55 protein-coding genes, 2 pseudogenes and 1 riboswitch (2 of these 58 running past the window's edge) are annotated in these 55,965 nt (G+C 72.1%); of the genes and pseudogenes, 34 read left to right on the forward strand and 23 right to left on the reverse strand.

The window, feature by feature from the left end; translation table 11 throughout:
* The 3 genes in view from HFP48_RS17885 to HFP48_RS17895 are tightly spaced (at most 25 nt apart) and all read left to right on the forward strand, a layout consistent with a single transcriptional unit that may run on beyond the window.
* Nucleotides 1-326 carry the end of a Maf family protein gene (locus HFP48_RS17885; RefSeq protein ID WP_029544651.1) on the forward strand. Its footprint begins 331 nt before the window's first position, so only the last 326 of its 657 coding nucleotides appear in the window; its start codon lies beyond the left edge, outside the window; it ends in the stop codon at nt 324-326.
* A 25-nt stretch (nt 327-351) separates the two neighbouring features.
* A complete protein-coding gene (locus HFP48_RS17890) occupies nt 352-1,149 on the forward strand; it encodes a class I SAM-dependent methyltransferase (protein ID WP_168579820.1) in 798 nt (265 codons plus the stop codon).
* A 9-nt stretch (nt 1,150-1,158) separates the two neighbouring features.
* Nucleotides 1,159-1,521, forward strand: coding sequence for a cupin domain-containing protein (locus HFP48_RS17895; RefSeq protein WP_006939570.1), 363 nt, complete (start codon nt 1,159-1,161; stop codon nt 1,519-1,521).
* On the opposite strand, the gene HFP48_RS17900 is transcribed toward HFP48_RS17895, so the two are convergent.
* The gene (locus tag HFP48_RS17900) at nt 1,487-1,888 is read right to left on the reverse strand and encodes a group III truncated hemoglobin (RefSeq protein ID WP_029544655.1); all 402 of its coding nucleotides are present in this window, start codon (nt 1,886-1,888) and stop codon (nt 1,487-1,489) included. The two genes, HFP48_RS17895 and HFP48_RS17900, sit on opposite strands and share 35 nt — an antisense overlap.
* 93 nt (nt 1,889-1,981) lie before the next feature.
* Between HFP48_RS17900 and HFP48_RS17905 the strand changes: the two genes are divergently transcribed.
* The 8 genes and pseudogenes from HFP48_RS17905 (at nt 1,982) to HFP48_RS17940 (ending at nt 8,346) form a co-directional block, all read left to right on the forward strand.
* Nucleotides 1,982-2,875, forward strand: a complete 894-nt coding sequence (locus HFP48_RS17905; RefSeq protein WP_029544657.1) for a sulfurtransferase — start codon at nt 1,982-1,984, stop codon at nt 2,873-2,875.
* Nucleotides 2,872-3,285: a SufE family protein gene (locus HFP48_RS17910; protein ID WP_006939577.1), complete on the forward strand. Its 414-nt coding sequence runs from the start codon at nt 2,872-2,874 to the stop codon at nt 3,283-3,285. The genes HFP48_RS17905 and HFP48_RS17910 overlap by 4 nt, the downstream gene beginning before the upstream one ends.
* 6 nt (nt 3,286-3,291) lie before the next feature.
* A complete protein-coding gene (locus tag HFP48_RS17915) occupies nt 3,292-4,734 on the forward strand; it encodes a condensation domain-containing protein (RefSeq protein ID WP_168579821.1) in 1,443 nt (480 codons plus the stop codon).
* A gap of 120 nt (nt 4,735-4,854) precedes the next feature.
* Nucleotides 4,855-6,651 carry an acetyl/propionyl/methylcrotonyl-CoA carboxylase subunit alpha gene (locus tag HFP48_RS17920; RefSeq protein ID WP_006939582.1) on the forward strand — a complete coding sequence of 599 codons (1,797 nt, stop codon included), beginning with the start codon at nt 4,855-4,857 and terminating at the stop codon, nt 6,649-6,651.
* A gap of 83 nt (nt 6,652-6,734) precedes the next feature.
* Nucleotides 6,735-6,911, forward strand: a pseudogene (locus HFP48_RS31650) (DUF1707 domain-containing protein); the annotation flags it as partial.
* A gap of 455 nt (nt 6,912-7,366) precedes the next feature.
* The gene (locus tag HFP48_RS17930) at nt 7,367-7,747 is read left to right on the forward strand and encodes a DUF1707 domain-containing protein (protein ID WP_043801426.1); all 381 of its coding nucleotides are present in this window, start codon (nt 7,367-7,369) and stop codon (nt 7,745-7,747) included.
* Nucleotides 7,748-8,008: a hypothetical protein gene (locus tag HFP48_RS17935; protein WP_006939587.1), complete on the forward strand. Its 261-nt coding sequence runs from the start codon at nt 7,748-7,750 to the stop codon at nt 8,006-8,008.
* Nucleotides 8,005-8,346 carry a VanZ family protein gene (locus tag HFP48_RS17940; protein ID WP_006939589.1) on the forward strand — a complete coding sequence of 114 codons (342 nt, stop codon included), beginning with the start codon at nt 8,005-8,007 and terminating at the stop codon, nt 8,344-8,346. The genes HFP48_RS17935 and HFP48_RS17940 overlap by 4 nt, the downstream gene beginning before the upstream one ends.
* Before the next feature lie 34 nt (nt 8,347-8,380).
* On the opposite strand, the gene HFP48_RS17945 is transcribed toward HFP48_RS17940, so the two are convergent.
* Nucleotides 8,381-9,214 carry a tyrosine-protein phosphatase gene (locus HFP48_RS17945; RefSeq protein ID WP_029544664.1) on the reverse strand — a complete coding sequence of 278 codons (834 nt, stop codon included), beginning with the start codon at nt 9,212-9,214 and terminating at the stop codon, nt 8,381-8,383.
* Between the two features lie 493 nt (nt 9,215-9,707).
* Between HFP48_RS17945 and HFP48_RS17950 the strand changes: the two genes are divergently transcribed.
* On the forward strand, nt 9,708-11,537 hold the full coding sequence (locus HFP48_RS17950) for an ATP-binding protein (protein WP_168579822.1): 1,830 nt from the start codon (nt 9,708-9,710) through the stop codon (nt 11,535-11,537).
* Nucleotides 11,538-11,576: 39 nt separating this feature from the next.
* On the opposite strand, the gene lat is transcribed toward HFP48_RS17950, so the two are convergent.
* Entirely contained in the window at nt 11,577-12,920 is a 1,344-nt protein-coding gene (lat, locus tag HFP48_RS17955) for an L-lysine 6-transaminase (protein WP_029544666.1), read from the reverse strand.
* Between the two features lie 66 nt (nt 12,921-12,986).
* Entirely contained in the window at nt 12,987-13,436 is a 450-nt protein-coding gene (locus tag HFP48_RS17960) for an Lrp/AsnC family transcriptional regulator (RefSeq protein WP_006939604.1), read from the reverse strand.
* Between the two features lie 36 nt (nt 13,437-13,472).
* Here HFP48_RS17960 and HFP48_RS17965 point away from each other — a divergent pair, with 36 nt between their 5' ends.
* Entirely contained in the window at nt 13,473-14,978 is a 1,506-nt protein-coding gene (locus tag HFP48_RS17965) for an aldehyde dehydrogenase family protein (RefSeq protein WP_168579823.1), read from the forward strand.
* A complete protein-coding gene (locus HFP48_RS17970) occupies nt 14,975-16,135 on the forward strand; it encodes a hypothetical protein (protein WP_102799822.1) in 1,161 nt (386 codons plus the stop codon). Before HFP48_RS17965 ends, HFP48_RS17970 begins: the two co-directional genes overlap by 4 nt.
* A gap of 10 nt (nt 16,136-16,145) precedes the next feature.
* Here HFP48_RS17970 and HFP48_RS17975 read toward each other — a convergent pair whose 3' ends face one another.
* The 3 genes from HFP48_RS17975 to HFP48_RS17985 are packed head-to-tail and all read right to left on the reverse strand — an operon-like array spanning nt 16,146 to nt 17,945.
* Nucleotides 16,146-16,580, reverse strand: a complete 435-nt coding sequence (locus HFP48_RS17975) for a pyridoxamine 5'-phosphate oxidase family protein (RefSeq protein WP_029544672.1) — start codon at nt 16,578-16,580, stop codon at nt 16,146-16,148.
* A complete protein-coding gene (locus HFP48_RS17980; RefSeq protein WP_102799823.1) occupies nt 16,577-16,954 on the reverse strand; it encodes a hypothetical protein in 378 nt (125 codons plus the stop codon). Before HFP48_RS17980 ends, HFP48_RS17975 begins: the two co-directional genes overlap by 4 nt.
* Nucleotides 16,955-16,976: 22 nt before the next feature.
* Nucleotides 16,977-17,945, reverse strand: coding sequence for a hypothetical protein (locus tag HFP48_RS17985; protein ID WP_168579824.1), 969 nt, complete (start codon nt 17,943-17,945; stop codon nt 16,977-16,979).
* A 139-nt stretch (nt 17,946-18,084) separates the two neighbouring features.
* Here HFP48_RS17985 and HFP48_RS17990 point away from each other — a divergent pair, with 139 nt between their 5' ends.
* The 5 genes from HFP48_RS17990 (at nt 18,085) to HFP48_RS18010 (ending at nt 27,011) form a co-directional block, all read left to right on the forward strand.
* On the forward strand, nt 18,085-19,629 hold the full coding sequence (locus HFP48_RS17990; protein ID WP_168579825.1) for an AMP-binding protein: 1,545 nt from the start codon (nt 18,085-18,087) through the stop codon (nt 19,627-19,629).
* On the forward strand, nt 19,626-20,996 hold the full coding sequence (locus tag HFP48_RS17995) for an FAD-linked oxidase C-terminal domain-containing protein (protein WP_029547231.1): 1,371 nt from the start codon (nt 19,626-19,628) through the stop codon (nt 20,994-20,996). The genes HFP48_RS17990 and HFP48_RS17995 overlap by 4 nt, the downstream gene beginning before the upstream one ends.
* Before the next feature lie 44 nt (nt 20,997-21,040).
* Complete coding sequence (locus tag HFP48_RS18000) at nt 21,041-21,604, forward strand: hypothetical protein (RefSeq protein WP_102799826.1); 564 nt, start codon at nt 21,041-21,043, stop codon at nt 21,602-21,604.
* 95 nt (nt 21,605-21,699) lie between these two features.
* A complete protein-coding gene (locus tag HFP48_RS18005) occupies nt 21,700-26,217 on the forward strand; it encodes an ATP-dependent helicase (protein ID WP_168579826.1) in 4,518 nt (1,505 codons plus the stop codon).
* Nucleotides 26,217-27,011 (forward strand): Fpg/Nei family DNA glycosylase, encoded by a 795-nt coding sequence (locus HFP48_RS18010; protein WP_168579827.1) that lies wholly within the window; start codon nt 26,217-26,219, stop codon nt 27,009-27,011. The genes HFP48_RS18005 and HFP48_RS18010 overlap by 1 nt, the downstream gene beginning before the upstream one ends.
* Before the next feature lie 83 nt (nt 27,012-27,094).
* Here HFP48_RS18010 and HFP48_RS18015 read toward each other — a convergent pair whose 3' ends face one another.
* Both HFP48_RS18015 and HFP48_RS18020 read right to left on the reverse strand, forming a co-directional pair.
* Nucleotides 27,095-27,352, reverse strand: coding sequence for a Rho termination factor N-terminal domain-containing protein (locus HFP48_RS18015; RefSeq protein ID WP_029544682.1), 258 nt, complete (start codon nt 27,350-27,352; stop codon nt 27,095-27,097).
* A gap of 69 nt (nt 27,353-27,421) precedes the next feature.
* Nucleotides 27,422-27,973 (reverse strand): annotated as a pseudogene (locus HFP48_RS18020) (TetR/AcrR family transcriptional regulator); the annotation flags it as partial.
* Between the two features lie 151 nt (nt 27,974-28,124).
* Between HFP48_RS18020 and HFP48_RS18025 the strand changes: the two are divergent.
* Nucleotides 28,125-28,661, forward strand: coding sequence for a hypothetical protein (locus tag HFP48_RS18025; RefSeq protein ID WP_006939619.1), 537 nt, complete (start codon nt 28,125-28,127; stop codon nt 28,659-28,661).
* Between the two features lie 108 nt (nt 28,662-28,769).
* On the opposite strand, the gene glpD is transcribed toward HFP48_RS18025, so the two are convergent.
* The gene (gene glpD / locus HFP48_RS18030; protein ID WP_006939620.1) at nt 28,770-30,503 is read right to left on the reverse strand and encodes a glycerol-3-phosphate dehydrogenase; all 1,734 of its coding nucleotides are present in this window, start codon (nt 30,501-30,503) and stop codon (nt 28,770-28,772) included.
* Between the two features lie 95 nt (nt 30,504-30,598).
* Here glpD and glpK point away from each other — a divergent pair, with 95 nt between their 5' ends.
* Nucleotides 30,599-32,113, forward strand: coding sequence for a glycerol kinase GlpK (glpK, locus tag HFP48_RS18035; RefSeq protein ID WP_006939621.1), 1,515 nt, complete (start codon nt 30,599-30,601; stop codon nt 32,111-32,113).
* A 6-nt stretch (nt 32,114-32,119) separates the two neighbouring features.
* Here glpK and HFP48_RS18040 read toward each other — a convergent pair whose 3' ends face one another.
* The 4 genes from HFP48_RS18040 to HFP48_RS18055 form a co-directional block, all read right to left on the reverse strand.
* Nucleotides 32,120-33,325 carry a PLP-dependent aminotransferase family protein gene (locus HFP48_RS18040; protein ID WP_006939622.1) on the reverse strand — a complete coding sequence of 402 codons (1,206 nt, stop codon included), beginning with the start codon at nt 33,323-33,325 and terminating at the stop codon, nt 32,120-32,122.
* A gap of 207 nt (nt 33,326-33,532) precedes the next feature.
* Nucleotides 33,533-34,348, reverse strand: a complete 816-nt coding sequence (locus HFP48_RS18045; protein ID WP_168579828.1) for a MerR family transcriptional regulator — start codon at nt 34,346-34,348, stop codon at nt 33,533-33,535.
* Nucleotides 34,345-34,764: a VOC family protein gene (locus HFP48_RS18050; protein ID WP_168579829.1), complete on the reverse strand. Its 420-nt coding sequence runs from the start codon at nt 34,762-34,764 to the stop codon at nt 34,345-34,347. The genes HFP48_RS18045 and HFP48_RS18050 overlap by 4 nt, the downstream gene beginning before the upstream one ends.
* A 61-nt stretch (nt 34,765-34,825) precedes the next feature.
* Nucleotides 34,826-36,226 carry an NAD(P)H-quinone dehydrogenase gene (locus HFP48_RS18055; RefSeq protein ID WP_006939626.1) on the reverse strand — a complete coding sequence of 467 codons (1,401 nt, stop codon included), beginning with the start codon at nt 36,224-36,226 and terminating at the stop codon, nt 34,826-34,828.
* Between the two features lie 177 nt (nt 36,227-36,403).
* Here HFP48_RS18055 and HFP48_RS18060 point away from each other — a divergent pair, with 177 nt between their 5' ends.
* Entirely contained in the window at nt 36,404-36,874 is a 471-nt protein-coding gene (locus HFP48_RS18060) for a gamma-glutamylcyclotransferase (protein ID WP_006939627.1), read from the forward strand.
* Here HFP48_RS18060 and HFP48_RS18065 read toward each other — a convergent pair.
* From HFP48_RS18065 to HFP48_RS18090, 6 genes are all read right to left on the reverse strand, one after another.
* Complete coding sequence (locus HFP48_RS18065) at nt 36,871-37,917, reverse strand: ABC transporter ATP-binding protein (protein WP_050035483.1); 1,047 nt, start codon at nt 37,915-37,917, stop codon at nt 36,871-36,873. The two genes, HFP48_RS18060 and HFP48_RS18065, sit on opposite strands and share 4 nt — an antisense overlap.
* Entirely contained in the window at nt 37,914-39,368 is a 1,455-nt protein-coding gene (locus tag HFP48_RS18070) for an iron ABC transporter permease (RefSeq protein WP_170914114.1), read from the reverse strand. Before HFP48_RS18070 ends, HFP48_RS18065 begins: the two co-directional genes overlap by 4 nt.
* Nucleotides 39,369-39,472: 104 nt before the next feature.
* The gene (locus HFP48_RS18075; protein WP_006939636.1) at nt 39,473-40,513 is read right to left on the reverse strand and encodes an iron ABC transporter substrate-binding protein; all 1,041 of its coding nucleotides are present in this window, start codon (nt 40,511-40,513) and stop codon (nt 39,473-39,475) included.
* Between the two features lie 54 nt (nt 40,514-40,567).
* Nucleotides 40,568-41,722, reverse strand: a complete 1,155-nt coding sequence (locus tag HFP48_RS18080) for a M20 family metallopeptidase (protein WP_006939637.1) — start codon at nt 41,720-41,722, stop codon at nt 40,568-40,570.
* Entirely contained in the window at nt 41,719-42,879 is a 1,161-nt protein-coding gene (locus tag HFP48_RS18085; RefSeq protein ID WP_029544691.1) for a M20 family metallopeptidase, read from the reverse strand. Before HFP48_RS18085 ends, HFP48_RS18080 begins: the two co-directional genes overlap by 4 nt.
* Before the next feature lie 34 nt (nt 42,880-42,913).
* Entirely contained in the window at nt 42,914-43,612 is a 699-nt protein-coding gene (locus tag HFP48_RS18090; RefSeq protein WP_029544693.1) for an enoyl-CoA hydratase/isomerase family protein, read from the reverse strand.
* Between the two features lie 65 nt (nt 43,613-43,677).
* Between HFP48_RS18090 and HFP48_RS18095 the strand changes: the two genes are divergently transcribed.
* The gene (locus HFP48_RS18095) at nt 43,678-44,490 is read left to right on the forward strand and encodes a purine-nucleoside phosphorylase (protein WP_168579830.1); all 813 of its coding nucleotides are present in this window, start codon (nt 43,678-43,680) and stop codon (nt 44,488-44,490) included.
* Nucleotides 44,487-45,962, forward strand: a complete 1,476-nt coding sequence (locus tag HFP48_RS18100) for a phospho-sugar mutase (protein WP_168579831.1) — start codon at nt 44,487-44,489, stop codon at nt 45,960-45,962. Before HFP48_RS18095 ends, HFP48_RS18100 begins: the two co-directional genes overlap by 4 nt.
* A 68-nt stretch (nt 45,963-46,030) precedes the next feature.
* On the opposite strand, the gene HFP48_RS18105 is transcribed toward HFP48_RS18100, so the two are convergent.
* Both HFP48_RS18105 and upp read right to left on the reverse strand, forming a co-directional pair.
* Nucleotides 46,031-46,726 carry an MspA family porin gene (locus tag HFP48_RS18105; protein WP_006939646.1) on the reverse strand — a complete coding sequence of 232 codons (696 nt, stop codon included), beginning with the start codon at nt 46,724-46,726 and terminating at the stop codon, nt 46,031-46,033.
* 380 nt (nt 46,727-47,106) lie between these two features.
* Complete coding sequence (upp, locus tag HFP48_RS18110; RefSeq protein ID WP_050035488.1) at nt 47,107-47,730, reverse strand: uracil phosphoribosyltransferase; 624 nt, start codon at nt 47,728-47,730, stop codon at nt 47,107-47,109.
* Nucleotides 47,731-47,918: 188 nt separating this feature from the next.
* Between upp and HFP48_RS18115 the strand changes: the two genes are divergently transcribed.
* Genes HFP48_RS18115 through HFP48_RS18135 form a run of 5 tightly spaced genes read left to right on the forward strand, consistent with a single transcriptional unit; the run spans nt 47,919 to nt 53,099 of the window.
* Nucleotides 47,919-48,563 (forward strand): ABC transporter permease, encoded by a 645-nt coding sequence (locus HFP48_RS18115; RefSeq protein ID WP_029544703.1) that lies wholly within the window; start codon nt 47,919-47,921, stop codon nt 48,561-48,563.
* Nucleotides 48,560-49,750, forward strand: coding sequence for an ABC transporter ATP-binding protein (locus HFP48_RS18120; protein ID WP_029544705.1), 1,191 nt, complete (start codon nt 48,560-48,562; stop codon nt 49,748-49,750). The genes HFP48_RS18115 and HFP48_RS18120 overlap by 4 nt, the downstream gene beginning before the upstream one ends.
* Nucleotides 49,747-50,553: an ABC transporter permease gene (locus HFP48_RS18125; RefSeq protein ID WP_043801414.1), complete on the forward strand. Its 807-nt coding sequence runs from the start codon at nt 49,747-49,749 to the stop codon at nt 50,551-50,553. Before HFP48_RS18120 ends, HFP48_RS18125 begins: the two co-directional genes overlap by 4 nt.
* Entirely contained in the window at nt 50,550-51,527 is a 978-nt protein-coding gene (locus HFP48_RS18130; RefSeq protein ID WP_006939655.1) for a glycine betaine ABC transporter substrate-binding protein, read from the forward strand. The genes HFP48_RS18125 and HFP48_RS18130 overlap by 4 nt, the downstream gene beginning before the upstream one ends.
* A 15-nt stretch (nt 51,528-51,542) precedes the next feature.
* Nucleotides 51,543-53,099 (forward strand): MFS transporter, encoded by a 1,557-nt coding sequence (locus HFP48_RS18135; RefSeq protein WP_072635618.1) that lies wholly within the window; start codon nt 51,543-51,545, stop codon nt 53,097-53,099.
* A gap of 102 nt (nt 53,100-53,201) precedes the next feature.
* Here the strand turns inward: HFP48_RS18135 and HFP48_RS18140 are convergent, their stop codons facing one another.
* Nucleotides 53,202-53,516, reverse strand: coding sequence for an SMR family transporter (locus HFP48_RS18140; protein ID WP_006939659.1), 315 nt, complete (start codon nt 53,514-53,516; stop codon nt 53,202-53,204).
* A 10-nt stretch (nt 53,517-53,526) separates the two neighbouring features.
* A riboswitch (guanidine-III (ykkC-III) riboswitch) is annotated at nt 53,527-53,594 on the reverse strand.
* A gap of 171 nt (nt 53,595-53,765) precedes the next feature.
* On the opposite strand from HFP48_RS18140, the gene HFP48_RS18145 reads away from it, so the two are divergent.
* The 5 genes in view from HFP48_RS18145 to HFP48_RS18165 are tightly spaced (at most 60 nt apart) and all read left to right on the forward strand, a layout consistent with a single transcriptional unit that may run on beyond the window.
* Nucleotides 53,766-54,110 carry a hypothetical protein gene (locus HFP48_RS18145; protein ID WP_029544711.1) on the forward strand — a complete coding sequence of 115 codons (345 nt, stop codon included), beginning with the start codon at nt 53,766-53,768 and terminating at the stop codon, nt 54,108-54,110.
* Nucleotides 54,107-55,090, forward strand: a complete 984-nt coding sequence (locus HFP48_RS18150; protein WP_029544713.1) for a C40 family peptidase — start codon at nt 54,107-54,109, stop codon at nt 55,088-55,090. Before HFP48_RS18145 ends, HFP48_RS18150 begins: the two co-directional genes overlap by 4 nt.
* 39 nt (nt 55,091-55,129) lie before the next feature.
* Nucleotides 55,130-55,462, forward strand: coding sequence for a hypothetical protein (locus HFP48_RS18155; protein ID WP_050035492.1), 333 nt, complete (start codon nt 55,130-55,132; stop codon nt 55,460-55,462).
* Nucleotides 55,463-55,467: 5 nt separating this feature from the next.
* On the forward strand, nt 55,468-55,773 hold the full coding sequence (locus HFP48_RS18160) for a YbaB/EbfC family nucleoid-associated protein (RefSeq protein WP_029544715.1): 306 nt from the start codon (nt 55,468-55,470) through the stop codon (nt 55,771-55,773).
* A gap of 60 nt (nt 55,774-55,833) precedes the next feature.
* Nucleotides 55,834-55,965: the beginning of a primosomal protein gene (locus HFP48_RS18165; protein ID WP_168579832.1), read on the forward strand. 1,101 nt of this gene lie beyond the right edge of the window; 132 of the gene's 1,233 nt are visible here — the first part of the coding sequence; its start codon is at nt 55,834-55,836; the stop codon falls past the right edge of the window.

Genomic DNA, 55,965 nt, shown 5'->3' on the forward strand with positions numbered 1-55,965 from the left:
CCGACCTGCTCACCGGGCACAGCGTCCTGCGCCTGCGGGACGGCGAGGTCGTCGCCCAGGCCGCCGACCACAGCAGCACCACCGTCCACTTCGGCCGCCCCACCGCGGACGACCTCGAGGCGTACCTGGCCAGCGGCGAGCCGCTGCAGGTGGCGGGGGCGTTCACGCTCGACAGCCTCGGCGGCTGGTTCGTGGAGCGCATCGAGGGCGATCCCTCCTCGGTGATCGGGATCGGCCTGCCGCTGGTGCGTCGGCTCCTGGCCGACGTGGGGGTGTCGGTGGCGCGGCTGTGGGCCGCGAACACGGCCGAAAGCCCTTCAGTTTAGGCTTGCCTTGCCTTAGCATCGGGGCATGAGCGATTCCCGTGCCCTGCCCATGTCCGAGCGCGACTCCGCACACCTGCCCGGCCACTGGCTGCTCGCCCGGCTCGGCAAGCGCGTGCTGCGCCCCGGAGGCGCAGGGATGACCACCCGCCTGCTCGTGGATGCGGACATCGAGGGCAGCGACGTCGTCGAACTCGCGCCCGGCCTCGGCCGCACCGCGCGGGAGATCCTGGACCTGGCGCCGCTGTCGTACACCGGCGTCGAACACGACGAGGCCGCGGCCGAGCTGACCCGCGCCGCGATCGGCGACCGCGGCCGCTGCGTCGTCGCGGACGCCGCTGCCACCGGCCTCCCCGACGCCGGCGCCGACGTCGTCGTCGGGGAGGCCATGCTCACCATGCAGACCGACGCGGCCAAGGCGCGCATCGTCGCCGAGGCCGTGCGGACGCTGCGCCCGGGCGGCCGGTACGCGATCCACGAACTCGCCCTCGTCCCCGACGAGCTCGACGATGCGGTGAAGACGGAGATCCGGCAGGGCCTGGCCCGGTCCATCAAGGTCAATGCCCGGCCGCTCACCGTCGGCGAGTGGCGAACCCTGCTCACCGAGGCGGGCCTGAGCGTCGACGTCGTGCGGCTCGCCCCGATGGCGCTGCTGCAGCCCGCCCGGTTCGTCGCCGACGAGGGCGTCGTCGGCACCCTGCGCTTCGTGCGCAACGTGCTGCGCGACGGCGACGCCCGCACGCGGGTACTGGGCATGCGCGCGACGTTCACGACGTACCGCAGGTCGATCGCGGCCGTGGCGATCGTCGCGACGAAGCCGCGGTAGCCTGCGGTCGTGAGCCCCGCCGCCGCGCCGCAGCCCGAACCCGCGACCCCCGCCCTGTCGTATCTCGCCGACGTCCGCGACGCCGTCGAGCCCTACCCCGACCGGCCGCGCCCACAGCGCGTCCTCGTGGCCGAGGGCGCCCGCGTGGTGATCTTCGCGTTCGACGCCGGGCAGGAACTGCGCGAGCACACGGCCGCGTTCCCGGTGCTGCTGCAGGCCCTCACGGGCCACCTGCAGGTCACCGCCGACGGGCGCACCGTGGATCTCGAGCCCGGCGGGGTGGTGCACATGACCACCCGCCTGCCGCACGCGGTGCGGGCCGTCGAGCCGTCCCGGCTCATGCTGACGATGCTCGATCCAGCTGCGCGCTGAGCGCCGCCGCGATCGCGGCCGCCTTCGCCTTGGCCCGGTCCGCGTTCGCGCCGGCGAACAGCGCGTCGACGCTGTCCGTCCACAACCGCACCCAGCGGTCGAAGCGCGCCGCGCCGAGACCGTGCTGCCGGTGCAGGGCCGTGTGCACCGGAACCAGCCGGCCCCGATAACGGCCGGTGCCGAACAGGACCTGCTCCCAGAAGTCCCCGACGACCGGCAGGTGCTCGTCGAGACCCACGACGGCCAGCGTCGCGAACGCCGCCTCGAGGTCCGGATCCGTCAGCGCCCGGTCGTAGAACCGGCGCAGCAGCCGATCGATGTCGGCGCGCGTCGCGAGGTCGGTCGGGGCGGACGGGGAGCGCAGCACGTGTCCCGACGGTACCGCCTAGAATCGACGGCGCACCTCGTCGTCACCGGATTGCCGATCACCGAACTGTCACCACTGCCTCAGGAGCCACCTGTGCCCGTCGCGCCCGACGCCAACCCGTCCTTCGCCGCCTACGCCGATCCGACCCGCCTGGTGTCGACGGAGTGGCTGTCCGCCCATCTGGGTGCGCCCGAGGTGAAGGTCGTCGAATCGGACGAGGACGTGTTGCTCTACGACGTCGGCCACATCCCCGGCGCCGTGAAGATCGACTGGCATCTCGACCTCAACGACCCGGTCACCCGCGACTACATCGACGGCACGCGGTTCGCCGCCCTCATGGACCGCAAGGGCATCCGCCGCACCGACACGGTCGTCGTCTACGGCGACAAGTCCAACTGGTGGGCCGCGTACGCGATGTGGGTGTTCACCCTGTTCGGCCACGAGGACGTGCGCCTGCTCGACGGCGGCCGCGACGCCTGGATCGCCGAGAACCGCGACACCACCCTCGACATCCCGGTGAGCACCACCACCGGCTACCCGGTGGTCGAGCGGGACGACGCCGCGATCCGGGCGTTCAAGGACGACGTGCTGGACCATCTCGGCAAGGGCCCGCTCGTGGACGTGCGTTCCCCGCAGGAGTACACCGGCGAGCGCACCCACATGCCGGACTACCCCGAGGAGGGCGCCCTGCGCGGCGGCCACATCCCCACGGCCGTGTCCATCCCGTGGGCCCGCGCGGCGGCGCCGGACGGCCGGTTCCGGTCGCGCCCCGAGCTCGAGGAGATCTACGCCGACATCGCGCCGGACTCCGACGTCATCGCCTACTGCCGCATCGGGGAACGGTCCAGCCACACCTGGTTCGTGCTGACCTACCTGCTCGGCTACCAGCACGTGCGCAACTACGACGGGTCGTGGACCGAGTGGGGCAACGCGGTGCGGGTGCCGATCGTCAAGGGCGAGGAGCCCGGAGAGGTGCCGGCCCGGTGACCCTGCCCGCTCCCCTCGCCGAGATCGTCGACGATTTCGCTGCCGTCGAGGGCCAGGACAAGCTGCAGCTGCTGCTCGAGTTCAGCCGGGAACTCCCGCCGATCCCGGCCGAGCTCGAGGAAGCGGCGATGGAGCCGGTCCCCGAATGTCAGTCGCCGCTGTTCCTGTCGGTCGATACGGCCGACCGGGAGCACGTGCGGCTGCACTTCAGCGCGCCCCCCGAGGCCCCGACCACCCGCGGATTCGCATCGATCCTGCATCAGGGGCTCGACGGTCTCAGCGCCGAGCAGATCCTCGAGGTGCCCGACGACTTCTACTCGGCCCTCGGGCTGGCCGACGCGGTCAGCCCGCTGCGCCTGCGGGGAATGAGCGCGATGCTGGCGCGCATCAAGCGGCATCTGCGTTCCTGAGATGCCATGGAGTTCACCGAACTCGAGGACTACCCCATCCCGGCGGGTGTACTGACCGAATGGCTGCCGTGCGTCGCAGCGGATGCCTGGAGCACCGATCCGCGACCGGTGTCGTACGTGCACGAGGCACATCTGCGGCGCACCGCGGGCAGCCGGTACGGCGACGTCCCGGACGCGTGGCTGGGCACCGCCTTCGAGGTCGCGGGACGCCTCGAGGAGGAGCCGTTCCGGCGCGCCCTGGAGCGGTGGATCGACCGGCACGAACCGCTGCGCAGCCAGGTCGTCCTGAGCGGTGACGGCGCCGTCGGCTCCGGCGGCGTGACCCGGCGGACCGCGCCGCCGGGCGCGGTGTCGGTCCGATTCGTCCGGCACCTGCCGTCCGCCCCGGACGACATCCGCGAGCACCTCGAGCAACTGCTGGCCGACTGCACCGAGCCGTACACGTGGCCGGCGTACGTCTTCGCCACCCTCGAGCCCGAGGACGGGGACGCGTCCGCGGCGTCGTTCACGGTGTTCTTCGCCGCCGACCACGCCGTCGCCGACGCCTACTCGGTCGTGCTGGTCGCCCACGAGATCACGGCCCTGTACGAGCAGGAGCGGTCCGGCCGGCCGGCCGGACTGTTCCCCGTGGGCAGCTACATCGACTTCGGTGCCGCGGAGCGGGCGGACGCCGCCGATCTGGCCGGCGAGCACGAGGCCGTGCGGATCTGGCGGGAGGCCCTGACCGCCGGCGGCGGCGCGATGCCCGAGTTCCCGTTGCCCCTCGGCCCCCGGCCGGCCGGTGCGGTGCCGCAGCGCCGTCTGTCGATGCGGATGCTCGACGACGACCGGGCCAACCGCTTCGCCGCCCGCTGCCGGGAGGCCGGGCACGGCTTCTTCGCCGGCACGCTCGCGTGCCTCGCCCGCGCCACGGTCGAGCTCGCCGGGGTCGACCGGTTCCGGACGATCGCGCCGTCCCACACCCGCAGCGGTCCGATGTGGGCCGGGGCCCTCGGCTGGTTCGTGGGGCTGCGCCCGGTCGACATCGATGCGGCCGGGGCCACGGACTTCGCGACGCTCACGGCGCGCGCGGGCGCCGAGCTGCGCCGCACGCGGGCGAGCGCCCGGGTGCCGTTCGACCTGGTCGGCGAACTGCTCGAGGTACCCATGCGACCGCGATTCCTGGTGTCGTACATGGACGTTCGCTTCGTCCCCATGGCCGCGCAGTGGCCGCAGTGGAACGCCCGGACGCTGCGCAGCCGCAGCTACACGCACGACGTGTTCCTGTGGTTCAACCGCAGCCCGAAGGGAGTGAACCTGGCGGGCCGGTTTCCCGACACGCCGACCGCCGCGGCCAACGTGCCGTCGTTCGTCGAGCGGGTCCGGGAATTGATGCACGAGGCGAGCGAGGGCCGCGAGTGGGACACGCCGGAACTCGGGAACGAGGGCGCTTCCGCTACCGGCCGGTAATGTTGCCGGGTTCCGGGCGACCCGTAGGGTGTAGGGGCTATCCGGTTACATCGTCTATCGGATTGGCGCCTACACTCCCAGAGACGGCAATAACCTAACGATCGATCAACAGGAGGCTCCGTGCCCAGTCATGCCAGCGCGCACATCACGAAGGTGCTCGTCGCCAACCGCGGCGAGATCGCTGTGCGGGTCATCCGAGCCGCCAAGGATGCCGGTTACGGGAGCGTGGCCGTCTACGCAGAACCCGACGCCGACGCCCAGTTCGTGAAGCTCGCCGACGAGGCATTCGCGCTCGGTGGCCAGACCTCCGCCGAGTCCTACCTGGTGTTCGACAAGATCCTCGACGCCGCCCGCAAGTCCGGTGCCGACGCGATCCACCCCGGCTACGGCTTCCTGTCCGAGAACGCCGACTTCGCGCAGGCCGTGATCGACGCCGGTCTGATCTGGATCGGCCCCTCCCCGCAGGCCATCCGCGACCTCGGCGACAAGGTCACCGCGCGGCACATCGCCGAGCGCGCCAAGGCACCCATGGCCGCCGGCACCAAGGATCCCGTCAAGAACGCCGACGAGGTCGTCGAGTTCGCGAAGCAGTACGGCGTGCCGGTCGCGATCAAGGCGGCCTTCGGTGGTGGCGGCCGCGGCATGAAGGTCGCGCACACCATCGAGGAGATCCCCGAGCTGTTCGAGTCCGCGACCCGCGAGGCCATCGCCGCCTTCGGCCGGGGCGAGTGCTTCGTCGAGCAGTACCTCGACAAGGCGCGCCACGTGGAGGCGCAGGTCATCGCCGACCAGCACGGCAACGTCATCGTCGCCGGCACCCGCGACTGCTCGCTGCAGCGCCGCTTCCAGAAGCTCGTCGAGGAGGCCCCCGCGCCGTTCCTGACCGACGAGCAGCGCCGCCGCATCCACGAGTCCGCCAAGGCCATCTGCCGCGAGGCCGGCTACTACGGCGCCGGCACGGTCGAGTACTTGGTCCAGGGCGACACGGTGTCCTTCCTCGAGGTCAACACCCGCCTGCAGGTCGAGCACCCGGTCACCGAGGAGACCGCCGGCATCGACCTGGTGCGCCAGCAGTTCCGCATCGCCAACGGCGAGAAGCTCGAGCTCACCGAGGACCCGGCCCCGCGCGGGCATGCGTTCGAGTTCCGCATCAACGGTGAGGACGCCGGCCGCGGCTTCCTGCCGGCCCCCGGTCCGATCAGCGTGTACCGCGAGCCCTCGGGCCCGGGCGTGCGCGTCGACTCCGGTGTGGTGCAGGGCGACGTCATCGGCGGCCAGTTCGACTCGATGCTCGCCAAGCTGATCGTCACGGGCGAGACCCGCACCCAGGCCCTCGAGCGTGCTCGCCGCGCCCTCGCCGAGTTCGAGGTCGACGGCCTGGCCACCGTGATCCCGTTCCACCGGCACATCGTCGAGCACCCCGCCTTCGTCGGGGACGGCGAGAAGTTCGACGTCTACACCAAGTGGATCGAGACCGAGTGGGAGAACACCGTCGAGCCGTACACCGGCGGTGGGGTCGCCCCCGAGGACGAGGACGAGGCGCTGCCGCGGCAGAACGTCGTCGTCGAGGTCGGCGGCCGCCGCGTCGAGGTGTCGCTGCCCGGCCAGTTCACCCTCGGCGCCGGCGGCGGTGCCGCCGGTGGGGCGCTCCGCAAGAAGCCGAAGCCGCGCAAGCGGGGCGGCGCCCACGGCGGCAAGGCCTCCGGTGACGCGGTGACCGCGCCGATGCAGGGCACCGTCGTCAAGGTCGCGGTCTCCGAGGGTCAGGAGGTCGCCGAGGGTGACCTGATCGTGGTGCTCGAGGCCATGAAGATGGAGAACCCGGTCAACGCGCACAAGGCCGGCGTCGTCACCGGCCTGTCGGTCGAGCCCGGCGCCGCCATCACCCAGGGCACGGTGCTCGCCGAGCTCAAGTAGCAGTTCCGCCTGCGACGGCGCGCCCCGCGAATCCTCGGATTCACGGGGCGCGCCGTCGTTCGTTCCGGGACTAGGGTGGTGATATGGCCGATTCACCGGAGGTCCGTATCGGCACGGCCGAGCGCGAACAGGCCCAGCGCCTGCTCGGCGAGCACTTCGGTGCCGGTCGCCTCACCCTCACCGAGTTCGAGGACCGCAGCGGCCGCATCGCCGCCGCCGTCACCCGCCGCGATCTCGCGGTCCTGTTCACCGACCTGCCCACCGTGACCGGCCGGGCCGACGGGCACCGGCGCGGGTGGTGGCTTCTGGTCCCGGTGGTGGTCCTCGGACTGGTCGCGTTCTACCAACTCCTGGAACCGAACGTGTGGATCATGACGGGCGCGACGGTCGCCGCCACCGTCGCCGTCCTTGCCGCCCGCGCCCGCAGCGGACGACCGCGCACGGCCGAGCCGGCCTTTCTCCGCGACGTTCCGCCGCTCCCCGCCCCCGCCGCCCGGGACCCGCACTCCCGGGACCCACAGCCATCCGCGACGCGCGACGTCCCGGACCTGGTGTGGCTGCTGACGATGAGCATGTTCGCCGTCGCGCCGGCGCTGGTGCTGCGGCACCCCATCGCGCTGCTGATCTCCGCCGTCGCGCTGATCCTGATCATCTCCCGGGCATTCCGGACCGGGACCGGCGGGACCGGTCGCTGACGACCCATTAGTGTGGACCCATGGCCGACTCCCCCGAGGTCCGCATCGGCACCGTCGAACGCGAACAGGCACTGAACCTGCTCGGTGAGCACTTCGGTGCGGGCAGGCTCACCCTCGTCGAGTTCGACGAGCGCAGCGCGAAGGCGGCCGCCGCCACCACCCGCGCCGAACTCGACGCCCTGTTCACCGACCTTCCCCCGGCGACCCCGAACACGCCTGCGCCGGTGGACGACACCGCGAAGGCCGAGCAGCGGGAGAGGTGGCGCACCGCCGCCATGGGGCTGATCCCCCTCGTCGCCCTCCTGCTGTTCTTCGTCTCCGGCAGCTGGTTGTGGTTCCTTCTGATCCCGGCCGCAGGCATCCTGTACTCCGCGACCAAGGGCACGAAGGGCGGCTGCTGAGTGGACCCCGTCGAGATCAACGCCGGCAACTGGTACCTGCTCGCCGAACGCCCCGACGAGTGGGCCGCCGGCACGGGCTACCACTGGTCGGTGCGGGAGGCGACGACCGCCGATGTCGAAGCCACCGTGGAACTCCGGCCCGACGGGACGCTGACCGGGTCGGCCGAACCCGGTTGCGAGGATGCGCTGGCCGCCGCGTTGGCCGCCGTGCGCCGGTTCGCCGAGAGCGCCTGGAACATGGCGGTCACCGAATCTACATGACCGCCCGGTTCGTTCCGGTGGCGCTCACGCTCGTGGTCGTCACCGTGCTGCTCATGCTGCCGGGCGATACGACTCCGTCGGCGTTCCCGCACGCCGACAAGATCACGCACGCACTGATGTTCGCGGTGCTCGCGTACGCATCCCGCTTCGCCCGGATCCCGCCCGCCGCGACCGTCGCGTGGCTCGCGGTGTACGGGGTGGTCACGGAGGTCCTGCAGGCGACCGTCGCGGTCCGGCGGTCGGGGTCGGTGTGGGACTGGTGCGCGGATCTGCTCGGCGTGGCGATCGGTGTCACGGTGTTCGAGGCCGTACGCCGACGGAGTCGCTCGGAACCGTAGGGCCCGGCGCCTGCGCCGTCCGCTCCCCCGGCCCTCATTCCAGGAGTCGTTGCCGTAGCAGCGCCCGACCGGAGTCCGTGAGCCCCAGGGCGTCGCTCAGGTAGCGGTCGAACGACCCGAACGCCTCCTCCGCCGCCGCGAGCGCCGTCGCGAGGTACTCGGCGCGGACACCGAGGACGGATTCGAGGTCCCCGCGGGGCACCCCCTTCGCCGTGAGCGCTTCGAGGACCGGGGCGAACACCGGCAGCAGCCGCTCGTTGGTGAGCAGGTAGTCCTCGAAGACGGTGTCCTCGTCCACGCCCAGCGCGAGCAGCAGGACGGCCGACGCCCACCCCGTGCGGTCCTTGCCGGTGGTGCAGTGCACGAGCACCGGGTCGGCGTCGCCGGTCAGCAGGGTCTGCAACAACGTCCGGTATGCGGCGCGGGCGCTCGGCAGCAGGACGAAGTCACGGTAACTGCCCCGCAGGTATTCGGCGCCGCGCCCGTCCCCGAGGACCTCGCGGGCGAACGCGGCGTCGGTCAGAAGCTCCTTCATGTGCGCGGCGATCGAACCGTGCTCGCGGTCGGCGAGCACGTCGAGGGCGAGGGTACGCACACCCTCCGGGAGCCGGTCCGGCGCCGCCTGCCGCTCCGGTTCGGTCCGCAGGTCCACGACAGTCGCCAGGCCGAGCCCGGACAGCACCCGCGCATCGGCGTCGGTCACCCGGCTCAGGTCGGTGGACCGGAAGACGATGCCCCGGCGCACCGACGCACCGTCGCGCGTGGCGTATCCACCGACATCGCGCAGGTTCGGTATCGAGGTCGCTTCGGGACCGGGCATCGGCCCTCGGGAGGTGGGGGTACCGGGACGACCGGCGGAGTCCGACATGCGCCCACCCTAACCGGGTCGGTTCACCCGTCCGGATCGGTGCACCCGGTCCGATCCGCCGGAGCGGCGCCGGGCGCACGCGGAGATCCGGGCGATCGACGCGAGTGCCGGATTCGCCGGCAGCCGAGTGTCACAGGACCCACCCACTACCGCGTGAGGGCGCGGATCACGTCCTTGATGCTCGCGTCGTCGGGCAACACGAGCGGCAGCAGGTTCGTGAGGGCATTCACGATGATGGTGAACCGCATGACCTTCTCCTTCGGTTCTTGCGGCGCTCTCGCTACCGCTACCGCTTCCGTGCGGCCCGGCGGGTTCCGGACCCACCACAACTGTGCGGTTCGGCCCCCGTCGCTGCATCCGTGGTGACACCGGAATGCGGGACCGTGGTGACACCCGCACGCGGTCCGTGCCAGCACGGTGGTGCCGGCGACGGCGCGGGAGGAGACTGAGACGGTCCGGGAGGAGACCGAGACGGTCCGGGAGGAGGCCGGCCGTGCGGCACCGAGTCATCCAGCTGCTCGTCGTGGTCACCGCGGTGCTGGTCGCGACGATCGCCGCGGCGGTGGACTGGTCGCCGGCGGCGCTGCGGGATCCGGCCCGCACGCTGCTCCTCGGGCCGCGGGAATCCTTCGCCGCCGCCGAGGGGCCGTTCCTGCCGGTGTTCGGGCCCACCGAACTCGCGCTGTTCCTCGGCACCGGAGTCGCATTCGTCGTCTCCGGAGCGATCGCATGGAACAACCGCCCGCACGACCTGAGCGGGCCCCTCATCCTCATGGCCGGCCTGTTGTGGTTCCTCGGCGGCCTGCGACGTTCCGGCGAGCCCGTGGCCTTCACCGTCGGCGTGGCGGCGACGAACCTGTATCTGCCCGTCCTGCTGCAGGCCCTGATCGGGTTCCCGACCGGCCGGCTGCACCGACGGTGGCAGCGTCTGTTCGTGGGCGCCGCGTGGCTTCTCGCCACGATCGGCATCGTGGCCGAGTGGCTGTTCTTCGATCCGCGGACCGCACCCGCGGCATCACCGTCGACGTCGACGAATCTTCTTCTGCTCCGGGATAATCCGTCCCTGGCACAGGCGGTGCAGCTCGTCGTCGGGTTCTGCGCGTTCCTGATCGTGGGCACGCTCGTGCTGGTGGTGATCGTTCGCTGGCGTTCGGGCTCACCGGCGTACCGGGCCGGCTTCGCGCCGCTCGGCGTCGCGTACGGCCTCTCGGCGGTGATCACGATCGTGGTGCTGTCGAGTGCGGTGAGCCTTCCCTGGTCGCCCCCGCCGTGGGTGCTCAACCTGCGCTACCCGACCACGGCGCTGTTTCCGCTGGCGGTGGCGGTCGGTCTCGTCCGGTACCGGCTGGCGCGTGCTGCGGTCAGCGACGCGATGGTGGAGATCGGTTCCGCCCCCATCGGTGTCGGATTCGTCGACGCGCTGCGGCGGGCCGTGCACGACCCGAGCCTGGTGCTGTGGACCTATGCGCCGGAGCGCGCGGCCTACGTCGATCCGGACGGGTCGGTCCACGCTCTTCCCCGCCGTTCCGATTCTCGCGCGGCGACCATCCTCGAACGCGGCGGCACTCCCGTGGGGGCCTTGGTGTACGACCCGTCCCTCGAGACCCAACCCGAGCTGCTCGCCGCGGTCCACAGCGCCACCGCGCTGGCTCTCGAGCACGAACGGTTGCAGGCGGACCTGCAGCTCCGGCTCGACGAGGTGCGGCGCTCCCGCGAACGGATCGTCGCGGCCGGCGACATCCAGCGGCGACGCCTCGAGCGCGACCTGCACGACGGTGCGCAGCAACGGCTCGTCGCCGCGTCGCTGTTGTTGCGCCGCGCCCAGCGCGCCGGGGAGGAGGCCGATCTGCGCCGGCTGCTCGCGGACGGTGCCGCCGAACTCGACACCGCCCTGACGGAACTGCGGGAGCTCGCCCGGGGTGTCTACCCGGCGGTGCTCACCGAGCGCGGGCTCGCGGCTGCGCTGCGTTCGCTGGCCGAGCGGGCACCCGTGCCCGTCGGCATCGACGACGGCCTCCCCGGCCGGCCCTCGCCTCCCGTCGAGCTCGCCGCGTACCTCATCGGGGCGGAGGCCGTCACCAATGCCGGAAAGCACTCCGGGGCCACCGCCGTCCGCATCTGCCTGCACCGGGCGGGTGATGCGCTGCGCATGACGATCCGTGACGACGGATGCGGTGGCGCGCGGCCGACGCCCGGCGGGGGGCTGGACGGGCTGCGGGATCGGACCGAGGCTCTCGGCGGCGACCTCGTGCTCGACAGTCCCGAGGGCCGCGGCACGACCGTCGACGTCACGCTCCCGTTCCACCTCGACGTCGAGTCCTGACCGGGTCCGACTCTGCCGGACGGTTCCCGGCCCGGCGGATCAGTGCCGTGCCACCTCTCCCAGCACGCGGTCCAGCGCGTCGAGCGCCTCGTCCAACTCGGCGGTGGTGACCGTCAGCGGCGGCCGGAACCGGATGCCGCGCTGCCCGGTTCCGATCATCAGCACGTGCTCGTCGACCCGCAGGCGGGTGAGCACGGCGTCGCGGACGGTGGGCGTGGGCAGGGTGAACGCGCACATCAGGCCGCGTCCGCGCGGCTCGCCGACCAGCCGGTGGCGGCCGGCGAGCTGGTTCAGCCCGGACAGCAGATGCGCCCCGGTCATGCGCGCCCGGTCGACGAGCCGGTCCCGCTCGATCACCTCCAGAATGCGCCGGGCGCGGACCATGTCGGTCAGGCTGCCACCCCAGGTGGAGTTGAGCCGCGACGAGACCATGAAGACGTTGTCGGGGATCTCGTCGATCCGGCCGCCGGCCATGATGCCGCAGACCTGGGTCTTCTTACCGAAGGCGACGATGTCGGGTGCGACGCCGAACTGCTGGTACGCCCAGGTGGTTCCCGTCAGCCCGACGCCGGTCTGCACCTCGTCGAAGATCAGCAGCGCATCGTGACGGCGGCACAGTTCTGCCATGGCCTGGAAGAACTGCGGCCGGAAGTGATGGTCGCCGCCCTCGCCCTGGATGGGTTCGGCGATGAAACACGCGATGTCGTGCGGATTCTCGGCGAACGCCCGGCGCGCCTGCTGCAGCGCATGCGCCTCCGCGGCCTCGACGTCGCGGTCGTCGGCGAGGTAGGGCGCGTCGATGCGCGGCCAGCGGAACTTGGGGTACCGGGCCGTCTTGATCGGATCCGTGTTGGTGAGGGACATCGTGTAGCCGGTGCGACCGTGGAACGCCTCGGTCAGGTGGAGAACGCTGCCCCCGAGGTCGGAGCCGAGTCCGCGCGCCTCGTTGAGCCGGCTCTTCCAGTCGAAGGCCGCCTTGAGTGCGTTCTCCACCGCGAGCCCGCCGCCGTCGACGAAGAACAGGTGCGGCAGGGCCGGGTCGCCGAGCACCCGCGCGAAGGTGTCGACGAACCGGGCCATCGCCACCGTGTAGATGTCGGAGTTGCTGGGCTTGTTCGCGGCGGCCGTGGCGAGTTCGGCGGCGAACGCCGGGTCGTCGACGATGTCGGGCGGGTTCATCCCGAGCGCGGAGGATGCGAAGAACCCGAACATGTCGAGGTAGGTCGTGCCGTCCCGTTGATCGACGAGCCGCACGCCCCGCGATCGGTCGAGGTCGAGGACGAGGTCGAACCCGTCCACCAGCAGATGTTCGCGCAGAACGGCGTGTACCCGGCTCGGGGGCAGCTCGCGGGCACCGTCCGGGTGTCGGAATGCAGTGCTCATGCCCAGAGAGTACGTCAAAGTTCCGCCAAGATCGGCGCGATAAAGGAAGATCACCCCTTCATTCGGCTATCGTTCGTAAAATGTTTGGAGGATGACGGTGCTGCGGGTGGCCACATTCGCCGTCGCGCGGATCTCCTGGAGCAGTTGTTCGAGCGCCCGAGGCGAGGCGACGCGCACGAGCAGGATGTAGCTCTCGTCCCCCGCCACGGAGTGGCAGGATTCGATGGCGTCGATGTGCCGCAACCGCGCCGGCGCGTCATCGGGTTGGGACGGGTCGAGAGGGGTGATCGCGACGAACGCCGACAGCATCAACCCGAGCGCTTCGGGATCGACCTTCGCCGCGTATCCGCGGATCACCTGCCGGGCTTCGAGGCGGCGAACCCGGGACTGCACCGCGGAGATCGACAATCCGGCCTTCTCGGCGAGAGTGGCCAGCGTCGCCCGGCCGTCCACCACCAGTTCGCGCATGAGCAGCCGGTCGATCTCGTCCAGGGACTCCTTCGAGTTTTCCGCCATCAGCGCAGGCTAATCGAACCGGAAAGGACATCGACGATGAATCCGACTGGCAATCTGCACGATCGCGCCGCGGCCGCGCTGCGTCGCTGCGGGGCGAGCGCCCCCGCCCTCGACGGCGCCCACACGGTCACCAGCCCGATCGACGGCTCGGAGCTCGCGCGGTTGCACCCCGCCCGCGCCGCGGACGTCGACGCCGCGGTCGCCGCGGCGAGCGCGGCCTTCGGGCACTGGCGGCAGGTCCCGGCGCCGATGCGGGGACAGCTGGTCCGCAGGCTCGGGGACCTGCTCGGCGAGCACAAGTCCGATCTCGCCGAGCTCGTCACGCTCGAGGCCGGGAAGATCCCCTCCGAAGCGCTCGGCGAGGTGCAGGAGATGATCGACATCTGCGAGTTCGCGGTCGGCCTCTCGCGCCAGCTCTACGGCCGCACGATGCCCTCCGAGCGACCCGGCCACCGGCTGATGGAGACGTGGCATCCGCTGGGGGTGGTCGCGGTGATCTCTGCGTTCAACTTCCCCGTCGCCGTGTGGTCCTGGAACACCGCGATCGCGCTCGTGTGCGGCGATCCGGTGGTGTGGAAGCCCTCCGAGAAGACCCCGCTCACGGCGCTGGCCTGCCACGCGCTGCTCGAGCGGGCCGCGGGCGACGTGGGCGCCCCCGCCGGCCTGCACCACGTCCTGGTCGGCGACGCTGCCGTCGGCGAGGCGCTGGTCGACGATCCGCGCGTCGCGCTGGTCAGCGCGACGGGCTCGATCCGGATGGGCCGCATCGTCGCGCCCCGGGTGGCGGCGCGGTTCGGGCGCTGCCTGCTCGAACTCGGCGGCAACAACGGCGCGATCGTCGGCCCCTCCGCCGACCTCGACCTCGCCGTGCGGGCCGTGGTGTTCGCCGCGGCCGGCACCGCCGGGCAGCGCTGCACCACCCTGCGACGGCTGATCGCCCACCGCTCCGTCGTCGACGAGCTGACCGAGCGGATCGCCAAGGCCTACTCGGGGCTGCGGGTGGGCGATCCGTTCGACGACGGGGTGCTCGTCGGACCGCTGATCGACGGCCGTGCCCACGCCGCGATGCGGACCGCGCTCGAGCGCGCCGAACTCGACGGCGGCATTCTCGTCACCGGCGGCGACGCGGTCGAGGTCCCCGGTGACGGGGTGTACGTCCGGCCCGCGGTCGTGCGGATGCCGGCGCAGACGGACGTGGTGCGGGAGGAGACGTTCGCCCCGATCCTCTACGTGCTGACCTACGACGGCTTCGACGAGGCGATCGCCCTGCACAACGGGGTACCCCAAGGACTTTCGTCGTCGATCTTCACCACCGACCAGCGCGAGGCCGAGCGCTTCCTCGCCGCCTCGGACTGCGGCATCGCCAATGTCAACATCGGCACCTCCGGCGCGGAGATCGGGGGCGCGTTCGGCGGCGAGAAGGAGACCGGCGGCGGCCGCGAGTCGGGTTCGGACTCGTGGAAGGCGTACATGCGCCGCGCCACCAACACGATCAACTACTCCGACGATCTGCCGCTGGCGCAGGGTGTGGAGTTCGTTTGAGCGACAAGCTGGTTCCGTACCGACTGTGGGGGTGCCGACCGGACCGGTTCGACACCGAGATCGAGGGCGAGTTCGCGTGGACCGACCACATCGTGCGGACCCTCGGCGCGGCGTTCGAGCCGGCCGGCGCCGAGATCCGGAGGGAGGTGTCCCTGCTGCCGGAGACACACGGCGTCAGCGTGCGCGCGGACGGGCTGACGCTGGGCATCCTCGGCGACGGCGACGCGCTGCGCTACGGGCCGGTGCTCCGCCGTGTCGTCGCAGGCGGGTATCTGCCGACCGTGCCGGGCCGCATCTGGGCCGCCGATGCGGGCGCCTACAACGACGACCCGGCCCGCAGCGGCCGCGTCATCGCCCGCGTCTCGGTCAGCCTCGGCGCCCCGGCCCGACTGGTGCCCCGCAACGATCCTCCGGACGTGCCCTACACGCTGCTGCCCCCGGGCCGGACCCTCCAGGTCACCGGGGAGGAACGACACTTCGACCTGCTGCACCCCTACGCCGACCCGCCCGGCAAGTACGCCCTGCTCGTCACCCTCCACGAGGCGGACGGCGCGCTGGTGGAGGTGCGGGTGGACGACCGGGCGTGCGGATACCTGGGCCGGCGGTCCAGTGCGCGTCTGCTGCCGATCGTGACGCACCTGTCCGCGCGTGGACTCCGCACCGCCGCGCGGGCCGCGGTGAGCGGATCCCGGCTGGCGGCCGAGGTGACGGTGTCGGTGACGCCGGCCGACGAGATCGACGAGCGCGTCCTGGACGGACCGCCGGTGGTCGTGCCGCGGCTGGCGCCCGGCCCGGTCGCCGACCCGCCCGACCCGGTGCTGCCGATGCACCGGTACCACGGGTGGGGCGGGCAGATCGTCGTGCAGGGCGACCGGCTGTGGATCCTGCGGGAGGGCCCCGTGGCGCGGGCGTTGGGTCCGGTTCCGTTGACGCCCAAGCGGATCCGTCTGCGGGACGTGGTGGACGTGCAGTTCCGCCCGGCGCTGCCCCAGACCGACGGCATGCTCCGGATCGTGACGGGCAGCGGCCGGGACGGCGCGCCGGCGTCGGCGGATCCCGACACGGTGGTGTTCCACCATCCCGACCGGCAGCGATTCCAGGCGCTCGCCGAGTGGCTGCGGCACGTCGCAGCCGTGAACGCCGGACCGCCGTCGTGAGAGGCACCCCTCAGGGCCGCCGCAGCAGCTCGGCCTCCCCCGGTTCGACGACGATCGTGGCCGGTTCGGTCCGGCCGTAGTACCGCGTACGCAGGAGCCAGCTCCGCGCGTGGGACAGTTCCGAGCGCCACCCGGCCAGGTAGTACTTCCGGCCGAAGCGGGCCATGACGGCCGCCGGTGGCCCGCCCGGCCGCACGGTGGCCCGGCCGTGCAGCCGCAGGACGGGTCCCCGCTCGCCGTCGTCGAGCAGCACCACGACGTCGGGATTCGCGGCCGCGTTGCGCGCCGCCACGGTGCTGCGACCGGTGCCGAAGTACAACCGGCCGTCGACCTGCACGAACCACAGCGGGGCCAGGGCCGCCGCGCCCTTCGGGGAGCGGGTTGCCAGGCGCGCGACGAGGGCACGGTCGAGGAAGTCGCGCACGACGGCGTCGTCGGCCTTCACGCGTCCCGCTCCTCGTGCAGGGTCGCGTAGTCCCACGCGGTGGCCCGCCGGGGCGTGAACACGAACCAGGCGAGGTCCTCGCGACCGTCGGGGGCGGGGGCATCCGCCGCGGCGAGGCGTCCGCGCCAGTTCACCGCCCGCAGCTCGAACCAGAATTCGCCGTCGTCGAGCAGGACGGTGACCCGGTCGAGACCGGCCGACGGCGGCACCGACTCCCGCGGCACACCGACCCACAACTCGCCGTCGCGTCGCCGGACCCGCGCGGGCAGCGCGGTGACCGCACCGGCGTCGTCGAACGCGATCGCCGCCCGACCGTGCTCGAGCAGCCTGCCGGCAAGCGGTTCCGGTTCGACGCGCTGGGTGATCCGCCCCATGCCGACAGACGATACCGCCGGATCATCCGCGGCGGCCGGGATCGCGCGGGGCCGGCCGGATCCGGATCGGTTCGGGCACCGTGACGGTCTCGTTGCCGGGCAACGGCTCCCCGCGGCGCCGCCCGACGTCGGCGACCGTGTCGACGTCCGCGAGCGGCTGCGCCCCCTGCCGCGCGACGGTCTCGTCGTAGAGCTCGAACCACGGGAATCCGCGCCCGGTGTAGTCGGCGGCGGCCAGGGGCCGGGTCGGTGGGTCCTCCCCGGTGACCGTGCGCCACTGCTCGCTGGTCACCAGGTGCACGTCGACGACCGAGCGGTGGTCGAGGTCCCACGCATCGTGCGGTTCGACCGGGGTGGCGACGCCCTGCTCGACGGACCCGCCGGCACCGAGCCCCATGGCCGCGGCCGGCGCGAAGGAGTGCATCGGACGCCGGGCGTCGAACTCGGCACGTTCCTCCCATCGTCGCGCCCGCATGGGGTACGCCGCGATGCGGATCCCGCCCTGCGCCGGCCCGGACCGCAGCTGCTCCTCGACGCCGTAGCCGGAACCGAGCGGCATCGCGACGAACTGGCGCACCCGCCCCTGCGCCACGACGAAGCCGTCGAGCCACGGTTGCGCCGGCACCTCGAGGTAGTCCTCGCGTTCGAAGTCCGGCACCGGCGACCAGGTTTCGCCGGTGAGCGCGTCGACGTCCCCGGCGGCGACCTTCACCAGGAACGGGTACCGGGACTCGAACCCGAGCCAGCACGCCTCCGACTGCCACATCGGCATCACCAGTCCGCCGCGGGACCGCCACGAGTCCGGTATCCGGGCGTCGTCGAGTCCGGCGACAGCCCGCAGCGGGAACCGTCCCAGGCCGGGCGGCAACGGGTAGGTGTTGCCGTCGTCCGGCACCCGCAGGGTGCGGTGGAACGAGACGGCCATGCGGGCGGCGGCGTGCACCTCGGGGAACTCGAACACCAGGCGGTCCTTCTCGAGAGCGAGCGCCACGTCGTCCCTCCCGTCCGCATGCTCCGGTGCCGTTCACGTGCGGGTGAGGGTACGCCGACCGGACGGGCCGGTCGAGCAGTTGCGCCGAGCGCCTCTCGGCTCACGTGACCCGGGCCACAGCTGTGGTAGACCAAGGGGCATGTTTCCTGGGAACTTCGTCGCCACGACCCCCGACAAGCCCGCCATCGTGCGGCCCGCCACCGGGGAGTCGCTCACCTACCGGCAGCTCGACGGGAGCTCCGTCCGCCTCGCGAAATACCTGCGCGCCGCCGGACTCGAGCCGGGCGACCACATCGCGCTGATCTCGGACAACGACCTGCGGGTGATGGAGGTCTACTGGGCGGCGCTGCGTTCCGGCCTGTACGTCACGGTGGTCAACTGGCACCTCACCCCCGCCGAGGCCGCCTACGTGGTCAACGACTGCGGCGCGAAGGTGCTCCTCGCCTCGGCGGGCGCGGCGACCGCGATCGACACCCGTTCCGGGGCTTACCCGAACGTGATCCGCCGGCTCGTGTACGGCGGTGCACTGCCCGGCTTCGACGACTACGCCCACGCGCTCGCGGCATTCGACGCCTCGCCGCTGGAGTCGCAGCCGCGTGGTCAGGACATGCTCTACTCCTCGGGCACCACCGGCCGGCCCAAGGGCATCAAGCCGAAGCTGCCCGAGGGACAGGTCCAGGACGTCCCGGACCCCTACACGGCGGTGTTCGCCCCGATGTACGGCTTCGATGCCGAGTCGGTGTACCTGTGCCCGGCCCCGCTGTATCACGCTGCGCCGCTTCGCTTCTGCGGAGTGGTGCAGTCCGTCGGGGGCACGGTGGTCCTCATGGACCGGTTCGAGCCGGAGGAGGCGCTCGCCCTGATCGAGCGTTACCGCGTCACCCACAGCCAGTGGGTGCCGACGATGTTCGTGCGGATGCTCAAGCTCCCCGAGGAGGTGCGCGGCAAGTACGACATGTCGAGCCTGAAGGTCGCCATCCACGCGGCGGCGCCGTGCCCGCCGGAGATCAAGCGCGCCATGATCGAGTGGTGGGGCCCGATCGTGTACGAGTACTACGCCTCCACCGAGGGCGCGGGGGCCACGTTCATCGACTCGGAGCAGGCGCTTGCACACCCGGGATCCGTGGGTCGCGACGGCGTGATGGGCGTCGTCCACATATGCGACGACAGCGGCGCCGAGCTGCCGGTCGGTGCCACCGGCACGGTGTGGTGGGAGCGCGACGAGCGGCCGTTCGAGTACCACAACGACCCGGAGAAGACCGAGGAGGCGACGCACCCCGATCATCCGACCTGGACCACCAGCGGCGACATCGGATACCTCGACGAGGAGCGCTACCTGTACCTCACCGACCGGGCCGCGTTCACGATCATCTCCGGCGGCGTGAACATCTACCCGCAGGAATCGGAGAACGTCCTCACCCTGCACCCCAAGGTGTACGACGTCGCGGTGATCGGGGTCCCCAACGAGGAGATGGGCGAGGAGGTCAAGGCCGTCGTCCAGCTCGCCGACGGCGTCGAGCCCGGACCCGAGGTCGAGCGCGAGCTCCTCGACTTCGTCCGCGAGCGCGTCTCCCACTTCAAGACGCCGCGCAGCATCGACTTCTCCGACGACCTGCCGCGCACGCCCACCGGCAAGCTCGTCAAACACAAGCTGCGCGCCCGCTACCTCACCCCGGCAGGCTGACCGTGTCCGCCGATCTCGCCGAACTCGCCGACCAGCTCCCGGCCGGCGCGCTGATCACCGATCCGGACCTGCTCGCCGGGTACCGGCAGGACTGGGCGCGCGATCCGGACGCGGCGGTGCCGCGCGCGGTCGTGCGGGCCACGCGCACGGCGGACGTGCAAGCCACACTGCGATGGGCGAGCGCCCACCGGGTGCCCGTGGTGCCGCGCGGCGCGGGCACCAGCCTGTCCGGCGGGGCGGGCGGGGTGCCGGGCGGGATCGTGCTGAGCACCGAGCGGATGCGGGCGATCACCGTGGACCCGGTCACCCGCACGGCGGTCGTCCAGCCGGGACTGCTCAACGCCGAGGTCAAGCGGGCCGCGGCCGAGCACGGGCTGTGGTATCCGCCCGACCCGTCCTCGTTCGAGATGTGCACGATCGGCGGCAACGCGGCGACCAACGCCGGGGGGCTGTGCTGCGTGAAGTACGGCGTCACCACGGACTACGTCCTCGGCCTCGAGGTGGTGCTCGCCGACGGCACCGCGGTGCGGCTCGGCGGACCCCGCCTCAAGGACGTGGCGGGCCTGTCGCTGACCAAGCTGTTCGTCGGCAGCGAGGGCACCCTCGGCATCATCACCGAGGTGACCCTGCGGCTCCTCCCGCCGCAACCGCCGGCATCGACGATGGTCGCCACGTTCGGCTCGGTCCAGGCCGCGGCCGACGCGGTGCTGGCCGTGACGGCCACGTTGCGCCCGGCGATGCTCGAGTTCATGGACCGCGCCTCGATCAATGCGGTCGAGGACGCGCTGCACATGGGACTGGACCGCGACACCGAGGCGATGCTCATCGCCCGGTCCGACGCGCCGGGCACGGCCTCGGCGCAGGAGATCGCGACGATGGTGCGGGCGTGCGAGGACGCCGGTGCCGAGGAGGTGTTCTCGACCGACGACCCCGAGGAGGGCGAGGCGTTCGCGGCGGCGCGGCGGATGGCCATCCCGGCGGTCGAACGGACCGGCAGCCTGCTGCTCGAGGATGTCGGCGTGCCCCTGCCGGCCCTGCCGGCACTGGTCGGGGGTGTCGCCGAGATCGCCGACCGCAATGCGGTGACGGTGGCGGTGATCGCGCACGCCGGCGACGGCAACACCCATCCGCTGATCGTGTACGACCCCGCCGACGCCGACCAGACGGCCCGTGCGCACGTGGCCTTCGGGCAGATCATGGACCTGGCGATCGCGCTGGGCGGCACCATCACCGGAGAGCACGGGGTGGGCCGGCTGAAGAAGGCGTGGCTGCCGGATCAGGTGGGTCCCGACGTGATGGCCCTGACCCGGCGGATCAAGGCGGCGCTCGACCCGGAATCCATCCTCAATCCGGGCGTCATCCTCTGAAGCAAGATCGAGTACGGTGGCCGCGTGCGTGAGGACCGAATCCAGTGAACGCCCGTACGCCCTTGTCGCCGGCGGGCCTGCCGCTGCGCGACACCCGCTACCGGACGTTCGAGCAGTACCCGGAGTTCGCCGCGGCGACAGCCTGGCTGCGCGACTACGTGCGCGCCGCGGTGCCCAACCCGAGGATGAGTGAACGCGAGTACTGGTCGGTGGTGTGCCTGCCGCCGCACGACGGCTCCATCGAGGCGGAACCGCTGGTGAGCGTGCACGTCGGCGCGATCGAGGCCGCGGGGCTGTACGTGGAGGCCCCGGCGGCGCAGCCCCGCCGGATCGGCGGCCGGGTCACCGTGGCCGTCGACGACCTCGAGGCGGCCGCCGGAACGAGCGTGGACGTGCTCGCGGCGGCCCACTCGGACCTGCGGTTCCGCCCCGACGGGCCGGTCGTGTCGATCGGCTGGTCCGACGGACCCGCCAGCCGCGCGCAGTTCGCCGCCGTACCGTGGGAGCCGGCCGCCGCCGCACTCGTCGGACGCGTGATGCGCAACGGCAAGTGCCGATGGTCGGCTCACCACTGCGCGCAGCTCGCTCGGTTCGCGCTGGCCGACTGACGTCCGGCCCCCGACCCGCCGGCCGGGGGCCACCGGCACGAGCGCGGCGTCCGGGAAACCTCCGGCGTGTCGTACCGGCGGTGCACCATGGAACGGTGACCGACGTCCTGACCCGTTTCTCCGAGCCCACCCGGCAGTGGTTCGCGGGCGCGTTCGAGGCCCCGACCGCCGCGCAGCTCGGGGCCTGGGAGTCGATCTCGTCCGGCGCGCACACCCTGGTGGTGGCCCCCACCGGGTCGGGTAAGACACTCTCGGCGTTCCTGTGGTCGCTCGACCGCCTCGCGGCCACACCGACCGAGCACTCCGGCACCCGCGTGCTCTACGTCTCCCCGCTCAAGGCCCTCGCGGTGGACGTGGAACGGAACCTGCGCTCGCCGCTGGTCGGCATCACCCAGACCGCGCGGCGGCTCGGCCTCGAGCCGCCGGAGATCACCGTCGGCGTACGCTCGGGCGACACGTCGGCGGCGGACCGGCGCGTCCTGATCCGCACCCCACCGGACATCCTCATCACCACCCCCGAGTCGCTGTTCCTCATGCTCACCTCCGCGGCGCGCGAGACGCTCGCCGGCGTGGAGACCGTCATCGTCGACGAGGTGCACGCCGTCGCCGGAACGAAACGCGGTGCGCACCTTGCTCTTTCTCTCGAACGGCTCGATCTGCTGCTCGGGCGGCCGGCGCAGCGGATCGGCCTGTCGGCGACGGTGCGCCCGCACGAGGAGGTGGGCCGGTTCCTCGCCGGGACCGCGCCGATCCGCATCGTCGCCCCGCCGTCCGCCAAGACGTGGGATCTCACGGTGCGGGTGCCCGTCGAGGACATGACCGAACTGGGCGTGCAGCCGGAACCCTCGGACGACGGGATGCCGGGGGTTCCGCAGGCCGGGTCGATCTGGCCGCACGTCGAGGAGCAGATCGTCGACCTCATCGTCGCGCACCGTTCCACCATCGTGTTCGCCAACTCCCGCCGCCTCGCCGAGCGGTTGACGGCCCGGCTCAACGAGATCCACGCCGAACGCGAGGGGGAGGCGGTGGACCGCCGGCCCCCGCCCCCGGCGCAGATCGGGGCGCCCACCGAGGTCGCGTTCGGCGCGCAGCCGCTGCTGGCGCGGGCGCACCACGGCTCGGTGAGCAAGGACCAGCGGGCGCTGATCGAGGACGACCTGAAGTCGGGGCGGCTGCGCTGCGTCGTCGCCACCTCGAGCCTCGAACTCGGCATCGACATGGGTGCGGTCGACCTCGTGATCCAGGTGTCGGCACCACCGTCGGTGGCGAGCGGACTGCAGCGCGTCGGGCGGGCGGGCCACCAGGTGGGCGAGGTCTCCCGCGGGGTGCTGTTCCCCAAGCACCGCACCGACCTGGTGCACTGCGCGGTCACGGTCGAACGGATGGTGGGCGGGCACATCGAGGCCCTGCAGGTGCCGGCCAACCCGCTGGACGTGCTCGCCCAGCAGACCGTCGCCGCGGTCGCCCTCGAGCCGCTCGACGTGGACGAGTGGTTCGACACGGTGCGGCGCAGCGGCTCCTTCGCGACGCTGCCCCGCTCGGCGTACGAGTCGACGCTGGACCTGCTGGCCGGGCGGTACCCGTCGGACGAGTTCGCCGAGCTGCGGCCCCGGGTGGTGTGGGATCGCACCGCCGGCACCCTCACCGGCCGGCCGGGCGCGCAGCGGCTGGCCGTCACCTCGGGCGGCACGATCCCCGACCGCGGCCTGTTCACCGTGTACATGGTCGGCGAGAAGGCCACCCGGGTCGGAGAACTCGACGAGGAGATGGTGTACGAGTCCCGGGTGGGCGACGTGTTCGCGCTCGGCGCGACGAGCTGGCGCATCGAGGAGATCACCTTCGACCGGGTGCTGGTCTCCCCCGCCTACGGGCAGCCCGGCAGGCTGCCGTTCTGGCACGGTGACGGAGTCGGCCGCCCGGCCGAACTCGGCGCCGCCCTGGGGGCGTTCGTACGCGAACTGGGGCACGCCGATCCGAAGGACGCCGCCGCCCGGTGCCGTCGCGGCGGCCTCGACGACAACGCGACCGCCAACCTGACACGGCTGCTCGAGGAGCAGCGCAACGCCACCGGCCACCTGCCCACCGACCGGACCCTGGTGGTCGAGCGGTTCCGCGACGAACTCGGCGACTGGCGCCTCGTGCTGCACTCCCCGTACGGGATGCGCGTGCACGCGCCGTGGGCGCTCGCCGTGGGCGCACGGCTGCTCGACCGGTACGGCGTCGAGGCCGCGCCCACGGCCTCGGACGACGGCATCATCGTCCGGCTCCCCGACACCGAGGACGCCCCGCCCGGCGCGGAGGTGTTCGCCTTCGACACCGACGAGATCGAGGACCTGGTCACCGAGCAGGTGGGCGGCTCGGCGCTGTTCGCCTCCCGCTTCCGGGAGTGCGCGGCGCGGGCACTGCTGCTGCCGCGGCGCACGCCCGGCAAGCGGGCGCCGCTGTGGCAGCAGCGGCAGCGCTCGGCGCAGCTGCTCGACGTGGCCCGTCGCTACCCCACCTTCCCGATCCTGCTCGAGACGGTGCGGGAATGCCTGCAGGACGTCTACGACCTGCCCGCCCTGCGGGACCTGCTCGGCCGCGTGGCCCGGCGGCAGGTCCGCATCGTGGAGGTCGAGACGGCCACCGCGTCACCGTTCGCGACCTCACTGCTGTTCGACTACGTCGGCGCGTTCATGTACGAGGGCGACAGCCCCCTGGCAGAACGGCGCGCCGCGGCCCTGTCGCTGGACTCGACACTGCTCGCCGAACTGCTCGGGCGTGTGGAGCTGCGGGAACTGCTCGACGCCGACGTCATTGCCCGGGCCGAACTGGAGCTGCAGCACCTGGCCCCGGACCGCAAGGCCCGCGACGCCGAAGGTGTCGCGGACCTGCTCCGGCTGCTCGGCCCGCTGACCGAGACCGAGATCGCCGAGCGCACCACGGCCGATCCCGCCGCATGGCTCGACGAGCTGGATGCGCAGCGACGGGTGCTGAAGGTGTCCTTCGCCGGCCACGAGCGGTGGTCGGCCATCGAGGACGCCTCGCGTCTCCGGGACGCGCTCGGGGTGCCGTTGCCGATCGGCGTGCCGACGGCGTTCGTCGAGCCGGTGCCCGATCCGCTGGGCGACCTGATCGGCCGGTACGCCCGCACCCACGGCCCGTTCACCGCGGCGGAGGCGGCGGCCCGGTTCGGGCTCGGCACCGCGGTGGTGCAGGACGTGCTGCACCGGCTGGCCGCCGAGAAGCGGGTCAGCGCAGGTGAGTTCCGGCCCGGCACGACGGGCGCCGAGTGGTGCGACACCGAGGTGCTGCGGCGGCTGCGGCGACGGTCGCTCGCGGCGGCACGACACGAGGTGGAGCCGGTCGGCACCGCCACCCTCGGCCGGTTCCTGCCGGCGTGGCAGCACGTGGGCGGCGGCCTGCGCGGGGTGGACGGGGTGGCCGCGGTCGTCGAGCAACTGGCCGGGGTGCCGGTGCCGGCGAGCGCTCTCGAGCCGCTGATCCTCGCGCCGCGGGTGCGGGACTACTCCCCCGCGATGCTCGACGAACTCACCACGACGGGCGAGGTGCTGTGGGCGGGGTCGGGGCAGATCTCCGGCAAGGACGGCTGGGTGTCGCTGCACCTGACCGACACCGCCCCCCTGACCCTCGCGCCGGCGGCCGAGATCGAACAGACCGACGTCCACCGCGGCATCCTGGACACGCTCGCGGGCGGCGGGGCGTTCTTCTTCCGTCAGCTCACCGAGGCCCTCGGCACCACCGACACGGAAACCGCCTCGGCACTGTGGGATCTCGTGTGGGCCGGCCTCGTCTCGGGGGACACACCGGCCGCGCTGCGCGCCCTCGTCGGCGACACCTCCCGCGCGACCCCCGCGCACCGCACGCCCCGACGCGCCCCGCGCGCCCGGATGTACCGCGGCCGTCCGGCGCTGCCGAGCCGGACCGGGCCACCGACGGTCGGTGGGCGGTGGTCGCTGCTGCCCGACCGGGAAACCGATCCGACGGTGCGCGCCCACGCCGCCGCGGACCTGCTGCTCGAGCGCTACGGTGTGGTCACCCGCGGCGCGGTCGTCGCCGAGGGCGTGCCGGGCGGCTTCGCTCTTATGTACAAGGTACTGAGCCGGTTCGAGGAGACGGGGCGGTGCCGCCGCGGCTACTTCGTCGACACGCTCGGCGGTGCGCAGTTCTCCACCCCGGAGGTCGTGGACCGGTTGCGGTCCTACGGCGAGTCGCTCGAGGGCCGCCACACCGGCACACCCGCGGTGACGCTGGCCGCGTGCGACCCGGCGAACCCGTACGGCGCGGCACTGCCTTGGCCGAAGTCGGCAGCGCCCGAGGACTCGCCGCGGCACCGCCCCGGCCGCAAGGCCGGGGGGCTGGTGGTGCTCGTCGACGGCGAGCTGGGTCTGTTCGTCGAACGCGGCGGCCGCACGGTACTGACGTTCACCGAGGACCCGGGGACACTCCGCGGTGCGTGCGCGTCACTGGCCGGGTCGGTCAAGGGCGGGGGCCTCGACACGCTCGTCGTCGAGAAGGTCGACGGCAGTTCCATTCACGGTCACCTGTTCGCGGAATTCCTCGCCGAGGCCGGCTTCTCGGCCACCCCCCGCGGTTTCCGGTTGAGGGCCTGATGCCCGAGGGCGACACCGTCTTCCAGGCGGCCACCCGGCTGCGCCGCGCCCTCGCGGGAAAGCCGTTGACGCGCTGCGACATCCGCGTGCCCCGGTACGCGACGGTCGATCTGACCGGCACCGTGGTCGACGAGGTGCTCGCCCGGGGCAAGCATCTTCTGATCCGCGTCGGTGCGCACACCCTCCACACCCACCTGAAGATGGAGGGGGTGTGGGACGTCCACGCGCCCGGGACCCGCTGGCGCCGTCAGGGATATCACGCCAGGATCGTGCTCGCGGTCGCGGACGCCGAGGCCGTGGGCTTCGACCTCGGGATCGTCGAGGTGCTGGACCACGACCGCGAGGAGGAGGCCGTGGGACACCTGGGACCCGATCTGCTCGGCCCGGACTGGGACCCGGCAGCCGCCGCCGCGAACCTGATGCGCGATCCGGGCCGACCCGTCGGTCTGGCGCTGCTCGATCAACGGGTGATGGCCGGGGTGGGCAACGTGTACAGGTGCGAGCTGTGCTTCCTGCGGGGCGTGCACCCGTCGACACCGGTCGCGGACGCGGGAGATGCGGCCGCCTGGGTCGATCTGGCGCACCGCCTGCTGGTGTTCAACCGGGACCGCGTCAGCCGGATCACCACCGGCGACCGCCGGCCCGGCCGGGGCACATGGGTATACGGACGCGCGGGCAAGCCGTGCCGCCGGTGCGGAACCACGATCCGGACCGGCATGCTGGGGTCGGCGAGCGACCCGGATCGCAAGATCGACTGGTGCCCGCACTGTCAGCCGCGCGACGGGGACGGCTGAGCCGGCGCGTCCCGCCGGCTCGGTCGTCCCGCAGCTCGGTGGTTGCGCAGCTCGGTGGTTGCGCAGCTCGGTGGTTGCGCAGCTCAGTGGTTGCGCAGCGCGTCGATGAGCTCGCCCTTGCGCTTGGACGAGTAGCCCGAGATCCCGAGCTCCTTGGCCCTCTTCTTCAACTCGTCGACGGTCCAGTCCTCGTAGGACCCCGACGTACCGCCCTTGTGGCCGACGGAGGACCGGCCGCGCTTCGCCGCCGCGTTCGAGATCCGGGCGGCCTTCTCCTTGGAGGCGCCGTCGTCGCGCAGTTCCTGATACAGCTTCTCGTCCTTGATCGACGACCTGGGCATGATGCCCCTCCCTTCGTCGAGCGTGCCGTCGTCTCGCGAATACCCCTCCGCCTGCGGCCCTACACTTCCGGCCTGGACGAGCAGGCCCACGCAGTGCCGCACCAACCGCTCCGGCGACACCGCGACGGTGCCGTCCAGATAGCCGATGAACAGGCTCGTCAGCGCCCCGACGAGCCCGACCGCCACCATGTGCCGCTCCTCGCGGTCGGCGATCGCCGTGAGCTGCTGCTGGACGAGCAGCACGAACGTGGGAGCGAGGTCGAGTCCCTGACCACCGAGCGACGGCTCCCGCAGCGGGCCGAGCAGCAGCACCCGGCCCAGGGCCGGGCGGTCGACGATCAGCTCGACGAAGGCCCGGACCGCCGCCTCGGGAAGATCCCCCGGTCGCGGGGCCGTACCGACCGCGGCCTCCAGCGCCGTGCGCACCTGTTCGCCGACGGCGGCATACACGGCGCGCACGAACGCGTCCCGGTCGTCGAAGCTTTCGTAGAAGTACCGTTCCGTCAGTCCGGCCGCCCGGCACACGGCGCGCACGTTGACCGCCGGCCCCTCGGGCGCGCCGAGCAGATCGATGCCCACCGAGAGCAGCGCGTCGCGGCGTGCCCGCCGGCGTTCCGCCATGTCGGTGCCGCCCCAGCGCCGTCGCACCCTCTCCACCACCGCGATCCCGTCGTCGACCACCTGCGTCGTCGGATCCTACGCCGCGGCCCGGACGCAGCGGATGTGCGCGGTCGCAGGCTCCGTGCGACCGCCGTCTGTCACCCTTGTCGGCATGGACTCCGACGCCCACGCGCTCCTGCACGGTCCGTTGTTCTCCCGGCGCACACCTCTGGACCGGGACAACGCCGCCAGCCGTATCAGCGCCTACATCTACGGCAACGTCCTGGTGCTCGCGGCGCTGGTACCGATCATCACCGGCCCGAAGTACGTCGGCATCGCGATCGTGCTCGGTACGGCGCTGTCGACGTTCGTCGCCCACGCATTCGCCGAGGCGGTCGGGCACACCGTGCGCCAGGGGACCCCGCTGACCCGGGCGGAGAAGATCGCCGAACTGCGCAATTCGGTGCCGATCCTGAGTTCGGCGGTCCTGCCGTGCGTGATCCTGGGACTCGGCTGGCTGGGCTGGCTCGAGCCGCGCACGGCCCAGCTGCTCGCCGAGGTCGCCGTGCTGCTGCGGATCGGTGGCATCGTCTTCGTCATCGGCCGGCTCAACGGGGAGCGGCCGGGGCGCACCTCACTGGTGAGTGCCGTCGCACTCACCGCGGTTGCCGCGACCGTGGTGCTCGTCAAGGTCATCCTGACCCACTGACCTTCCCGGCCACTGACCTTCCCGGCCACTGACCTTCCCGGCCACTGACCTTCCCGGCCACCGACCTTCCCGGCCACCGACAGGGCTGGGACGCGCGCCGGTGGCGCCTCAGACGCCCGTCGGGACCGGCTCGAGGATCTCCGCGCGGGCCTCCGGGGCGGCGGCCCGCAGCGCATCGGCGGACTCGTCGTCGGGCCGGCTCTGCGAGCGGATCTCCGCTTCGACCCGGGCCCGGTAGGTCGCAATCTCCTGCTCCACCGTCGCGGCATCCCAGCCGAGGACGGGGGCGACCAGGCGGGCCGTCTGCTCGGCGCAGTGCACGCCGCGGTGCGGGTACTCGATGGAGATGCGGGTGCGGCGGGCGAGGATGTCCTCGAGATGCAGCGCTCCCTCCGCGGCCGCCGCGTACACGACCTCCACCTGCAGGTACTGCGGCGCATCCGTGAGCGGCTCGAGCAGCTCGGGACGGTCGGCCGCCAGTTCCAGCATCTCGTCGATCAGCGACCCGTACCGGTCGAGCAGATGCTTGACCCGGTACGGGTGCAGGCCGTACCGCTCGGCGAGCTGCATCGTCTGGTTCACGAGCGCGAAATAGCCGTCGGCACCCACCAGCGGCACCCGCTCGGTGATGGACGGGGCGATCCGCGCGGGGATGTCCTCGGCCGCCAGGTCGACGGCGTCCTCGGCCATCACGCGGTAGGTGGTGTACTTGCCGCCGGCGATCGCCACGAGGCCGGGTGCGACCCGGGCGACGGCGTGCTCGCGCGACAGCTTCGACGTCTCGTCGCTCTCCCCGGCCAGCAGCGGCCGCAGGCCCGCGTACACGCCGTCGATGTCGTCGTCGGTCAGCGGGACGACCAGGACCCGGTTCACGTGGTCGAGGATGTAGTCGATGTCGGCCTTCGTCGCGGCCGGGTGGGCGAGGTCGAGGTTCCAATCGGTGTCGGTGGTGCCGATGATCCAATGGCTGCCCCACGGGATCACGAACAGCACCGACTTCTCGGTGCGCAGGATGATCGCCGAGTCGCTGACGATCCGGTCGCGCGGCACCACGATGTGCACGCCTTTCGAGGCGCGCACCCGGAACCGGCCGCGCTGCCGGGACAGGGCCTGGATCTCGTCGGTCCACACCCCCGTGGCGTTGATCACCACGTGCCCCTTCACCTCGGTGACCGACCCGTCCTCCGAGTCGCGCACCCGCACGCCGGAGACGCGGTCGGCCTCGCGCAGGAACCCGACCACCTGGGTCGAGGTCCGCACCACGGCGCCGTAGTGCGCGGCCGTGCGGGCCACGGTCATGGTGTGACGGGCGTCGTCGACGACGGTGTCGTAGTACCGGATCCCGCCCACGAGCGAGTCGCGCTTGAGCCCGGGCGCCATGCGCAACGCCGCGGAGCGGGTCAGGTGTTTCTGCGCGGGCACGGACTTGGCGCCGCCCATCCGGTCGTACAGGAAGATGCCCGCGGCAATGTACGGGCGCTCCCACACCCGGTGGGTGAGGGGGAAGAGGAACTTCAACGGCTTGACCAGGTGCGGCGCCAGCGTCGAGAGCGACAGCTCGCGTTCCCGCAGCGCCTCGCGGACGAGCCCGAACTCGAGCTGCTCGAGATACCGCAGCCCACCGTGGAACATCTTCGACGAGCGGCTCGACGTGCCGGAGGCGAAGTCCCGTGCCTCCACGAGGGCGACCTTCAACCCGCGGGTGGCGGCGTCCAGGGCGGCACCGGCGCCGACGACGCCGCCGCCGATGACCACCACGTCGAACTGCTCCGAACCGAGCCGTCGCCACGCGTCACGGCGCTGCTGCGGCCCGAGAATCTGGACGCCTGGTTGGTTGGTCACCGCATCGCTCCCGTGAGTCGCCGACGTTTCCGCACTCAGGCTAGTAGGTTCGTCCGCAGACTGCCGTCCCGAACCATACGCCCGGAGAGGTTGCCGTGACCCGATACATCGCCGCGATCGATCAGGGGACCACGTCGAGCCGCTGCATCATCTTCGACCACGACGGCCGCATCGTGGCCTGGGCCCAGACCGAGCACGAGCAGATCCTCCCCCGCGCCGGCTGGGTGGAACACGATCCGGAAACGCTGTGGCTCAACACCCGCGAAGTCGCCGCCCTGGCCCTGGCGAAGGCGGATCTGACACGCGCCGACATCGCCGCGATCGGCATCACCAACCAGCGCGAGACGACGGTCGTGTGGGAACGCTCCACCGGCCGGCCCGTCCACAACGCGATCGTGTGGCAGGACACCCGCACCGATCGCCTGGTCGAGCAGCTCGCCGGCGACGCGGGCGTGGACCGGTATCGCAAGGCCACGGGCCTGCCGCTGTCGACGTACTTCGCGGGCCCGAAGGTGCGGTGGATCCTCGACAACGTCGAGGGCGCCCGGGAGAAGGCGGAGGCCGGCGAGCTCGCGTTCGGGACGGTGGACAGCTGGATCCTGTGGAACCTCACCGGCGGCACCGGCGCGGGCAACCGGCAGCCGGGAGTGCATCTCACCGACGTCACCAACGCCTCTCGCACGATGCTCATGAATCTCGAGACGCTGCAATGGGATCCGGACATCTGCGCGGACTTCGGGATCCCGATGTCGATGCTGCCGGAGATCCGCAGCTCGTCGGAGATCTACGGGTACGCCCGCGAACGCGGGCCGCTCGCCGGCGTCCCGGTGGCGGGCATCCTCGGCGACCAGCAGGCCGCGACGTTCGGCCAGGCGTGCCTGTCGCCGGGCGAGGCGAAGAACACCTACGGGACCGGGAACTTCCTGCTCCTCAACACCGGGACGACGCCGGTCCGGAGCGAGCACGGGCTGCTGACCACCGTCTGCTACCGCGTCGGCGACGCCCCGGCGGTGTATGCCCTCGAGGGTTCGATCGCGGTCACGGGGTCGCTCGTGCAGTGGATGCGCGACAATCTCGGGCTCATCCGCACGGCCGCGGAGATCGAGGATCTCGCCGCGACCGTCCCCGACAACGGCGGCGCGTACTTCGTGCCGGCGTTCTCCGGCCTGTTCGCGCCGCGGTGGCGCCCCGACGCGCGCGGCGTGATCGCCGGGCTCACCCGCTTCGTCAACCGGGGGCACCTGGCGCGCGCCGCGCTCGAGGCGACCGCCTACCAGACCCGCGAGGTGATCGAGGCGATGCACGCCGACTCCGGCGTCGAGTTGCACACCCTGAAGGTGGACGGCGGGATGGTCGTCAACGAAACCCTGATGCAGTTCCAATCGGACATCCTCGGCGCCCCGGTGGTCCGGCCCGTGGTCGCCGAGACCACCGCGCTCGGCGCGGCCTACGCGGCGGGCCTGGCGGTCGGCTTCTGGGACGGCGAGGACGACATCCGGCGCAACTGGGCGGCCGGCCGCACCTGGGAACCGAAGATGGACGCCGCCGAGCGGGAGCGGCTCTACGCCGAGTGGAACAAGGCGGTCGAGCGGACCTACGGCTGGGCCTGAGCCGCGTTACGCACGGGCCGTCCTGTGCTGCAGGGCGCGCACGGCGCGGCCGAGCCGGCGCGCCGCCTCGGCGAGGTCGGCCTCCCCGGCGGTGGCGAAGCACAGCCGTGCAGTGCGACCGTGGTCCCCGGACACCGCGAAGGCGGTCCCCGGCACGAACGCGACACCGTGCTCGGCCGCGACGGGCAGCAACTCGGCCGTGTCGAGCTCACCGGCGAACCGCACCCAGGTGAACATGCCGCCGCGCACGGCGGAGGAGACGACCGCGTCGCCGAACTCCGCGGCGAGGGCGGTCGACAGCGCCGTGGCCCGGGCGCCGTAGGTGCCCCGGAGCCGGTCGAGATGCCCGGCGTACCAGGGCCCGTCGGCGAGGAGCGCGGCGGCGATCGCCTGGGTCAGGGACGAGCCGCACAGATCGGCGCCCTGTTTCAGCAGCTCCACGGCCGCGCACAGCCGCCGGTCGCCGTGCAGCCAGCCCACCCGTAATGCCGGGGCGAGGGTCTTCGAGGCACTCGAGAGCCGGACGACGCGGTCCGACCAGGACGCGACGGGCGCCGGAGGTGCCTGTCCGAACCACAGCTCGCCGTACGGATCGTCCTCGACGACGCGGAATCCGTACCGGTCGGCGAGGGCCGCGAGGTGCCGGCGCCGAGCCGCGGACAACACGACCCCGCGCGGGTTGTGGAACGTGGCGACGGTGTGCACGAGCACCGGCCGCTCCCCCGCCGCCAGGAGGCGTTCGAGCGCCTCCGTGTCCATGCCGTCGTCGTCGAGCGGTACCGGGACCACGCGGGCCTCGGCGGCGTGGAAGACCTGCAGCGCACCGGTGTACGCGGGCTCCTCGACGATCACCGTGTCACCCGGGTCGAGCAGCACCTGAGCGAGCAGGCTCAGCGCCTGCTGGGAGCCGTGGGTGACGACGACCTCGTCCGGGTGGACGGCGCGTCCGAGCCGCTCGCCCTCCCGCGCGGCGAGCACGGCGCGCAGGTCCCCGCGACCGGAGGTCGCGGCGTACTGGGCGGCAGCCGGGTCACGGAGCACGGTGGCGGCCGCGTCGGCGATCTCCGCGGTGGGCAGCAGCTCGGGCGCGGGGAGCCCGCCGGCGAGGCTGAGGACGTCCGGTCGGGCGGTCAGGGCGAGCAGATCACGGATGGCGGAGCTGCGCAGGCCGCGCAACCTGCGGGCGGTGCGGATACTGCCGTCGACGGACACGGGAACTCCTGGACGGGTTGAGAGAAGACCTCTTTCGTCCCGGGTCCGCGGTCGGCGCGAGGCTGTCGATGACGGACCGGATCCGGTCCTCGCCCCACCGTAGCACCACCTGCCCATAGCGTGGAATGCTGATCCCGCACTATGGAACACTGATCCGGTGGGGCGAAGCCGGCGCGGGAGCCGCGGCGCGCCGGCCTCGGGGAACCCTCATCCCGGAACGTGCTCACCCGGCAGGGGGTGCAGCACCCGCGTACGCATCGCATCGGCAGCGACGTCACGCGGGTCGGTGAGGTAATACTCCCGGAACGGCCCCTCGGCCGCGAGACCGCGCTCGTCGAGCCACCCGAACAGTGCGTGGTAGGCGACCGGCAGCAGCGCGACCGGACCGACGAAGTCCACGCCCGCGAAAGTCCCGCCCGGCAGCGTCGTCGTGGCAGTTTCCGCACGTCCGAGCGGGGACCGCAACTCGAGACCGACGCCGAACTGCACCACGCCGTCGAGGGTGGCCGGGTACTGCCCCACCACCGGCGCGTCGGTGGGCAGCCCGGCGCTCGACGCGTCGGCCAGCAGCGCCGTCACGAGGTTCGTCACATTCGAATCCAGAGATTCGGCGGTCGATTCCCCATTGCGCCACAAGACCGTTCGATCCTCGATCCAGTGCCGGCGCACGGCGAGGCCGCCGGCTTCGGCCTCGGCGAGGGAGGCGACGAGGGCGAGCGCCCGGTGCTTACGGGCGGCCTCGCGCTCGATCCGTTCCCGCTCCGCGGCGAGGACGACCTCGGTGTGTCCGGGGTCCTGCAGGAGGAGACGGATCGCGGGGACGGATACCTCGGCTCTGCGCAATACCGCGATGCGCAGAGCCGAGGCGAGCTGCTCGCGCGAGTAGTACCGGTATCCGGTACGCGGATCGACCCGGCCTGGAGCGAGCAGCCGTTCGCGGTCGTAGTGGCGCAGCGTCCTGACGCTCAGCCGGGACATCCGCGCGAACTCGCCGATGCTCAGCCATCCGTCGGCCGGGCTCACCCGGTCACCACCGCCCCGCTTCCGGCAACCTCCGGCGCGTACGGGATCACCGTGATGACGTCGACGAGCAGGCCGTCGGGATCGACGGTCATGAAGTGCCGCTGCCCGAAGTCCTCGTCGCGCAGTTCCAACGCGACCGGGAGTGCGAGGTCGCCGGCGCGCGCATGCACGGCGTCCACGTCGTCGACCTCCACCGAGATCAGCACGCCGGCGGGAGCGGAGAGGTGGGCTCGGGGAATCGTCTCGTGGCCGCGTGCCACGAGACCGAGCTGCACGGTCTCGTCGGTCGCCGCCTGCAGCTGCGCATACCAGCCGCTGTCGAAAACCACACGCAGACCGAGCAGCCCGGCATAGAAGTCGCGGCTGCGGGCGACGTCGTGAGCGGGGACCACGGGGAAGATGCTGTTCGTTCGCATGCGTCCACCGTCGACCCTCCCCCAGCGAGAGAGTCAAGAACGTCGACGCCGGTCATCCCGCTCAGTCCAGGTGGTCGTCGTGCCGCATCAGCTGGCGCGCCGCCTCGGTGATCGACCCGGTCAGCGACGGGTACACCGAGAAGGTGTGGGCGAGATCGTCGACGCTGAGATTGTTCTGCACCGCGATCGCGATGGGCAGGATCAGCTCCGAGGCGGTGGGGGCGACCACCACGCCACCGATCACGACGCCGGTGGCGGGACGGCAGAAGATCTTCACGAAGCCGCGGCGCAGCCCCGACATCTTCGCACGGGGATTGGTGTGCAGCGGCAGCATCACGGTGCGGGCCGGCACCTCGCCGTTGTCGATCGCGGCCTGGCTGACGCCGACCGTGGCGATCTCGGGCCGCGTGAACACCGCCGAGGCGACGGTCTTGAGCCGGATCGGGCTCACCCCCTCGCCGAGGGCGTGGTACATCGCGATGCGGCCCTGCATCGCGGCCACCGACGCCAGCGGCAGCAGCCCGGTGCAGTCGCCGGCGGCGTAGATACCCGAGACGGACGTGCGCGAGACCCGGTCGACCTGGAGGTAACCGCCCCGGTCGAGTTGCAGGCCGACCTTCTCGAGCCCGAGGTCGGAGGTGTTCGGCACCGAGCCGACCGTCATCAGGGCATGGCTGCCCTCGACGATGCGCCCGTCGGCCAGCTTGACCCGGATCCCGTTCGCGGTGCGCTCGACGGCGTCGGCACGGGCGTGCTTGACCAGGTTCACGCCCCGCTCGGCGAAGGCGTCCTCGAGCACGAGGGCGGCGTCCTCGTCCTCGTGCGGCAGCACCCGGTCGCGGCTCGAGACCAGTGTCACCTGGACACCGACCTCCGTGTAGGCGGAGACGAATTCGGCGCCGGTGACACCGGAACCGACGACCACGAGGTGCTCGGGCAGCGCGTCGAGGTCGTAGAGCTGACGCCAGTTGAGGATGCGGTCGCCGTCCGGCTCCGCGCCGGGCAGCACCCGCGGGCTCGCGCCGGTCGCGATGAGCACGACGTCGGCGTCGAGGATCCGCTCCTCGCCCGTGAAGAGGTTGGCGCGCACCTGGTGCGCCGCCATCCCGACCTGGCTGTCGATGAGCTCGCCGCGGCCGCTGAGCAACTGCACGCCGGCCGCCTCGAGCTTGGTGCGGATGTCCGCGGACTGCGCGCGGGCGAGGCTCTTGACCCGGGCGTTGACCTCGGGCAGCGCCACCCCGGAGCTTTCGAGCTGGACGCCGAGGTCGGCGGCTCGGCGCATGTCGGTGCGGATGCCGGTGGACGCGATGAACGTCTTGGACGGCACGCAGTCGAAGAGCACGCAGGCACCGCCGACCCCGTCCGAATCGATCAGTGACACGGTCGCGCCGTACTGAGCCGCCACCAGCGCCGCCTCGTAGCCCGCAGGGCCGCCGCCGATGATCACGATCCGGGTCATTGTTCTCCTCTGTATCGATTCCGAGATGGTCCTCGGTCCGGGTGTGCGGGCGCCGGGGTTGCCGAACGTCCGCAGACACGCTATGCCACCGGCCCCGTCCTGCGCACGCGGACTCGGCCACGCAGCGGCCAGCGCCCCGTGTCCTGCGCCGGACGGTCAGCCATTAGCCTGTACCCCGTGCCGATCTACGCCGCCTACGGCTCCAACATGCATCCCGAGCAGATGCTGCAGCGCTGCCCGCATTCGCCGATGGCCGGAACCGGCTGGCTCCACGGCTGGCGGCTGACGTTCAGCGGCGGCGACATCGGCTGGGAGGGTGCGCTCGCCACCGTCGTCGAGGATCCCGACTCGAAGGTGTTCGTGGTGCTGTACGACGTACCCGACGAGGACGAACGCAGCCTCGACCGGTGGGAGGGCTCCGAACTCGGCATCCACCGCAAGATCCGGCTGCGCGTGGACACCGACGACGGTCCCGTGCTCGCCTGGCTGTACGTCCTCGACGCGTACGAGGGCGGCCTGCCGTCGGCCCGCTACCTGGGCGTGATGGCCGACGCCGCCGAGATCGCGGGAGCCCCCGCCGACTACGTGCGCGACCTGCGCACCCGCAACAGCCGCAACGTCGGGCCGGGCCGGCCCGACAGCTTCTAGTCCCCGGCCGGCCGGTCCGGGTAGAACGGCACGGGGACGCCGACCCGCAGCGTCACCGGATCCCCGGCCTGCACGTCGTGCGACGCGGCCCGCTGCGCCCGGATCGTCTGCCCGGCGCCGGTCACCCGCACCTCCGTCAGTGCCCCGCCGAAGGCGATGTCGAGCACGGTGAACTTCGACGGCTCGTCGGCCGCGGCGACCTGCACCTGTTCCGGGCGCACGAGCACGTGACCCTTGCCGTGGGCCGGGGCGGCGAGCGGGACCGCACCGATCACCGTGTGCGCGCGGTCGCCGTCCGCATCGGCGTCGAGCACGACCGAATCCCCCACGAATGCGCCCACCTCGAGCGTCGCGGGCCACCGATAGACCTCCTCCGGGGTGCCCACCTGGGCGACACGCCCGCCGAGCATCACCGCGACCGTGTCCGCGATGGCCAGGGCCTCGGCCTGGTCGTGGGTGACCAGCACGGAGGCGACCTCCTGGTCCCGCAGCAGGGCGCGGACCTCGGCGCGCAGACTGGCCCGCAGCCCGGCGTCGAGGGCGCTGAACGGCTCGTCGAGCAGTACGACGGACGGGTTCGGGGCCAGCGCCCGCGCCAGCGCGATGCGCTGCTGCTGGCCGCCGGACAACTGCGACGGCTTGCGCTGACCGGTGCCGGCCAGGCCGACCAGGTCGAGCAGTTCCGCCACGCGGCGGTGCCGGACGGACTTCTGCCGCACCATCGATCGCCACGTCGGCTGCACCAGCCCGTAGCCGACGTTGCGCGCCACGCTCAGATGCGGGAAGAGCGCACCCTCCTGCGGCACCAGCCCCACCCCCCGGCGCTCCGGCGGCAGAGCCGTGAGGTCGCGTCCGTCCGCGACGACGCGCCCCGCGCTCGCCGGGTGCAGACCCGCGACGACGCGCAGCAGCGTGGTCTTGCCCCCGCCCGAGGGCCCGAGTACGGCCAGCAACGCGCCTCGCTCCACCGTCAGCGAGACGTCGCTGACGACCTCGGTCCGCCCGTACCGGGCGCATACGCCCTCGATGGAGAGCCCGCTCATTCCTCACCGCCACTTTCCGCATCGACCCGGCCCCGCAACAGTCGGCCCAGCACCAGCGACGGCAGCGCGGCGATGAGCACCAGGATCGCGGCGTACGGGGCCGCCGAACCGTATTCGAGGGTCTCGGTGTACTTCCACATCCGTGACGCCAGGGTGTCCTCCCCGATCGGCACGAGCAACAACGTCGCGGGCAGTTCCTTCGCGATGGTGAGGAACGCCAGCGCCGCGCCCGCCACGACACCGGGCGCGGCCAGCGGGATCATCACCCGGACGCCGGTCCGCAGCCGTCCGCTGCCGAGGGTCGCGGACGCGTCCTCGAGGCCGAGCGGGATCGAGGCGACGGCCGCGCGGATCGACCCGACGGCGAGCGGCAGGAACAACACCGCGTAGCCGATCACGAGCATCGGGGTGTGCTGGTACCACTGCGGCAGCAGCCGGATACCGAAGAAGACCAGAGCCAGACCCACGGTGATGCCGGGCAGCGCGAACCCGACGTAGGAGGCGCTCTCGGTGAACCGCGCCACCGGCGAGGTCGAACGCGCCGCCAGGGTGCCCACCGGCAGGGCCAGCGCCGTCGTCAGCAACGCCCCCAGGGCCGCCACCCACAGCGTGTACGTCGTCGCCGTCCAGATCCCCGCCCAGTCGATCGCCGCCTGCTGCGAGAACCACAACCAGCGCGCAAGTCCGGCCAGCGGCACGCCGACGCTCACCACCAGCACGACGGCGAGGAACGCCAGGGCTGTCCACCGCTGCCCGCCCAGCGGCACGGCCGCGGCGGCTCGTGGGGCGCCGGAACCGACGCGCGCGGTGGCCCCGCGGCGCACCCGGCGCTCGGAGACCGTCAGCGCGACGGCGAGAACGACGAGCACCAAGCCGAACACCGCGGCCGGGGTGCGGTCGAGCAGCCCCCGGTAGCTGCCGTAGATGGCGAGGGTGAAGGCCTCGTACCGCATCAGCGCGACGGCGCCGAAGTCGCTGAGGGTGTACAGCGCCACCAGCAGGCCGCCGGCCGCCGCGGTCGGCCACACCTGACGCAGGGTCACGGTGAGCGTGGTGCGCAGCCGGGACCGGCCGAGGGTGCGGGCCACCTCCTCGAGTCCCGGATCGACCGAGGCCAGCGCGGCGGACACCGGCAGGTACACGTACGGGAAGCTCGCCGCGGTGAGGACCAGCGCGGCCCCCGCGAAACCCGCGAGGCCGGGGAACTGGGCGATGTAGACGAAGCCGGACACGTACGACGGGATGGCGAGCGGAACACTCAGCGCCAGGGCGAACCACCGCCGGCCGGGCAGGTCGGTGCGTGCCGTGAGCCACGCGGCGGTGACGCCGATCACGAGGCAGGCGACGGTGACGGTGAGCGCGAGAATGCCGCTGCGCCACACCAGATCGAGGGTGCGCTGCCGGAACACCAGCGACCACACGCGGTCGGGGCCGTCTGCGAACGCACGCATGACCAGGTGTGCCACCGGGGCGAGCGCGAACACCGAGACACCCAGCGCAGCCAGCGTGAGAACGGGCCGGCTGCGCCGGGTGGGACGGAGAGCGGCGAGCTGGATCAGATGAATCCCAGCTCCTGCAGCAACGCCTGGGTCTGCTCGAGCGAGGCGAGTTCGGCGAGTTCGATGTCGGAGTTGCCGATCTCCGACAGCGGACGCAGCTGGTCCTTGGTCTCGACGCCCTCGACGACCGGGTACTCGGCCGTCTCGTCGGCGAAGTAGGCCTGGGCCTCGGGCGAGAGCAGCGCGGCGACGAACTGCTCCGCCTGCTCCTTCTGGTCCGTGGTCTTCAGCACGCCGGCCCCGGCGATGTTCACCAGCGCGCCCGGATCACCGGCCTGGAAGTAGTAGACCTGCACGTTCAGGTTCTCGGCACCGCGCTCGTCCGCGAGGCCGTACCAGTAGTAGTGGTTGGTCAGGCCGAGGGTGACCTGGCCGGTGTCCACACCCTCCATCAGCGGGCCGTTGCCCTCGAAGGCCACCGGCTCGTTGGCCTTGAAGGCCTCGAGCCAGGCGCGGGCCCCGTCCTCGCCGCGCGCGACGCGCAGCCCGGTGACGAACGCCTGGAACGACGCGTTGGTCGGGGCGAAGCCGATCTGGCCCTTCCACTTCGGGTCCAGCAGGCCGTCGATGCCGGTGGGCAGATCCTGCGGCTGCACCTTCTCGTCGTTGTAGACGAGCACGCGGGCGCGCGCGGAGGTCGCCACCCAGGTGCCGTCGGCGGCGCGGTAGTCGGCGGGAACCAGCTCGGTCACCGACGCCGGCAGCGTCTCGAGCAGCCCCGCCTGGTCCAGCAGGCCGAGCGCACCGGCGTCCTGGGTGAACACCACGTCGGCCGGCGAGGAGCCGCCCTCCTCGACCAGCTTTCCGGTGATCTCGGGGGTGCTGCCGTAGACGACGTCGACCTCGAAGCCGAGGGTGCCCTCGAGCTGGTCGATCAGCGGCCCGACCAGGTTCTCGCTGCGCCCGGAGTACAGGGTGAGCGCACCGGTGGAACCGCCCTCGGACTCACCCGATCCCGAGTCGCTGCCGCACGCGGCCAACACGGCGGCGACGACCCCGGCCGACAGTACGGCGACAGCTCTGCGTCGAAAATGCATCCGGACCTCCTGGCGTGAGCGACGACTCACAGGCAACGTACAGGTTGTGCAAGCCTAACCTGATCCCAGGACCAGGTTCGTCATCACCCGTACGCCGACGGCCAGGGCCCGCTCGTCGAGATCGAAGTCGGGCTGGTGGATGTCGAGCTTCGGCCCGGTCCCCCGCCACACACCCAGCCGGGCCATCGCCCCCGGAACCTGCTCGAGGTACCAGGAGAAGTCCTCGCCGCCCCCGGACTGCGGGGTGTCCGCCAGCGCGTCCGGGTCGATCGCGCGCACCGCGTCCTCGACCATCCGGGCCGACACCTCGTCGTTGACGACGGGCGGCACACCGCGCCGGTAGTCCAGCTCGTAGCTCAGGCCGGTCGGTGCGAGCAGACCGTGCACGATCTCGCGCACCATCGGCTCGAGCAGCTCCCAGGTCTCGTGGTCGCCGGTGCGGACGGTGCCGGTCAGCATGCCGGTGCGGGGAATCGCATTCGCGGCCTTGCCCGCCGTCACCGCGCCCCACACCATCACCGTGCTCGTGCGCGGGTCGATGCGCCGGCTGAGCATGCCCGGCAGCCCGGTGATCACGGTGCCGAGCCCGTACACCAGATCGCCCGTCAGGTGCGGGCGGGAGGTGTGCCCGCCCGGCGAGTCGAGGACCAACTCGACCGTGTCGGCGGCCGAGGTGATCGCCCCGACCCGCACCCCGACCCGGCCCGCCTCGAGCCGCGGATCGCAGTGCAACGCGAAGATCCGGGCCACCCCCTCGAGCGCGCCCGCGGCGACCACGTCGAGCGCGCCGCCCGGCATCACCTCTTCGGCCGGCTGGAAGATCAGCCGCACACCCACCGGCAGCTCGGGCACCGAGTGCAGCGCCAGCGCCGTGCCGAGCAGGACGGTGGTGTGTGCGTCGTGCCCGCAGGCGTGTGTCACGCCCGGCACGGTGGAGGCGAACGGCAGGCCCGTCAGCTCCTGCATGGGCAACGCGTCCATGTCGGCACGCAGGGCGATCCGCGGACCCTCGGGGCCGAGATCGCAGATCAGGCCCGTGCCGCGCGGCAGCACCTTCGGTTCGAGCCCGGCGGCGGCGAGCGTGCTCCCGACGAACTCGGTGGTGGCGTACTCCTGACGGGCCAGTTCGGGATTGGCGTGGATGTGCCGACGCCACGCCGACAGGTCGTCGGTGTGCTCGCCCAGCCACTTCTCGATGTACGGGTTCATCGGCGCACCACGTTCTCGAGCAGCCGTGCACGCTGCGTGGGATCGGTCGCCGCCCGGGCCGCCGTCGCGGCGAGCGCGCGGGCGCCGTCGAGGACGGCGAGGTCCGCCGAGGCGGTGACGCACGCGGCGGCGAACGCCGCCTGGTGGGTCACCGCCCCACCCGAGTCGAGACCGATCACCGGGTGGATACCCGGCACCACGTTCGTCACGTTTCCCATGTCCGTGCTGCCCAGCGGGCGCGATCCTTCCTCCTCGACGGGCAGCGGCGTGCGCCCGAGACCGATGATCTCCTCACGATAAGCCCGGACCAGCCACGGGTCGGGAGTCAGTTCGGTATAGGTCGGCGACACGGTGCGGATCTCGTGCGTGCAGCCGGCGGCGAGAGCCCCGGCGGCGAAGCAGTTCCCGGCGCGCTCGGACAGGTCGGCGAGGGAGTCCGCGGTCGTCGCCCGCAGGTAGTACAGCAGTTCGGTGTGCGCGGGCACGATGTTCGGGGCGGTGCCGCCGTCGCTGACGATGCCGTGGATCTGCTGGCCGGGCAGCAGATGCTGACGCAGCAGGCCGACGGCGACCTGCGCGACGGTCGCGGCGTCGGCGGCGTTGCGGCCGTATTCGGGGGCGGCGGAGGCGTGCGCCTCGCGACCGGTGTAGGTGACGGCGATGTCGGCGAGGGCCAGCGACGTCGCCCCGGTGATGTCGAACGGGCCCGGGTGCACCATCAGGGCCATGCCGACGTCGGCGAACACGCCGCGCTCGAGCATGAGCACCTTGCCGCCGCCGGTCTCCTCGGCGGGCGTGCCGATGACGCGGACGGTGATGCCGAGGGCGTCGGCGACCGCGGCGAGACCCAGGCCCGCGCCGGCGGCGGCGGCGGCGATGATGTTGTGCCCGCACGCGTGCCCGATGCCGGGCAGGGCGTCGTATTCGGCGCAGATGCCGACGACGAGTTCCCCGCTGCCGAACCGGGCGTCGAACGCGGTGGGCAGATCGGCGATCCCGGTGCGGACCTCGAATCCGCCGCCGCGCAGCAGTTCGACGATCTTCGCGGCGCTGCGGTGTTCGTCGAAGGCCAGCTCCGGCTCGGCGTGGATCGAATGCGACAGGGCGATCAGGCCGTCCGACGCAGCCTCGATCGCCCTGTCCGCATCGCTCGTCACCCGCTCAGTCTGGCACGGGCGGAACGAGGGCACCTCACCCGAGGCGGAAGTTCGACTCGTCCGTCTTCGTCTCGAGCGCCGCGATCAGCGGCGCGTGCAGACCGCGCTTGATGCCCGCCAGGTTGGCGCCCCGGGTGCCGGTCAGGGCGGCGGCCCGCTCGACGGCGGCGGCCAGCACGGTGTCGCCGTCGACGGCGCGATCGACGATGCCCGCCGCGAGGGCGTCACCACCGCCGAACCGGCGGCCGGTCGTGGTCGCCTCGACCGCGGCCTGGATCGGCAGCCGCTCGCGCAGCAGTGCGGACATCCCCACGGTGAACGGCATGTTCAGCGACACCTCGGGCAGGCACCAGAAGCCGCGATCGGCCCGCATCACGCGGAAGTCGTGGGTCAGCGCGAGCATCGCACCGGCACCGAACGCATGACCCTGCACCGCCGCGACGGTGGCCGCGGGGAAGGTGAGGATCCGCGCGTACAACTCGTGGACGGAATCGAGGTAACCCGGCAGCCCGGGGAGGTTCCCGAAGATCCAGTCGGTGTCGAGGCCGTTGCTCCAGAACTTCCCGGTGGCCGCGGTGACGAGCGCCGCGGGGCCGTCGTGCGCGACGACCTCGTCGAGCAGCGCGTGGACGGCGGAGAGCCAGTCGGGGTGGAAGCGGTTCTCGGTGTCGCCGCCGGAGCGGTCGCCGAGGTGGAGGACGAAGACGTCGCCGTCGCGTTCGAGGTATGGCATGCGGAGAGGATAGCGCCAGAACCTACCGGTGAGTAACAACACGGTTGGCGCTAGGGTCGACCGACATGGGAGCACCCGACGCCATCGCCGATCCCCCTGCCGAGGCCGCCCGCGCCGCCGCGGCACTCGCCGAGCGCACCGGCGTGCCCGAGCACTCCGTCGCGGTGGTGCTCGGCTCCGGCTGGCGCGCCGCGGTGGAGCGCTTCGGCACGGCGGTCGCCCACGTTCCGATGAGCGAACTGCCGGGATTCGCCCCGCCCACCGCCGAAGGACATTCGGGCACCGTGCATTCGGTGCGGGTCGGCGAGACCCCGGTGCTGCTCCTCGCGGGCCGCACCCACGCCTACGAAGGGCACGACCTGAGCCGCGTCGTGCATCCGGTGCGCACCGCCGTCGCCGCCGGCGCGCGCACCGTCGTGCTCACCAACGCCGCCGGCGGCATCCGGCCCGATCACGCGGTCGGTCAGCCGGTCCTGATCTCGGACCACCTCAACCTCACCGGACGCTCGCCGCTCGTCGGCGCCCAGTTCGTCGACCTCGTCGACGCCTACTGCCCGAGGTTGCGCGCCCTCGCTCGCGAGATCGACCCCACCCTCGGCGAGGGCGTGTACGCCGGCCTGCCCGGCCCGCACTACGAGACCCCCGCCGAGATCCGCATGTTGCGCACCCTCGGCGCGGACCTGGTGGGCATGTCCACCGTCCACGAGACCATCGCCGCGCGTGCCGCCGGCGCCCGGGTCCTCGGCATCTCCCTGGTCACCAACGCCGCGGCGGGGATCACCGGCGAGCACCTCGACCACCACGAGGTCCTTGCGGCGGGACGGGCCGCCGCCACCCGCATGGGCGACCTGCTGCGTGAGCTGGCGGGCCGGCTGTGACCCTGCGCTTCGGCACCGCCGGGCTGCGCGGCCCCGTCGGCGACGGCCCGGACTGCATGAACGAGGACGTGGTCGTCCGCACCACCGCGGGCCTGGCCCGCTGGCTCGACGCGCGCGGCTCCGGCGGCGGCACCGTGGTCGTCGGCCGCGACGCGCGCACCGGATCGGCCGAGTTCTTCGCCGCCGCCACAGAGGTTCTCGCGGCCGCCGGTTTCGACGTCGTGGCGTTGCCGCGCCCGCTCCCGACCCCGGTGACGGCGTACGCCGTGCGGACGCTCGACGCGGTCGCGGGTGTGCAGATCACCGCGTCGCACAACCCGGCCACGGACAACGGCTACAAGGTCTACACCCGCGGCGGCGCACAACTGGTCGAGCCGGACGACCGGGAGATCGAGGCGGCGATCGACGCCGTCGGCGACGCGTCGTCGGTGCCGCGCGTCACCGTCGCACCCGCGGGGGACGAACTGGTGGCACGGTATCTCGCGCGCGTCGCGTCGCTGCCGCGCTCCGCGGCGCGGGAACTCCGCGTCGCGCTGACGCCGCTGCACGGCGTCGGCGGGGAGACCGCGGTGGCAGCCCTGCGCGCGGCCGGCTTCGGCGACGTGCATGTCGTCGACGCACAGTTCGCGCCCGACCCGCGCTTTCCCACCGTCGAGTTCCCCAACCCGGAGGAGCCGGGGTCCGCCGACGCCCTGCTCGCGCTCGCTGCCGAGGTCGGCGCCGACATCGCCGTCGCCCTCGATCCCGATGCCGACCGGTGTGCCGTGGGCGTCCCCACGCCCGACGGCTGGCGGATGCTGCGTGGCGACGAGACCGGGGTGCTGCTGGGCGACCGGATTCTCGCGGGGGCCCCGCGCGGTGCACTGGTGGCGACGACGATCGTCTCCTCGTCCCTGCTCGGCAAGCTCGCCGCCGCGCGGGGCGCCCGCTACGCGCAGACCCTCACGGGCTTCAAGTGGCTCGCCCGCGCGGGCGACGGGCTGGTGTACGCGTACGAAGAGGCCCTCGGACACTGCGTCGACCCGGATGCGGTGCGCGACAAGGACGGCATCGCCACGGCGATCGTCGTCGCGGACTACGCCGCGGAGCTGAAGGCCCGGCGGCGCACGCTCGTCGACGCTCTCGACGCCCTGTACCGCGAATTCGGGCTGCATCTCGGCGATCAGGTCTCGATCCGGGTGACCGACCTCGCGCGGATCGGGGCGATCATGAGCCGGCTGCGGTCCGCGCTGCCGGCCGAACTCGCCGGGGAGCCGGTCACGGCCACCGACCTCGCGACGGCGGCCGGCCCGCTGCGCACGGACGCGGTGGTACTCGAGGGGGCGTCGGTGCGCGTCGTGGTGCGGCCCTCGGGCACCGAGCCGAAGCTCAAGTGCTATCTCGAGGCGGTCGCCCCGGACGGTGACCGCGGCGGCGCGACGGCGCGCCTACGGGCGTTGCGCGCGTGGGCATCCGCGCTGAGCGACGGGTAACCACGCACGTCGGTGCCGGCGGTGCCCGCGTGTCGCGGTCACAGCCGGCACCGGAGCGACGACGATTCTCAAAGGCGGTGCGGCACCCCGTATGTGATGACGGTGTCGTTGTTCGAGGTGACAGCCCTGGCGTACGGGCGGATCGTGACCGGGCCGAGCGCTCCCGAGACCGAGCCGTGGACTCCCGCGAGCCGGACGGTCGCCGCCCTGCCGTCGAACTCCATGTCCTGGACGAATGCCACGTCGGTGATGCCGCCGGGCGCAAGATCGACCTCGATCTCCTGGGAGGGGATGATCGAACCGCCGATCGTCGCGCCGGTGCTCGCGTCGAGCCCGAGCGCGAACTCGGGGGCGAGCTCGACGCCGATGCCGAACTCGTTGCCAACCTCCCAGTCGAGGCTGGGGGTGTTGATGTGCACGATGGCACCGTTGAGGGCGACGGGATAGCCGATCTGGTATCCGATGGTCAGTTTGGTGTCCTGGAAGGAATCCGCGTCCGGCCCGGTGATGTTGACCGATACGACCTCGTCGTGGAAGAACTCGAAGCTGACGGGCGAGCTGTCGAGCGGCGGATAGGACTGGATCGACGTGTCGGCCTGGAGCACTTCGATGGCGTTGTTGTTGCCGAGGGGCAGCGTCCGGGCATTGTCGACAGCGGCTCCGGCACTGCCGGACCCCACCACCATGCCCAGCACTGCGGCCGCACCGAGTGCGGTGGCCCGGGCGCACTGTCGAAACCTGTTGCCGGAGAAGGTGTTGATCATCGAGCGGACCTCATTTTCGTGGACGGTCGAGGGCAGTGGACGAACCAACCGATCTCGGCGAGCGTAACCACAGAAGCCCCGTCCGGAAGGCGAGTTGATCATCTTCGCCGAAACGAGACGGAATCGGCCGGACACACCGCCGCTCCGGACCGGACCCCCCTCACGTCCGGCACCGCGACCGGAATCTCTTCCTGTCCTGCGGTTTCGCGGGTTCCGGGCCGGATGCCGGCGAGGCGCGCAATGCCGCGGAGCCGACCCGCACCAGATCCCAAAAGAAACTCTATTGTAATCCTGTCACACAACAGACAAAGAGGACATACAAGACTATCTCGGCGTCGGTCCGGATCGTCGGTGCGGCGCAAGCGGATCCGCGAGCCGCCTCAGCGAGGTCCGAACTGGCGGTCGCCGGCGTCCCCGAGTCCCGGGACGATGTACCTGTCCTCGTTGAGTCCCTCGTCGATCGTCGCGGTCACCAACCGGACCGGATGACCGGAGTCGGCGAGCGCCGCCACCCCCTCCGGGGCCGCGACCACGCACACCGCGGTGACGTCGGTTGCTCCGCGCGTGACCAGCAGCTCGATCGTGTGGACCATGGAGCCGCCGGTGGCGAGCATCGGGTCGAGCACGTAGACCGGCAGGCCGGACAGGTCGTCCGGGAGCGACTCGAGGTACGGCACCGGCTCGAACGTCTTCTCGTCCCGGGCCAACCCCACGAAGCCCACGCGCGCCTGCGGGATCAGCGCGTGCGCCTGCTCCACCATGCCGAGCCCCGCGCGCAGCACCGGCACCAGCAGCGGGGGCTGCTGCAGGCGCACACCGGTCGTGCTCGCGACGGGCGTGCGCACCTCGAACTGCTCCACCGGGGCGTCCCGGATCGCCTCGTAGATCAGCATCTGGGTCAGCCGGCGCAGCGCGTACCGGAAGGCGGCGTTGTCGCTGCGCTCGTCACGCAGGGTCGTGAGGAGAGCGGCGGCGAGCGGATGGTCGACGACGAGCGAATCCATGCCGGAAGGATAGAACGCGGCCACCGTGTGCCTGCCGCCGAGTGGGGCCGCGGACCACCCGCCCTCGGGCGGCGATCGACGGTCCGTGCCTGCCGGGTTCTCCGTCGCGGTTCTCCGTCTCGGCGCGAAGCCCACCGCAGGTGTGCCATCGTGACAGTCGGGCGTGCGGGGAGACGGGACGGGTGCGCATGTGGGAATTCGTCGACGAGCGGAAGGCGCAGATCGCCTTCAGCGCCTACCAGCACGTGAGCCTGGTCGTGCAGGCCGTCCTCCTCGCCACGATCGTCGCCGTCGTGATCGCGGTGATCGTCACGCGCGTCCCGCGGCTCGAACCGGTGGCGAACGCGCTCAGTGCCATCGGTCTGACGATCCCGTCGTTCGCCCTGCTCGGCATCCTGATCCCGCTCGTCGGAATCGGCGTCACCCCGGCTTTCATCGCCGTGGCGTTCTACGCGGCGCTGCCCGTGCTGCGTAATGCGGTCGTCGGCCTGCAGGGCGTCGACCGGGCGCTCGTCGAGTCGGCGCGAGGCCTCGGCATGGGCGAGGTCGGCACCCTCACCCGCGTACGGCTCCCCCTGGCCTGGCCGGTCATCCTCGCCGGGGTACGGGTCTCCACCCAGATGTCCATGGGGGTCGCCGCCATCGCCGCCTACGTCCTCGGCCCCGGCCTGGGCTCGTTCATCTTCACGGGCCTGTCCCAGATCGGTGGCGCCAACGCCCTGAATTCCGCGCTCGTGGGCACGGTGGGCGTGGTCGTGCTCGCCCTCGCTCTCGACGCACTGCTCCTCGCGATCGGCAAGGTCACCGTCTCGAAGGGAATCCGAGCCCGATGAACACGCCAGCACATTCCGCCGGGGGCATCAGCGGCACCGACATCGACCTGGTCGACGTGGTGAAGACCTTCCCCGGTCAGGCCCGGCCCGCCGTCGACGGACTGAGCCTGCACATCCCGGCGGGCGAGATCGTGATGTTCGTCGGTCCGTCCGGTTGCGGCAAGACCACGTCGCTGAAGATGATCAACCGGCTCGTCGAACCCACCTCCGGCACCATCCTGATCGGGGGTGAGGACGTCCGTTCCGCGGACGTCGACGACCTGCGCCGGCGGATCGGGTACGTGATCCAGGGCGGCAGCCTCTTCCCGCACATGACGGTCGCCCAGAACATCTCGATCGTGCCCCGGCTGCTGGGCTGGGACAAGCGACGGACCGCGGACCGGGTCGTGGAGCTGCTCGAACTGGTCAACCTGGATCCCGGCAAGTACTGCGACCGGTACCCGCGGGAGCTCTCCGGCGGCCAGCAGCAGCGGGTCGGCGTCGCGCGGGGCCTGGCCGCCGACCCGCCCGTGGTGCTGATGGACGAGCCGTTCGGGGCGGTCGATCCGATCACCCGGCACCGGCTGCAGGACGAGCTGCTGCGCATCCACGAGGAACTGCGCAAGACGATCGTGTGCGTCACCCACGACATCGACGAGGCCGTGAAGCTGGGCAACCGCATCCTGATCATGGAGGAGGGCGCGCACGTCGCCCAGTACGACACCCCCGAGGTGATCCTCTCGGCACCGGCGAACCGGTTCGTCGAGAAGTTCGTCGGCGCCGGGTCCACCCTCAAGCAGCTGTCCCTCAGCCGGGTCGACGACCTCGACCTCGTCGACGGCACCACCGCCACCGTGGGAAGCCCCGCCGCCGAAGCTGTCTCCCGCGCCGCGGCGAACGATGACGACACCGTCGTGGTCCTCGACCAGCGACGGCGGCCGGTGGCGTGGCTGTGGGTGCACGAGCTCGAGGGCGCCGAGTCCGTCCCGGCCGGCGAACCGCAAGGCGTGATCACGCTCGATCGGCACGCCACGTTGAACGATGCGCTCGACGCGATGCTCACCTCGGCGCACGGGGCCGCGATCGTGACCGGCCGGCACGACGAATTCCTCGGATTGGTGAACTTCGAGTCCGTCACCAACCGGATCCGCCCCACCGGTCCACGCTCGGCGGGGCCCGGCGCCGACGACACCGGGAGCCGCATATGAGCCTCGACGCCGAGCCGGCCGCGCCGTCGCGCGCCGCGGGAACCGGGACACGCTCGCGCGACGCCGGCGCGGGGCGTGAGAACACGGGGCTGCTCGTCGTCATCCCCGTCCTGGTGGCGGTGGTGTTCGCCGCGTGGGCACTGTGGCGGGGCAACGCCGACCTCGACTCGATCGAGGCCCGGCAACTCGACTGGACCACGATCACGACCCTGCTCTGGCAACACGTCGGGCTCACCGTGGTCTCGGCGATCCTCGTCGTGGCGGTGGCCGTCCCGCTCGGCATCGCCCTGACCCGGCCGAGGTCACGCGCACTCGCACCCGTGGCGGTGGGGATCGCCAACGCGGGCCAGGCGGCCCCGGCCATCGGCCTGATCGTGTTGCTCGCGATCTGGCTCGGCTTCGGATTCGGCACGGCGGTCGTCGCCCTGACCCTGTACGCCGTCCTTCCGGTGCTGCGGAACACGATCACCGGGATCGAGGGCATCGACCCCACGCTCGTCGAGGCCGGCCGCGGAATCGGCATGTCCGGCGCCGGGGTGCTGCTGCGCGTCGAACTGCCGCTCGCCGTACCGGTGATCATGACCGGCGTGCGCACCGCCCTCGTCCTGCTCGTGGGCACCGCCACCTTGGCCACGTTCATCAACGCCGGCGGCCTCGGTTCCCTCATCGTCACCGGCATCACCCTCTTCCGGTATCCGGTGCTCGTCAGCGGGGCCCTGCTCGTGGCGCTGCTCGCCCTGCTCATCGACTGGGCGGGCCGGGTCCTCGAACTCACGGTGCAACCGAAGGGGCTGCGCCGGTGACCCGGATCCTGCTGCCCCGCATCGTCGGATCCCTGCTCGTCGCGGCGACCCTGACCGCCTGCGGACTCGGAACCGCCGGCGGCTTCGTCCCCACCGGCGAGCTCGCCGGCCCCCTGCAGTCCGTCCAACGGCTCGACGGGGCGAGCGTCGCGGTCGGGTCGAAGAACTTCTCGGAAGGAGTCCTGCTCGGGAAAATGGCGGTGATCCTCCTGCGCTCGGCCGGTGCGGACGTCACGGATCTGACCAACATCCCCGGCAGCGCCAGTTCCCGCCAGGCGCAGCTCGAGGGACAGGTCGACCTCCAGTGGGAGTACACCGGAACGGCCTGGATCGCCTACCTCGGACACGAGGAGGCCATCCCGGACGAGCAGGCCCAGTACCAGGCCGTACGCGACGAGGACCTGCGCGAGAACGATCTGGCGTGGCTGCCGCCCGCCCCCATGAACAACACCTACGGCTTCGCGGCCACCAGCCGCAACGCCCAGCGCCTCGGCGTGGACTCCCTCTCCGACATCGCGAACATCCCGGTCGCCGAACGCACCTTCTGCGTGGAATCCGAGTTCGCCAACCGCAACGACGGCCTGCAGCCGATGCTCGAGACGTACGGGATCCCCCTCGGCTCCGGGGTCCCGCGGGAGAACATCAAGACCCTGGACACCGGGGCGATCTACGAGGCGACGGCCCGGGGCGAATGCAACTTCGGGGAGGTGTTCACCACGGACGGACGGATCGAGGCGCTCGATCTCGCGGTGCTCGAGGACGACCGCACGTTCTTCCCCATCTACAACGTGGCCGTCGTCGTCCGCGAGGAGACCCTCACCGAGAATCCGCAGATCGCCGACCTGTTCGCACCCGTCACCCGGGAGCTGACCGACGAGACCCTCATCGAGCTGAACGGGCAGATCGACGTCGACGGCCGGGAGCCGGCCGAGGTGGCCTACGACTGGCTCGTGGAGAAGGGCTTCATCGAGTAGGACGGGGTGTGCGTGATGGCCGAACGCGCCGAGGCCGCGCCGCGCCTCACCGGCCGGATCCTCCTGACCGTTCTCGGTCCCGCGATCGCCTACGCGATCGCGGCCGTCGACCCGCTGATGCTGACCCTCAATCTGTCCACCGTGGGCCGCGGTCTCGACGTTCCCGCCGACCGGATCGGGATGCTCGCCGCCGCCTCCACCCTCATGGTGGCCGCATCCGTCCTCGCGGTCGGGACTCTCGGCGACCGGTTCGGGCTCGCGCGCATGCTCGTGTGGGCCCTCGTCGCCAACATCGCCGTCGGGTTGCTGTCGTCGCTGGCGCCGAACTATCCGGTGCTGCTGCTGATGCGCTTCCTGGACGGCCTGGCGCTGACCGCGCTGCTGGGACTGTCGCTGGCGCTCGTCACCGCCTCCGTCCCGGCCGAACTGCGGTCGACGGCTCTCGGCGTCCTCATGGCCGTCGACACGGTCCTGTACGGCATCACTCCGGCGGTCGGCGGGTGGGTCGTGGAGACGTTCGGCTGGCGATCGCTGTTCCTCGTCACCCCGCCGCTCGCGCTGCTCGCGCTGACACTGATCGTCCGGTTCGTCGACGAACCACCGCGCCGGGCCGCGGGCGGAGTCGACGTCCTCGGTGTGAGTCTGTTCGGGGTGGCTCTGCTCGGCCTGGTGGCGGGGATCGGAGCGGTGCCCGACGGGCTCACCGAACCGCGCGCCTGGGTGCCCCTGAGCGTCAGCGTCGCCGCCGCCGCGACGTTCGTGTGGCACGAACGCAGGACGCCGGAGCCGGCCCTGAACCTGTCGCTGTTCGGGCGCCGCGCCTTCGTCCTCGCGGTGCTCGCGGTCCTGACCGTGAACCTGCTCGCGGCCGGTCTGGGAACCGTGCTCGGCCAGCTCGGCGACTACGTGCTGGGCATGTCCTCGCAGGCCGTCGGACTGCTGTACCTTCCCGGCACGCTCGTGATCGCCGCGGCGAGCGTGCTGGCCGGCCGGATGATCGCCGCGCACACCGCGCGCCCGGTGCTGGTGACCGGACTGTTGGTCATCGTGCTGAGCGGCCTCGTGACGGCGGCGACGGTCGCCCCGACGATGACGGTCGCGGCGCTCGTCGTGGCGACGTGGACCAGCAATCTGGGCGGATTCGTGGCCGGAACCGCGACCGCCGACACGATCCTCTCGCAGGCCGAGACCGGCAACACCGGGTCGATCGCCGCCGTCCAGCCGGCGTTCGGAATGATGGGCTACGCCCTCGGCCCGACCGTCTACATCCTGCTGCTCGACGCGTTCTACCGGCGAGAAGTGCTCGAGGACGCCGAAACTCGCGGCATCTCGGTCCAGGAGGCGGAGCAGGCCGAGCACGCCGTCACGATGACGATGTCCCACAGCGGCGGCCCCACCGGGTACGACCCCAACCTGGTGCAGCTCGCCCACGGGCTGACCCTCGGCGTCGACTTCACCGAGGGCGTCGCGACCACCATGCTGATCGTCTCGGCGCTGCCGCTCGTCGTCGCGGTGCTGGTCTTCTTCCTCATGCCGCGACGACCCGACGGCGCCGGCGCGCGCACGCCGTGACGGCCGATCCGCCACTGCCGTGCGCGGATTCGTGCGCCCGGTTCCGGGGCCGGTGCTCCTCGCGGCCGGCCCCGACGGTTGCGGTGTCCCTCCGGAACGGGTTCAGTGCACCAGCTTCAGCCCGATCACGCCCCCGACGATCATGCCCAGGAACACGACTTTCGACGCCGACACCGCCTCCTCGCCCGTGGCCATCGCGAACGCCACGGTGAGAACCGCACCGATCCCCACCCACACCGCGTAGGACGTCCCCACCGGCAGCCGGCGCATGGCATACGCCAGTCCCGCCATGCTCGCGACCAACGCCGCGACGAACACCACCGACGGGCCGAGCCGGCTGAGTCCCCGGGACCGATCCAACGCGGTGGCCCACACCGCCTCCAGCACCCCGGACACCACCAGAACCAACCACGACATCACAGCCTCCGACGGGCCGTCTTGTCGCACACCGGGTACGGCGCCCCTCGTCCGGGAGCCCGGTGAGGCAGGCTCGCGTCCACGGTCCCACACCCCGTGACGGGGAACAAGTTCGCCCTCTGCGTGGCGGGACAGCGGGACGCGCTCGCCCGTGGCGTCCGTACCGCGGGGCCGCAGGGAACCGGGCCGCCGCCCGCTGCGTCCAAGCGGTGGAAGGACGATCCGTTTCCACGGAGGGGAGCAGGCCGAATGGACGCAGGCACCGGCAACGGCAACCACGAGGTGGTACGCGCCCGGCCCGGGACGATCGCGGCGTTCGGGCACACCGCCGCGGCCCTGGGCGAGCGGCTGCACGACGCCGCCGCCGACGCACGCGCGGCCGATCCGGCACCGCTCGCGACGGTGTTCGGCCCGGTCGGCGCCGAGTTCCTCGCCGCGTTCGCGGCCACCCACCGCGGCCACGGAGCGGAACTGACCCGTCTCGGTGACACCTTCGACGCCATGGGCGCCATCGCGGGTGCCACCGCGGCCGCCTACGAACGCGTCGTCGCCGCCCAGGCGGCACGGCTGAACGCCGCCGGGGCCCCGCGGTGACCGCGGCGCCGGGGGCGGATCTGCTCACCGCTCCCCTGGCCGAGCTGTTGTCGGCGTTCGGCGCCGGAGCGGTCGGCACCGACCCGGCCGCCGTGCTGCGGTCGTGCGCCGAACTGGTCGACGGCGTGCACTCGGTGGGCCGGGTTGCGCTGGGCGAACTCGCGTGGGACTGGGCGGGGGCCGCGGCGGAGACGGCCGTGCGCAGCGGCGAGCGGGCGCTCGCCGACCTCGTCGCCGCCGCCGACCGCGGGACGGCCATCGCCGACGTCGCGGCGGACGCGACCACGACCGTCCTGACCGGTGCAGCCGAAATCGCCCGGCTGATCGAATCGTTCACGACGCTGGCCGAGCGCTCCGCTCCCCTGGCGGCGCTACCGCAGGGGCAGATGATGTTGCTGGTCGCGGCGATCGAGCACATCGCGGCCGGGCTCGACGTGCTTACCCGGGTCACCTCGTCGCTCGCCGAGCAGACGACCAGGATGGCGGAGCTGATGCCCTCGGAGCCCGCACCGGCAGCACCGACGGCCGGCGATCCGGCCGCCTCACCGGCCGGCGAGCTGCGGGCCTTCGGCGGCAACGGCACCGAGGTGCGGCTGCCCGACGGCAGCGTTGCCGTGGCACCCAATCGGGCGGCGGCCGAGGCGGTGCGTCACGCGCTCTCCCAGCAGGGCACGCCCTACGTGTGGGGTGGCACCGCACCGGGGCAGGGCCTCGACTGCAGCGGCCTGACCCAGTGGGCGTACGGGCAGGCCGGGGTGCAGATTCCGCGCCTTGCGCAGGAGCAGGACGTCGGCACCCCCGTCGAGGCGAGCGCGGTGCAGCCCGGCGACCTCGCGGTGTGGGACGGGCACGTCGCGATGATCGTCGGAAACGGCCTCATGGTCGAGGCCGGCGACCCGGTGCAGCTGTCGCCGATCCGGACCACGAACAGCGGGATGGGGTTCCAGGGCTTCTTCCGTCCCACCGGCCCCACCGGCTAGGCCGGGAACCGAGGGGCGCGGCGTCGCGTCCAACCCGGTATGGACACCGCGGAGACGACCATCACGACGGCGACCGCCCGGAACCGGTCCGGCACCGTCTCGGTGCGCACCACCGAACAGGGCCTGCCCGTCGACCTGCACATCGATCAGAGCGAACTACGTTACGGGGCAGCACAACTGGCCGAACAGATCGTGTCGCTGTGCCGTCGCGCGACACTCGAGGCCGCCGCGCTGCACCGAGAGGAGCTGGCGGGCAGGGGAATGCCGGAGGGACTGTTGAACCGGCTGGGACTGCCCACCCACGACGACGTGCAGCGCGCACGCCGCGACGACGCGCGGACGGCCGGCTCTCCGTCGGCGACCGGGTGGTGAGCGCGATGTCGGCGAGCGATCAGCGGATCACGGAGATCGTGGACGGTGTGCGCACGCGGCTCGGGGCCCTGCAGGACTGTGTGGCCGCACTCGGCGTGGTGTCGGGCGCCGCGACGAGCCCGGACGGCCTCGTGCGGGCCGAGGTGGACGGCAACGGCGCCCTGACCAGGCTGTGGCTCGACGAGGCGCTGAACGGGCTCCACGCGCGCGACGTGGCGGCATCGATCCTGGCCACGACGCACGAGGCGGCACGGGCCGCCGCCGCCGAACGAGCTCGTCTGCTCGGGGAACTCCGCGGTGCACTCGGGTGACGGTCGTCTCATCGGCGCCCAGCTATGTCTTCGGCCGGGACATGGCTAGGCTTGGCGACCATGGCTGGAGACATCGTCCCGATCGAGCTCGGTCTCACCGACGGCGACGTCGTGACCCTCTGGGCGCCGCGGTGGCGCGAGGGCGACGACGAATGGGAGGCGTTCCTCGGCCACGGTGACGATCTGTACGCG

The organism is Rhodococcus sp. DMU1 (assembly GCF_012272955.1).
GTDB lineage: Bacteria > Actinomycetota > Actinomycetes > Mycobacteriales > Mycobacteriaceae > Rhodococcus > Rhodococcus aetherivorans.

What these genes read in the sequence shown, in the direction of transcription:
- HFP48_RS17890 (WP_168579820.1), top strand. Translation starts at nt 352, where the DNA reads ATGAGCGATTCCCGTGCCCTGCCCATGTCCGAGCGCGACTCCGCACAC.
- HFP48_RS17915 (WP_168579821.1), top strand. Translation starts at nt 3,292, where the DNA reads ATGGAGTTCACCGAACTCGAGGACTACCCCATCCCGGCGGGTGTACTG.
- HFP48_RS17930 (WP_043801426.1), top strand. Translation starts at nt 7,367, where the DNA reads ATGGCCGACTCCCCCGAGGTCCGCATCGGCACCGTCGAACGCGAACAG.
- HFP48_RS17940 (WP_006939589.1), top strand. Translation starts at nt 8,005, where the DNA reads ATGACCGCCCGGTTCGTTCCGGTGGCGCTCACGCTCGTGGTCGTCACC.
- HFP48_RS17945 (WP_029544664.1), bottom strand. Translation starts at nt 9,214, where the DNA reads ATGTCGGACTCCGCCGGTCGTCCCGGTACCCCCACCTCCCGAGGGCCG.
- lat (WP_029544666.1), bottom strand. Translation starts at nt 12,920, where the DNA reads ATGAGCACTGCATTCCGACACCCGGACGGTGCCCGCGAGCTGCCCCCG.
- HFP48_RS17960 (WP_006939604.1), bottom strand. Translation starts at nt 13,436, where the DNA reads ATGGCGGAAAACTCGAAGGAGTCCCTGGACGAGATCGACCGGCTGCTC.
- HFP48_RS17965 (WP_168579823.1), top strand. Translation starts at nt 13,473, where the DNA reads ATGAATCCGACTGGCAATCTGCACGATCGCGCCGCGGCCGCGCTGCGT.
- HFP48_RS17980 (WP_102799823.1), bottom strand. Translation starts at nt 16,954, where the DNA reads ATGGGGCGGATCACCCAGCGCGTCGAACCGGAACCGCTTGCCGGCAGG.
- HFP48_RS17990 (WP_168579825.1), top strand. Translation starts at nt 18,085, where the DNA reads ATGTTTCCTGGGAACTTCGTCGCCACGACCCCCGACAAGCCCGCCATC.
- HFP48_RS18010 (WP_168579827.1), top strand. Translation starts at nt 26,217, where the DNA reads ATGCCCGAGGGCGACACCGTCTTCCAGGCGGCCACCCGGCTGCGCCGC.
- HFP48_RS18015 (WP_029544682.1), bottom strand. Translation starts at nt 27,352, where the DNA reads ATGCCCAGGTCGTCGATCAAGGACGAGAAGCTGTATCAGGAACTGCGC.
- HFP48_RS18025 (WP_006939619.1), top strand. Translation starts at nt 28,125, where the DNA reads ATGGACTCCGACGCCCACGCGCTCCTGCACGGTCCGTTGTTCTCCCGG.
- HFP48_RS18050 (WP_168579829.1), bottom strand. Translation starts at nt 34,764, where the DNA reads ATGCGAACGAACAGCATCTTCCCCGTGGTCCCCGCTCACGACGTCGCC.
- HFP48_RS18055 (WP_006939626.1), bottom strand. Translation starts at nt 36,226, where the DNA reads ATGACCCGGATCGTGATCATCGGCGGCGGCCCTGCGGGCTACGAGGCG.
- HFP48_RS18065 (WP_050035483.1), bottom strand. Translation starts at nt 37,917, where the DNA reads ATGAGCGGGCTCTCCATCGAGGGCGTATGCGCCCGGTACGGGCGGACC.
- HFP48_RS18070 (WP_170914114.1), bottom strand. Translation starts at nt 39,368, where the DNA reads ATGCGTGCGTTCGCAGACGGCCCCGACCGCGTGTGGTCGCTGGTGTTC.
- HFP48_RS18075 (WP_006939636.1), bottom strand. Translation starts at nt 40,513, where the DNA reads ATGCATTTTCGACGCAGAGCTGTCGCCGTACTGTCGGCCGGGGTCGTC.
- HFP48_RS18080 (WP_006939637.1), bottom strand. Translation starts at nt 41,722, where the DNA reads ATGAACCCGTACATCGAGAAGTGGCTGGGCGAGCACACCGACGACCTG.
- HFP48_RS18090 (WP_029544693.1), bottom strand. Translation starts at nt 43,612, where the DNA reads ATGCCATACCTCGAACGCGACGGCGACGTCTTCGTCCTCCACCTCGGC.
- HFP48_RS18095 (WP_168579830.1), top strand. Translation starts at nt 43,678, where the DNA reads ATGGGAGCACCCGACGCCATCGCCGATCCCCCTGCCGAGGCCGCCCGC.
- HFP48_RS18105 (WP_006939646.1), bottom strand. Translation starts at nt 46,726, where the DNA reads ATGATCAACACCTTCTCCGGCAACAGGTTTCGACAGTGCGCCCGGGCC.
- upp (WP_050035488.1), bottom strand. Translation starts at nt 47,730, where the DNA reads ATGGATTCGCTCGTCGTCGACCATCCGCTCGCCGCCGCTCTCCTCACG.
- HFP48_RS18115 (WP_029544703.1), top strand. Translation starts at nt 47,919, where the DNA reads ATGTGGGAATTCGTCGACGAGCGGAAGGCGCAGATCGCCTTCAGCGCC.
- HFP48_RS18120 (WP_029544705.1), top strand. Translation starts at nt 48,560, where the DNA reads ATGAACACGCCAGCACATTCCGCCGGGGGCATCAGCGGCACCGACATC.
- HFP48_RS18125 (WP_043801414.1), top strand. Translation starts at nt 49,747, where the DNA reads ATGAGCCTCGACGCCGAGCCGGCCGCGCCGTCGCGCGCCGCGGGAACC.
- HFP48_RS18135 (WP_072635618.1), top strand. Translation starts at nt 51,543, where the DNA reads ATGGCCGAACGCGCCGAGGCCGCGCCGCGCCTCACCGGCCGGATCCTC.
- HFP48_RS18140 (WP_006939659.1), bottom strand. Translation starts at nt 53,516, where the DNA reads ATGTCGTGGTTGGTTCTGGTGGTGTCCGGGGTGCTGGAGGCGGTGTGG.
- HFP48_RS18145 (WP_029544711.1), top strand. Translation starts at nt 53,766, where the DNA reads ATGGACGCAGGCACCGGCAACGGCAACCACGAGGTGGTACGCGCCCGG.
- HFP48_RS18155 (WP_050035492.1), top strand. Translation starts at nt 55,130, where the DNA reads ATGGACACCGCGGAGACGACCATCACGACGGCGACCGCCCGGAACCGG.
- HFP48_RS18160 (WP_029544715.1), top strand. Translation starts at nt 55,468, where the DNA reads ATGTCGGCGAGCGATCAGCGGATCACGGAGATCGTGGACGGTGTGCGC.